The organism is Mycobacterium sp. TY814, assembly GCF_030755175.1.
Classification (GTDB): Bacteria; Actinomycetota; Actinomycetes; order Mycobacteriales; family Mycobacteriaceae; genus Mycobacterium.
The window spans coordinates 922,745-980,415 of the sequence record NZ_JAUFRY010000001.1; the positions used below are offsets into that span (position 1 = coordinate 922,745).

Annotated in this window: 27 protein-coding genes (1 of these 27 cut by a window edge); 18 read left to right on the forward strand and 9 right to left on the reverse strand. The window is 68.6% G+C overall.

Features of this window, described 5'->3' with window-relative positions; translation table 11 throughout:
• The first annotated feature begins 54 nt into the window (after nucleotides 1-54).
• The 11 genes from QXH22_RS03785 (at nucleotide 55) to QXH22_RS03835 (ending at nucleotide 33,144) form a co-directional block, all read left to right on the forward strand.
• Nucleotides 55-810, forward strand: coding sequence for a thioesterase II family protein (locus QXH22_RS03785; protein WP_306241421.1), 756 nt, complete (start codon nucleotides 55-57; stop codon nucleotides 808-810).
• Nucleotides 811-1,470: 660 nt separating this feature from the next.
• Nucleotides 1,471-3,222: a long-chain-fatty-acid--AMP ligase FAAL26/FadD26 gene (gene fadD26, locus QXH22_RS03790; protein WP_306241422.1), complete on the forward strand. Its 1,752-nt coding sequence runs from the start codon at nucleotides 1,471-1,473 to the stop codon at nucleotides 3,220-3,222.
• Nucleotides 3,219-8,756, forward strand: a complete 5,538-nt coding sequence (locus QXH22_RS03795; RefSeq protein WP_306274956.1) for a polyketide synthase — start codon at nucleotides 3,219-3,221, stop codon at nucleotides 8,754-8,756. The genes fadD26 and QXH22_RS03795 overlap by 4 nt, the downstream gene beginning before the upstream one ends.
• Nucleotides 8,753-13,264, forward strand: a complete 4,512-nt coding sequence (locus tag QXH22_RS03800; RefSeq protein WP_306274957.1) for a type I polyketide synthase — start codon at nucleotides 8,753-8,755, stop codon at nucleotides 13,262-13,264. The genes QXH22_RS03795 and QXH22_RS03800 overlap by 4 nt, the downstream gene beginning before the upstream one ends.
• 5 nt (nucleotides 13,265-13,269) lie before the next feature.
• Complete coding sequence (locus QXH22_RS03805; protein WP_306274958.1) at nucleotides 13,270-19,473, forward strand: SDR family NAD(P)-dependent oxidoreductase; 6,204 nt, start codon at nucleotides 13,270-13,272, stop codon at nucleotides 19,471-19,473.
• Complete coding sequence (locus tag QXH22_RS03810) at nucleotides 19,473-24,845, forward strand: type I polyketide synthase (RefSeq protein WP_306274959.1); 5,373 nt, start codon at nucleotides 19,473-19,475, stop codon at nucleotides 24,843-24,845. Before QXH22_RS03805 ends, QXH22_RS03810 begins: the two co-directional genes overlap by 1 nt.
• The gene (locus tag QXH22_RS03815; protein WP_306274960.1) at nucleotides 24,842-29,227 is read left to right on the forward strand and encodes a type I polyketide synthase; all 4,386 of its coding nucleotides are present in this window, start codon (nucleotides 24,842-24,844) and stop codon (nucleotides 29,225-29,227) included. Before QXH22_RS03810 ends, QXH22_RS03815 begins: the two co-directional genes overlap by 4 nt.
• A 10-nt stretch (nucleotides 29,228-29,237) precedes the next feature.
• Nucleotides 29,238-30,242 (forward strand): ATP-binding cassette domain-containing protein, encoded by a 1,005-nt coding sequence (locus tag QXH22_RS03820; RefSeq protein WP_306241428.1) that lies wholly within the window; start codon nucleotides 29,238-29,240, stop codon nucleotides 30,240-30,242.
• A gap of 44 nt (nucleotides 30,243-30,286) precedes the next feature.
• A complete protein-coding gene (locus tag QXH22_RS03825) occupies nucleotides 30,287-31,075 on the forward strand; it encodes an ABC transporter permease (protein ID WP_306244307.1) in 789 nt (262 codons plus the stop codon).
• Nucleotides 31,072-31,875, forward strand: a complete 804-nt coding sequence (locus tag QXH22_RS03830) for an ABC transporter permease (protein ID WP_306241429.1) — start codon at nucleotides 31,072-31,074, stop codon at nucleotides 31,873-31,875. The genes QXH22_RS03825 and QXH22_RS03830 overlap by 4 nt, the downstream gene beginning before the upstream one ends.
• Nucleotides 31,876-31,896: 21 nt before the next feature.
• A complete protein-coding gene (locus QXH22_RS03835; RefSeq protein ID WP_306241430.1) occupies nucleotides 31,897-33,144 on the forward strand; it encodes a phthiocerol/phthiodiolone dimycocerosyl transferase in 1,248 nt (415 codons plus the stop codon).
• A 207-nt stretch (nucleotides 33,145-33,351) separates the two neighbouring features.
• Here the strand turns inward: QXH22_RS03835 and pks2 are convergent, their stop codons facing one another.
• The gene (gene pks2, locus QXH22_RS03840; RefSeq protein WP_306274961.1) at nucleotides 33,352-39,606 is read right to left on the reverse strand and encodes a sulfolipid-1 biosynthesis phthioceranic/hydroxyphthioceranic acid synthase; all 6,255 of its coding nucleotides are present in this window, start codon (nucleotides 39,604-39,606) and stop codon (nucleotides 33,352-33,354) included.
• A gap of 318 nt (nucleotides 39,607-39,924) precedes the next feature.
• Between pks2 and QXH22_RS03845 the strand changes: the two genes are divergently transcribed.
• Both QXH22_RS03845 and QXH22_RS03850 read left to right on the forward strand, forming a co-directional pair.
• Nucleotides 39,925-41,658: an AMP-binding protein gene (locus tag QXH22_RS03845; protein ID WP_306241432.1), complete on the forward strand. Its 1,734-nt coding sequence runs from the start codon at nucleotides 39,925-39,927 to the stop codon at nucleotides 41,656-41,658.
• 7 nt (nucleotides 41,659-41,665) lie between these two features.
• A complete protein-coding gene (locus QXH22_RS03850) occupies nucleotides 41,666-44,206 on the forward strand; it encodes an MMPL family transporter (RefSeq protein WP_306274962.1) in 2,541 nt (846 codons plus the stop codon).
• On the opposite strand, the gene QXH22_RS03855 is transcribed toward QXH22_RS03850, so the two are convergent.
• On the reverse strand, nucleotides 44,150-44,848 hold the full coding sequence (locus QXH22_RS03855; protein WP_306241434.1) for an LppX_LprAFG lipoprotein: 699 nt from the start codon (nucleotides 44,846-44,848) through the stop codon (nucleotides 44,150-44,152). The genes QXH22_RS03850 and QXH22_RS03855 overlap by 57 nt on opposite strands.
• Nucleotides 44,849-45,031: 183 nt before the next feature.
• Between QXH22_RS03855 and QXH22_RS03860 the strand changes: the two genes are divergently transcribed.
• From QXH22_RS03860 to purU, 3 genes are all read left to right on the forward strand, one after another.
• The gene (locus QXH22_RS03860; protein ID WP_306274963.1) at nucleotides 45,032-46,219 is read left to right on the forward strand and encodes a permease; all 1,188 of its coding nucleotides are present in this window, start codon (nucleotides 45,032-45,034) and stop codon (nucleotides 46,217-46,219) included.
• 164 nt (nucleotides 46,220-46,383) lie between these two features.
• Entirely contained in the window at nucleotides 46,384-47,736 is a 1,353-nt protein-coding gene (locus tag QXH22_RS03865) for an HNH endonuclease signature motif containing protein (protein ID WP_306241436.1), read from the forward strand.
• Nucleotides 47,737-47,801: 65 nt separating this feature from the next.
• A complete protein-coding gene (gene purU, locus QXH22_RS03870; RefSeq protein WP_306241437.1) occupies nucleotides 47,802-48,674 on the forward strand; it encodes a formyltetrahydrofolate deformylase in 873 nt (290 codons plus the stop codon).
• Here the strand turns inward: purU and QXH22_RS03875 are convergent.
• Nucleotides 48,671-49,729: an NAD(P)-dependent oxidoreductase gene (locus QXH22_RS03875; RefSeq protein ID WP_306241438.1), complete on the reverse strand. Its 1,059-nt coding sequence runs from the start codon at nucleotides 49,727-49,729 to the stop codon at nucleotides 48,671-48,673. The genes purU and QXH22_RS03875 overlap by 4 nt on opposite strands.
• 315 nt (nucleotides 49,730-50,044) lie before the next feature.
• Here QXH22_RS03875 and QXH22_RS03880 point away from each other — a divergent pair, with 315 nt between their 5' ends.
• Together QXH22_RS03880 and QXH22_RS03885 are read left to right on the forward strand one after the other, a co-directional pair.
• On the forward strand, nucleotides 50,045-50,224 hold the full coding sequence (locus QXH22_RS03880) for a hypothetical protein (protein ID WP_306241439.1): 180 nt from the start codon (nucleotides 50,045-50,047) through the stop codon (nucleotides 50,222-50,224).
• A 26-nt stretch (nucleotides 50,225-50,250) separates the two neighbouring features.
• Nucleotides 50,251-51,210 (forward strand): metallophosphoesterase, encoded by a 960-nt coding sequence (locus tag QXH22_RS03885; RefSeq protein ID WP_306241440.1) that lies wholly within the window; start codon nucleotides 50,251-50,253, stop codon nucleotides 51,208-51,210.
• Here QXH22_RS03885 and coaD read toward each other — a convergent pair.
• The 6 genes from coaD to QXH22_RS03915 all read right to left on the reverse strand — a co-directional run.
• A complete protein-coding gene (coaD, locus tag QXH22_RS03890) occupies nucleotides 51,207-51,692 on the reverse strand; it encodes a pantetheine-phosphate adenylyltransferase (protein WP_306241441.1) in 486 nt (161 codons plus the stop codon). The genes QXH22_RS03885 and coaD overlap by 4 nt on opposite strands.
• Nucleotides 51,693-51,703: 11 nt before the next feature.
• Nucleotides 51,704-52,270, reverse strand: coding sequence for a 16S rRNA (guanine(966)-N(2))-methyltransferase RsmD (gene rsmD, locus QXH22_RS03895; protein WP_306244309.1), 567 nt, complete (start codon nucleotides 52,268-52,270; stop codon nucleotides 51,704-51,706).
• Complete coding sequence (locus tag QXH22_RS03900; protein WP_306241443.1) at nucleotides 52,267-55,650, reverse strand: pyruvate carboxylase; 3,384 nt, start codon at nucleotides 55,648-55,650, stop codon at nucleotides 52,267-52,269. Before QXH22_RS03900 ends, rsmD begins: the two co-directional genes overlap by 4 nt.
• A gap of 13 nt (nucleotides 55,651-55,663) precedes the next feature.
• Nucleotides 55,664-56,287, reverse strand: a complete 624-nt coding sequence (locus QXH22_RS03905) for a vitamin K epoxide reductase family protein (RefSeq protein ID WP_306241444.1) — start codon at nucleotides 56,285-56,287, stop codon at nucleotides 55,664-55,666.
• 4 nt (nucleotides 56,288-56,291) lie between these two features.
• Nucleotides 56,292-57,047, reverse strand: a complete 756-nt coding sequence (locus QXH22_RS03910) for a DsbA family protein (RefSeq protein WP_306241445.1) — start codon at nucleotides 57,045-57,047, stop codon at nucleotides 56,292-56,294.
• 73 nt (nucleotides 57,048-57,120) lie between these two features.
• Nucleotides 57,121-57,671: the 3' end of an alpha/beta hydrolase gene (locus QXH22_RS03915; RefSeq protein WP_306274964.1), read on the reverse strand. It continues 568 nt past the right edge of the window; 551 of the gene's 1,119 nt are visible here — the last part of the coding sequence; its start codon lies off the right edge, out of view; the stop codon is at nucleotides 57,121-57,123.

The window sequence follows — 57,671 nt, forward strand, 5'->3', positions numbered from 1 at the left end:
CCCACCCGCAGCGCGGCCGTCACGAAAGCGATCAGGCACTTTCCGGATCACGCTATGCTGGCCGGTGTGCACGGGAGTTCGACAAAAAGCGGCAAAGGCGGAAATTCCGATAAACCTACGCTGTATATTTTTCCGCACGCCGGAGGAACCGCAAAAGACTACGTTCCCTTTTCCCGCGAGTTTTCGGACAATATAACGCGTATCGCTGTGCAGTACCCCGGTCAACGCGACGGCGCGGGACTCCTACCACTCACCAGCATTCCCGCCCTCGCCGACGATATCTTCGCGATGATGAAGCCCGCGGCCCGTCCCGAAGTTCCAATAGCATTCTTCGGGCACAGCATGGGCGGAATGCTGGCATTCGAAGTCGCACTTCGCTTTCAGTCGGCTGGATATCATGTGCTGGCTTTTTTCGTGTCCGCCTGCTCGGCTCCGGGCCACATTCGCTATAAGCAGATCAAAGGCATGTCCGACAACGAGATGCTGAATCTGGTTGCCCAGATGACCGGGATGAATCCGGAATTCTTCAATGACGAAGAATTTCTGGTCGGCGTGCTGCCGACGTTGCGGGCGGCCCGTGCCATCGCCGGTTACGACAGCCCGCCGGAGACGAAGCTCGCGTGTCCCATCTACGCCTCCATCGGCGACAAGGACTGGATAGCCACTCAGGACGACATGGCCCCCTGGGGCGACCGCACCACCTCGGAGTTCACGCTTCGGGTGTTTACTGGCGACCACTTCTATCTGAACAGCAACCTGCCGGAACTGGTCGACGACGTCGAGACCAGAACGCTGGAGTGGGCGGACTGAACTTAGCCGCGCCGCGTCGTGGACCCTCCCGGACGGCGAACCTGGCGCGGCTGATTGCGTCGCGGCAAAGCTTGGCGGGCAGCGCGCTCCGGCTAGACGCCGAGGTTCGCCGGCACGGTGCCGCGACGTGCGGCAACCGGACCTCCGGAAGAAGCCGTCCAGCGCCCACCGACGGTGGTGTTACCCTCGTCACAACGGGACGCCGGTCCCAGAAAACGAGCGGTAGCGGGTTGGAAAATTTCAGGCGCGGTTCTCACCAGACCAACATCCGCCACCGGAGTATCACAGGTCACATCCATCACAGCAATCAGCAGGAGTAGACAAGATAGAGCGCAGATCAGCCGACTGCGACCGTGCGCGATGACCTCCGCGATGGCTGTGGGAAGCGTGTGGATTTTCCGATAATGCCCCCACCCGTACCGAGAGATGATTACTTTTGAACACGCGACTAGTTGTAAGGGGAGCGGGATTAGTCCAGGGGCGATCATCCGGCGGCACACAGCAGTGCTTCGGTGGGGATGCAAATCATCGTCGACATGGACTACGCCATGCACGCGTGCCGCTCACCGGCACTAGTCGCACCGCTATGCGGCCCCGTTAGATCTGACGCGAGGCCGCAATAGTGCACCAGGGCAAAAGTTCGAACGGGAGTGTTAAGCGATGCCGGTGACTGACGGGTCATTGCCCGCTTTGCTGAAGCAGCGGGCCGATCACCAGGCCGATACCGCGGCGTACACGTTCATCGATTACGGACTGGATCCGAACGGCTTTGCTGAAACACTGACCTGGTCTCAGGTCTACGGCAGCGCCTGTGTGATTGCCGACGAACTCAGGCTGTGCGGCGCGCCCGGCGACCGGGTGGCGATTCTGGCGCCGCAGGGATTGGAATACGTCGTCGCATTCCTCGGTGCGCTACAGGCCGGATTCATTGCCGTCCCCCTGTCGACGCCGCAGTACGGTATCCACGACGACCGCGTTTCCTCGGTGTTGCGGGACTCCCGGCCGGTCGCCATTCTCACCACGTCGTCCGTGGTGAGTGATGTGTCGAAATATGCAACCCCACAGAGTGGCCAGGCCGCTCCCTTCATCATCGAAGTCGATCTGCTGGACCTGGACTCGCCACGCGATTCGGCGCAAGCCCTGCGGTTATCCAGTGGCGCGGCCTATCTCCAGTACACGTCCGGATCCACTCGCACGCCGGCCGGCGTCATTGTGTCGCACAAGAATGTCATCGCGAATGTGACGCAGAGTCTGTACGGCTATTTCGGGGACCTCGCGAAGATTCCCAACGGAACCGTGGTGTCGTGGTTGCCGCTGTTTCACGACATGGGCCTCATTCTCGGAATCTGCGCGCCAATGGTCGCCGAACGCAGTGCGGTGTTGCTGAGCCCAATGGCCTTCCTGCGACGCCCTGCCTGCTGGATGCAACTGCTTGCCACCAACCCGGCACCCTTTTCCGCTGCACCGAATTTCGCTTTCGAATTGGCCGTACGACGAACGTCCGACGAGGACATGGCCGGTCTCGACCTGAGCGACGTGGTCGGCATCGTCAGCGGCAGCGAACGGATCCATGTCGCCACCGTGAAGCGCTTCACCGAGCGATTCGCCAAATTCAATCTCAGCCCCACCGCGGTGCGGCCTTCCTACGGCCTCGCCGAAGCCACGCTCTACGTGGCCGCGCCAGAACCGGGAACCGCACCCAGGACGGTGCGGTTCGACTACGAACACCTGTCCGCCGGACAGGCCAAGCGCTGCGGCTCCAACGGGTCGGTCGGCACCGAACTCATCAGCTACGGCTGCCCCGACCCCGCTGCGGTGCGCATCGTCAACCCGGACACCATGGTCGAGAACATGTCCGGCGATGTCGGCGAGATCTGGGTGCACGGCGACCACGTGGCCCTGGGTTACTGGCAGAAGCCCGAACAGACCAACCGCATCTTCAACGCCCACATCGTGGACCCGGCCCCCGGCACCCCGGAGGGGCCCTGGCTGCGCACCGGAGATCTGGGCGTCCTGTCCGAGGGTGAGCTGTTCATCATGGGCCGGATCAAAGATCTGCTCATCGTCGACGGCCGCAACCACTACCCCGACGACATCGAGGCGACAATCCAGGAGATCACCGGCGGCAGGGTTGCCGCGATCTCGGTGCCCGACGACATCACCGAGCAATTGGTCGCCATCATCGAGCTGAAGCGGCGCGGCGCCTCGGCCGAAGACGCCTTGCTCAAGCTCCGCTCGGTCAAGCGTGAGGTCACCTCGGCGATCTCGCGGTCGCACAGCCTGCGGGTCGCCGACCTGGTCCTGGTCTCTCCCGGCTCCATCCCCATCACCACCAGCGGCAAGGTCCGGCGTTCGGCCTGCGTCGAGCGGTATCGAAGCGACGGGTTCAAGCGGCTGGACGTGAGCGTATGACGGCGAGCATCAGCGGCGAGGCCGACCTACGCCACTGGCTTGTCGATTATCTGGTCACCAACATCGGGTGCCGGCCCGACGAGGTCGACCCCGAGCTGACCCTCGCCGATCTCGGTGTGAGCTCCCGCGATGCCGTCGTGCTGTCCGGCGAGCTGACCGAATTGCTCGGCCGGACGGTCTCCCCCATCGACTTCTGGGAGCATCCGACGATCAACGACCTGGCCGCACACCTCACCTCCCCCGAGCCCGAACCCGAAACCGCCGCGCTGAGCCGTCCGGGGCGTAACTCACTGGACGAGCCGATCGCGGTGATCGGCATGGGGTGCCGCTTCCCCGGTGGCATATCCGGGCCGGACGCGTTGTGGGACTTCCTGTGTGAACGCCGTTCCTCGATCGGCAAGATCCCCGACGAGCGATGGGAACTCTTCGACGACGGTTCGGCTGAAGTCAGGGCGGTGCTCGCCCGGACCACGCGGTGGGGATCCTTCCTGCCCGACATCGACGCGTTCGACGCGGAGTTCTTCGAAATCTCGCCCAGCGAGGCCGACAAAATGGACCCGCAGCAGCGGCTGCTGCTGGAAGTGGCATGGGAAGCCTTGGAGCACGCCGGAATTCCGCCCAGCTCGCTGCGCCGCTCGCAGACGGGCGTGTTCGCCGGATCGTGCCTGAGCGAATACGGGGCCATCGCCGCCACCGACCTTGCGCAGATCGACGGGTGGAGCAACACCGGCGGTGCGATGAGCATCATCGCCAACCGCCTGTCGTATTTCCTCGACCTGCGCGGTCCCTCGGTGGCGGTGGACACCGCCTGCTCGTCGTCGCTGGTGGCGATTCACCTGGCCTGTCAGAGCCTGCGAACCCAGGACTCACAGCTGGCGATCGCGGCCGGGGTGAACCTGCTGTTGTCCCCGGCCGTGTTCCGCGGTTTCGATCAGGTGGGCGCCTTGTCGCCGACGGGTCACTGCCGCGCCTTCGACGCTGCCGCCGACGGGTTCGTCCGGGGTGAGGGCGCCGGGGTGGTGGTGCTCAAGCGGTTGACGGACGCCCAGCGCGACGGCGACCGGGTACTGGCCGTCATCTGCGGCTCGGCGGTCAACCAGGACGGCCGCTCCAACGGGTTGATGGCGCCCAACCCGGCCGCCCAGATGGCCGTATTGCGCGCCGCGTACGCGAACGCGGGCATGCAGCCCACCGAAGTCGACTACGTCGAGGCACACGGCACCGGAACCCTGCTCGGCGACCCGATCGAGGCCCGTGCGCTGGGCACCGTCCTGGGTCGAGGCCGCCCCGCCGACGCTCCCCTGCTGCTGGGGGCCGTCAAGACCAACCTGGGGCACACCGAGGCCGCGGCCGGAATCGCCGGCTTCATCAAGACGGTCCTCGCGGTGCAGCGCGGTCAGATCCCGCCGAACCAGCGCTTCGAAAGCGCCAACCCGCACATCCCGTTCGCCGATCTGCGAATGAAAGTCGTTGACAGCCAGACCGATTGGCCAGAGACGGGACACCCGCGCCGGGCCGGCGTGTCGTCGTTCGGCTTCGGCGGAACCAACGCCCATGTCGTGATCGAGCAAGGCCAGGAGGTGGCCGCAGCACCCGGGCCGCTTGCGGAGCCGCCCGTCTCGACGCTGATCGTGGCGGGCAAGACGCCGCAACGCGTATCCGCGACAGCAGCGGTGTTGGCCGATTGGCTGGAGGGGCCCGGCGCCGCCGTGCCGCTCGCCGATGTCGCCCACACCCTCAACCACCACCGGTCGCGTCATACCCAGTTCGGCACCGTGGTGGCCCGCCGTGGCGAGCATGGCCGCGCACAGGCCATTGCCGGGTTGCGGGCACTGGCCACCGGCCAGCAGGTACCCGGTGTGGTGGGTCCGCAGGCTGCGGCTGCGGGGGCGGGGACGGTGTTCGTTTATTCGGGGCGGGGATCGCAGTGGGCCGGGATGGGTCGCCGGTTGCTGGCCGATGAGCCTGCGTTCGCGGCGGCGGTGGCCGATTTGGAGCCCGATTTTGTTGCCCAGGCCGGCTTCTCGCTGCAGGAGGTGCTGGCTCAGGGCGCCGAGCTGGTGGGGATCGAGCAGATCCAGTTGGGTCTGATCGGCATGCAGCTGGCGTTGACCGCGCTGTGGCGCTCCTACGGGGTGGAGCCCGATCTGGTGATCGGGCATTCGATGGGCGAGGTGGCCGCCGCGGTGGTCTCCGGCGCGCTGACCCCCGCCGAAGGGTTGCGGGTGACGGCGACCCGGGCCCGGCTGATGGCGCCGCTGTCCGGGCAGGGCGCGATGGCGCTGCTGGAGCTCGACGCCGCGGCCACCGAGGCGCTGATCGCCGACTACCCGCAGGTGACCCTGGGCATCTACAACTCACCGCGCCAGAGCGTGATCTCCGGGCCCACCGCGCAGATCGAGGAGTTGATCGAGAAGGCGCGCGCTCAGGACCGGTTCGCCAGCCGGGTCAATATCGAAGTGGCCCCGCACAATCCGGCAATGGACGCGCTGCAGCCGGCGATGCGCGCCGAGCTCGCCGACCTGCAGCCACGCACCCCGGTGATCCCGATCATCTCCACCACCTACGAAAACCCCGACATCACAGCGGTATTCGACGCCGAACACTGGGCCGTCAACATGCGCAACCCGGTGCACTTCCAGCAGGCCATCGAGCGGGCCGGCGAGCAGCACCACACCTTCATCGAGGTCAGCGCGCACCCACTGCTCACCCACGCCGTCATCGACACCCTGCACAGCGCGCAGCACGGCACCCGGTACACCAGCATCGGCACGCTGCAACGCGACACCGATGACACGATCACGTTCCACACCGCCGTCAACACGGTCCACAGCGCCCACCCGCCGCACACTCCGCATCCGCCGGAACCGCACCCGCCGCTGCCCAGCACGCCGTGGCAACATTCCCGGCACTGGATCGACCCCCGACGACCTGCCGATTCCGTGATCGCGGCGCCGTCTCCCGGCACGCTGCTCGGCCGGCACAGCAGAGTCACCACCGTGGCCGGTGGTCTGCCGTCACACCTGTGGCAGGCCCGGCTCGCTCCCGACGCCAAGCCGTACCGCGGCCGGCACCGCTTCCACGGCGCCGAGGTGGTTCCCGCCTCCGTCGTACTGCGCACATTGCTCTGCGCCGCAAGCGAACTGGGCTACCCATCGCTGTCCGCTGTGCGATTCGACCAGCCCGTCTTCGCCGATCAACCGCGGCTGATCCAGGTGGTGGCCGACGACCAGTCGATCAGCCTGGCCTCGCGCCCGGCCGACACCGACCGCTGGACACGCCATGTGACCGCACAACTTGCAGCGGCCCCGCCGGAATCCGGACCCGTCATTGCCCACCGGACCCGGCCCCTGCTCGATGACGACGACATGCCTGACGTCACCGGACAGCTCGCGCTGCGCGGCGTCGACGGTCTGCCGTTCAAGTGGACCCTGGACTCCTGGCAGCCCACCGCCAACGGCGTGCAGGCGGCGATCGAGCTGCCCGAGTCGCTGCCCGACGGTTCCATCGGGCCACTGCTCGACGCCGCCGTGATCGTCGGGGCGCTGTCGGAGATCGACGATGCACGCCTGTATGTTCCGGCCTCCATCGAACGGGTGTGGCTGCGCGAAGACGGCACCGGCCCCCGCGGCGCAGTGCTGGTGACCAACATGGGCCGCGACGCCGAGGGCATCACGGTCGACGTCGTCGCCGGGGCCCACGGCCACGCACCGTTGCTGTCGGTACAGTCCCTTCGCTACCGGGCGCTGGACCTCGCCGCCGCTCCGGCCGCCGAGCACTCGGACGCGCGCACCTTCGCCCACATCCTGGAATGGCAGCCGCGCGTCGACCGCGGCGATGCGCTGGGTCCCGGCACCCTGGCGATCCTCGGCGACGACGGCGGCGCACTGCGGGACGGGTTGGCGCAGCAGGGTTTCGGGCCAGGCGCCGTGTCCGACGCACGGTACGTGCTGTATGTCGCTGAGTCCCGGCCCGCCGACGCGACCGACGTCGACTTCGCCGTCCGGGCGTGCGCGGACCTCAGCGCCGCGGTCCGCGCCCTGGCACAGCGCACCGACCCGGTCACGCTGTGGATCGTCACCCGGGGAGTGCACGAGTCGGCGACCGCGTCCGCGCTGCGGCAGAGTTTCCTGTGGGGCCTGGCCGGCGTGATCGCGGCCGAGCACCCCGACTTGTGGGGCGGGCTGGTCGATCTCGCCGAGCCAGAGCCAGAGCCAGAGCCAGAACCAGAGTCAGAGTCAGCCGGCGTCCTCGCCGAGCTCATCCAGCATCCGAGCAAGTCGATCCTGGTGCTGCGCGACGGCGTCGTGCTCGCACCGGCGCTGGCGGCGCTGCGCGGCGAACCAGTACGCAAGCCGGTGCGGTGCAGGGCGGATGCGGCATATCTGATCACCGGCGGCATGGGCGCGCTCGGGCTGCTGATGGCCGGCTGGCTGGCCGACCGCGGCGCCCGGCGGCTGGTGCTGACCGGCCGCACCCCGTTGCCGCCCAGACGGAACTGGGAACTCGCGACCCTGGACGCGGGACTGCGGCACAAGATCGACGCGATCCGCGCCCTGGAAATGCGCGGCGTCGCAGTCGAAGCCGTCGCCGTCGACATCGGCTGCCGCGACCAGTTGCAGGCCCTGCTGGACCGACGGGACACCGACGGTGCCGCACCGATCCGCGGGGTCATCCACGCGGCCGGCGTCACGCGCGACCAACTGGTGACCACCATGACCGACGACGCCGTGCGCGAGGTGATGTGGTCCAAGATCGGTGGCAGCCAGGTGCTGCACGACGTGTTCCCGCCCGGCAGCGTCGACTTCTTCTTCCTGACGTCCTCGGCCGCAACGGTATTCGGAATCCCGGGACAGGGGTCCTACGCAGCGGCCAACTCCTACCTGGACGCGCTGGCGCGGTCGCGGCACCAGCAGGGTTGCCACACCATGAGTCTGGACTGGGTGGCCTGGCGCGGACTCGGTTTCGCCGCGGATGCCCAGATCGTGAGCGACGAGCTGGCCCGCCTGGGGTCGCGTGACATCACGCCGGAAGAGGCATTCACCGCGTGGGAGCACGTCGACGGCTACGACGTAGCACAGGCGGTGGTGCTGCCGGTTCCCTCGACCGCGGACGGATCTGCGCTCGACGACAACTATTTGATCCCGGCCCGGGACTGGTCGGCGTATTCGGCGTCGGACCTGCGCGCAGAATTCGAGAATGGGCTGCGTGGCATCATCGCGCGCGAGCTCCGACTGCCCGAGAACGACCTGGACAGTCACCGTCCCTTCGCCGAACTCGGGCTGAATTCGCTGATGGCGATGGCGATTCGGCGCGAAGCCGAGCAGTTCGTGGGCATCGAACTGTCGGCGACCATGCTGTTCAACCATCCCACCGTCGCCGCGCTGGCGGCCTATCTGGCCAATCGGGTTGCACCCGAGCAGGATTCGGGCGAAGACCAGATGGCCGCGCTCTCCGCGTCGGCCGGCAGCGTGCTGGACAGCCTCTTTGACCGCATCGAGTCGACGTCGTCCGAGGCCGAAAGGCCTTCGTGATGCGCACGGCTTTCAGCCGGATTTCCGGTATGAGTGCGCAGCAACGCGCCGCACTGTCAGGCGAGTTCGAGAAGATCTCGCGGATCGCGGTGGCCGAGCCGATCGCGGTGGTCGGGATCGGCTGCCGGTTCCCCGGTGGTGTCACCGGTCCGGACAGCTTCTGGGACCTGCTGGTGGAGGGCCGCGACGCCATCTCGCCGGTGCCCGCCGACCGGTGGGACGCCGAGGCGTTCTTCGACCCCGACCCGCTGACACCGGGGCACATGACCACGAAGTGGGGCGGGTTCGTGCCCGACATCGCCGGTTTCGACGCCGAGTTCTTCGGCATCACCCCGCGCGAAGCCGCGGCGATGGATCCCCAGCAGCGGATGCTGCTCGAGGTGGCGTGGGAAGCCCTCGAACACGCAGGCATACCGACGGATTCGCTGTCCGGTACCCGCGCCGGGGTCATGATGGGCGTCTACTTCAACGAGTACCAGTCCATGCTGGCCGCCAACCCCGACACGGTGGACGCCTATACCGGAACCGGAAACGCGCACAGCATCACCGTCGGCCGCATCTCGTATCTGCTGGGGCTGCGGGGCCCGGCGGTGGCGGTGGACACCGCGTGCTCGTCGTCGCTGGTGGCGGTGCACCTGGCCTGCCAGAGTCTGCGGTTGCGGGAAACCGATGTGGCGCTGGCCGGTGGCGTGAGCGTCACGCTGCGCCCGGAGACCCAGATCGCCATTTCCGCCTGGGGCCTGCTGTCCCCGCATGGCCGCTGCGCCAGCTTCGACGCGGCCGCCGACGGTTTCGTGCGCGGTGAGGGCGCCGGCGTCGTGGTGCTCAAGCGACTGACCGACGCGGTGCGCGACGGCGACCGGGTGCTGGCGGTGGTACGCGGGTCCGCGGTCAACCAGGACGGCCGCTCCAACGGGGTCACCGCGCCGAACACGGCCGCGCAGTGCGACGTGATCGCCGACGCGCTACGGTCCGGCGACGTGGCGCCCGAGAGCGTCAACTACGTCGAGGCGCACGGAACCGGAACGGTCCTCGGTGACCCGATCGAATTCGAGGCGCTGGCAGCGACATACGGTCTTACCAAGGGTGACGAGGGCGCGTGTGCGCTCGGCGCGGTCAAGACCAACCTCGGTCACCTCGAGGCGGCCGCCGGGATCGCCGGCTTCATCAAGGCCGCGCTGGCGGTCCAACGCGGCCAGATCCCGCCGAATCTCCATTTCTCGCAATGGAATCCGGCGATCAACGCCGCGGCGACCCGGTTCTTCGTGCCCACCGAGAACAGCCCGTGGCCGGGCACCGGAGGCCCCCGCCGCGCGGCGGTGTCCTCGTTCGGGCTGGGCGGCACCAACGCACACGTCGTCATCGAGCAGGGACCCGACCTGGCGCCGTCGGCCACCGCCGGCACCGGGGTGTCGGCACTGGTGGTTTCGGGCAAGACCCCGCAGCGGATGGCGGCGACGGCCGGAATCCTGGCCGACTGGCTGGACGTCACCGACGTGGCCGTCGCTGACGTCGCCCACACCCTCAACCACCACCGCACCCGTCACAGCCGGGTCGCGACCGTGGTGGCCCGCGACCGCGGCCAGGCAGTGACCGCGCTGCGCGCCCTGGCCGCCGGTCAGCATGCGCCGAACCTTGTCGATTACCAGGATGATTCGCCTGGACAGGGCATCGTGTTCGTGTACTCCGGACGCGGCTCGCAATGGGCGGGCATGGGCCGCCGGCTGCTGGCTGAGGAACCGGCTTTCGCCGACGCGGTGGCGGAACTGGAACCGGTCTTCGCCGAACAGGCCGGCTTCTCGCTGCGTGATGTGCTGGCCGAGGGCCGGGAACTGGCCGGCATCGAGCAGATCCAGCTGGGCCTGATCGGCATGCAACTCGCGCTGACCCGGCTGTGGCGCTCCTACGGCGTGCAGCCCGACCTGGTGATCGGGCACTCGATGGGTGAGGTGGCCGCCGCGGTGGTGGCCGGCGCGCTCACACCCGCCGAGGGCCTGCGGGTCACGGCCACCCGCTCGCGCCTGATGGCACCGCTGTCCGGGCAGGGCGGCATGGCCATGCTCGGGCTCGACGCCGAAGCCACCGAGACGCTGATCGCCGGCTACCCCGAGGTGACGCTGGGCATCTACAACTCACCCCGGCAGACGGTGATCTCCGGTCCCACCGGCCAGATCGACGAGTTGGTCGCGGCGGTGCGCGCCCAGAATCGCTTCGCCGGCCGGGTGAATATCGAGGTGGCTCCGCACAACCCGGCGATGGACGCGTTGCAGCCGGCAATGCGTGCGGAGCTGGCGGATCTGGCGCCGCGCCGGCCGGCCCTGCCGATCCTGTCGACGACGTACGAAAATCTGGACCAGACGCCCACTTTCGATGCCGAGCACTGGGCCACCAACATGCGCAACCCGGTGCGCTTCCAGCAGGCCATCGCGGCGGCGGCCGAGCGGCACCACACTTTTGTCGAGATCAGCGCCCACCCGCTGCTCACCCAGGCCATCGCCGAAACCGTGCCCGGCCCCGGCTACCGCGCCGTCGGCACCTTGACGCGCGACGCCGACGACACCGTCACATTCCGCACCAGTCTCTACACGGTGCGGCCGGCGGACACCCCGCACCCGCCCGAGCCGCACCCGGCCATCCCCACCACCCCGTGGCAGCACACCCACCACTGGATCGACCTGGAGGCCGCCGGCCCGGAACGTCCGGCGCGCAACCGGATACAGCGATCCGCAGACACCGTCGAGGCATGGAGTTACCAGCTGGACTGGCCGCTGCGTCCGGCGCCCGCCGCCGAGACAGCAGGCGGCCAGACCTGGCTGGTGGCGGGCGATCCCGCCCTGGTCGCCGCCATGGGTGCCGCCACGGGCTCGCGGGTGACCGAGCTGCCCGATGGTGCCGCCGACCTGCCCGACGCGCTGCACGGCGTGGACAACGTGCTGTATGCACCGCCGAGCGGCGATGAGCTGCTCGACATCCCGGCTGCGTATCGGATTTTCGGCGCCGCCCGCCGGCTCGCCGCGGCGCTGGTGGCCGGCGGCCCGCCACGCAGGCTGTTCATCATGACCCGCAACGCCCAGCCGATCGCGGAAGGCGATCGGGCCAATCCCGCCCACGCGGTGCTGTGGGGCCTGGGCCGCTCGCTGGCCCTCGAACACCCCGAGATCTGGGGCGCTCTGATCGACGTCGACCACACGATGCCCGCCGAGATCGCCGCGCAGCGCGTGGTCGAGGCCGCCGGCGCCGGAGACGGCGAGGACCAGGTGGTGTACCGGTCGGGCGGCCGCCACGTCCCGCGGCTGCACTGGCGACCGCAGGACGCGGGCTCTCCGCAGGCACAGCTCGGCGGCGACACCAGCCACCTGGTCATCGGTGCGACCGGCAACATCGGGCCGCACCTGATCCGCCAGCTCGCCCGGATGGGTGCCACCACCATCGTCGCGGTGGCCCGTAAACCCGGCGCGCTGCAACAGCTGGCCGACGAATTGCGCACGGCCGGAACGCAGCTCATCGAAGTGTCAGCCGACGCGACCGACGCCGACGCGATGGGCGCGCTGTTCGACCGGTTCGGGGCCGACCTGCCGCCCCTCGAGGGCATCTATCTGGCGGCGTTCGCCGGTGGACCGGTGCTGCTCAGCGAGATGTCCCAGGACGACGTGGCCGCCATGTTCCGTCCCAAACTGGACGCCGCGGCGCTGCTGCACCGGCTGTCGCTGCGGCAGCTGACCGGAAACCCGCTGCGGCACTTCGTGTTGTTCTCCTCCGTCTCCGGTCTGCTCGGTTCCCGCTGGCTCGCGCACTACACCGCGACCAGTACCTTTCTGGACACCTTCGCCTACGCGCGGCGCACCATGGGGTTGCCGGCAACCGTCGTCGACTGGGGATTGTGGAAATCGCTGGCTGACGCGCAACGCGACGCCAGCCAGGTCAGCGCCGAATCCGGGCTGGTGCCGATGGACGACGAAACCGCCATCGGCGCGCTGTCTTTCGTGATGAGCCCGGACGCCGCGGTGCGCACCGCGGTCGTCGCCGCCGATTGGCCCCTGCTGGCCGCGGCATTCCGCACCCGCGGATCGCTGCGCATCGTCGATGACCTGCTCCCCGCCTCGGCGGACGCCGCGCTGCCGGAAAGCGAATTCCGCAAGGCGTTGCGCACCGCCGACACACACCGGCGCCACGACATGCTGCTCGACCACGTCGGCCTGCTGGCCGCCACGGTCATGGGCATGCCGGCCACCGAGACTCTCGATCCGTCCACCGGATTCTTCCAGCTCGGCATGGACTCGTTGATGAGCGTGACGCTGCAGCGGGCGTTGTCCGACAGCCTCGGCGAACATCTGCCCGCCTCAGTGGTTTTCGACTATCCGACGGTCTACGGCCTGACCGACTACCTGGCGACCGTGCTGCCGGAATTCGCCGAGCTTGCGACGGCAGCCGAAGAGGCGCCGGACGACACGTACGACGACCTGAGCGAGGACGAGTTGCTGCAGCAACTTTCGGAGAGGCTGAGCTGACCGCTGTGACTAGTCAGAATGCCCCGACACCAGACCGCCGGGCGATCATCACCGAGGCGCTGCGCAAGATCGACGATCTCACCGCACGTCTTGAGGTCGCCGAGGCGTCCCACCGTGAGCCGATCGCCGTCGTCGGCATCGGCTGTCGGTTCCCGGGCGGGGTGACCAACCCGGAGGAGTTCTGGGACCTGTTGCGCGACGGGCGGAGCGGCATCATCCGGGTGCCCGGACAACGCTGGGACGCCGACGCCTACTACACCGACGACCACACCGTGCCGGGCACCATCTGCAGCCGCGAAGGTGGGTTCCTCACCGGCTGGCAGCCCGAGGAGTTCGACGCCGAGTTCTTCGCCATCTCTCCCCGCGAAGCCGCGGCGATGGACCCACAGCAGCGGTTACTGCTCGAAGTCGCCTGGGAGGCATTGGAGAACTCCGGCGTTGCCCCGCACACCATTCGCGGCACCCAGACGTCCGTCTTCGTCGGGGTCACGTCGTACGACTACATGGTGACCCTGGCCGGCCAATTGCGGCCCGAGGACCTCGACGCCTACATCCCCACCGGCAACGCGCTCAACTTCACCGCGGGCCGGCTGGCGTATTTCCTTGGCGCACAGGGTCCCGCGGTGGTCGTCGACACCGCCTGCTCGTCCTCGCTGGTGGCGATCCACCTGGCGTCGCAGAGCCTGCGGTCCCGGGAGAGCGACATGGCCCTGGTCGGGGGCACCAACCTGCTGCTGAGCCCGGGACCCAGCATCGCCTGCTCCCGGTGGGGCATGTTGTCCCCGGAGGGCCAATGCAAGACCTTCGACGCCGCTGCTGACGGTTATGTGCGCAGCGAGGGCGCCGGAGTCGTGGTGCTCAAGCGGCTGACCGACGCCCAGCGTGACGGCAACCGCATCCTGGCCGTGGTGCGCGGTTCGGCGGTCAACCAGGACGGCGCCAGCAGCGGCGTGACGGTGCCCAACGGCCCCGCGCAGCAGGCGTTGTTGCGCAAAGCCCTGGCGACAGCCGAACTCGCGCCCGCCGACATCGACTACGTCGAGGCACACGGCACCGGGACCCCCCTGGGCGACCCGATCGAACTCGATTCGCTGAGCAAGGTTTTCAGCGAGCGCGCCGGGCGGCAACCGCTGGTGCTGGGTTCGGTCAAGACCAACCTGGGCCACCTCGAGGCCGCGGCCGGCATCGCCGGGTTCATCAAAACCGTGCTGGCACTGGGTCACCGGCATATCCCGCGGCACCTGAACTTCCGGCAGCTGACACCGCACGTCAGCGAGGGGGTGTCCCGGCTGGTGATCGCGGCGGACGGGATGGCCTGGCCTGCCACCGAGGGCCCGCGCCGCGCCGGAGTGTCCTCGTTCGGCGTCAGCGGCACGAACGCGCATGTGGTACTCGAGCAGGCACCTGATCCGGTTGTGCCACAGCCTGTTCCGCAAGCGCCGGTGTGCACCCTGGTGATATCGGGCAAAACACCGCAGCGGATCGCGGCCACCGCGGCGGCCCTGGCCGACTGGTGGGAAGGCCCGGGCACAGACATCGCGGCGGCCGACGTCGCGCACACCCTGAACCACCACCGCGCCCGGCAGGTCAAGTTCGCCACCGTAGTGGCCCGGGACCGGGCACAGGCGATCGCGGGGTTGCGGGCCGTGGCCGCCGACCCTGTCTGCAACGACGGCTCCGCCGCGCCCGGCACGGTGTTCGTCTACTCCGGCCAAGGTTCCCAATGGATCGGCATGGGCCGCCAACTGCTGGCCGACGAACCCGCGTTCGCCGCGGCGGTGGCCGAACTGGAGCCCGATTTCGTTGCGCAGGTAGGCTTTTCACTGCACCAGACCCTGACTGAGGGCCGCGAACTGGTGGGCATCGAGAACATTCAGCCGGTGCTGGTCGGAGTTCAGCTGGCACTGACCGCACTGTGGCGCCACTACGGCGTCAAGCCCGATGCGGTGATCGGCCACTCGATGGGCGAGGTATCGGCTGCCGTGGTGGCCGGTGCCCTCTCCCCCGCCGACGGCCTGAAGGTGATCGCCACCCGCTCGCGGCTGATGGCGGCACTGGCCGGTCAGGGTGCGATGGCCCTGCTGGAACTCGACGCCTCCGACACTGCGGCGGCGATCGCCGCTTACCCGGAGTTGACCCTCGCGGTGCACGCCTCACCGCGCCAGTCGGTGATCGCCGGGCCGCCGGATCAGGTGGACGCGGTGATCGCCGCGGTCGCCACCAGGGACCTGCTGGCGCGGCGCATCGACGTCGACGTCGCCTCGCACCACCCCATCATCGACCCGATCCTGCCCGAATTGCGTTCCGCGCTCGCCGATCTCCAGCCCCGGCCGTCCGCCATCCCGATCATCACCACCGCCGTCCAGGGACAGACCCCGGCCCTGCTCGGCGCCGACTACTGGACGGCGAACCTGCGCAACCCGGTCCGGTTTCACCAGGCCGTCAGTCTGGCGGCACAGAGCCACCACACCTTCGTCGAGGTCAGCCCGCACCCACTGCTCACCTACGCGATCACCGACACACTCGGCGAAGCGAACGCGCGCGTGCTGGGCACGTTGCAGCGCGACACCGACGACACCGTCACCTTTCACACCAATGTCAACGCCACGCACGGCACCCGGCCGCCCGACACACCGCATCCGCCCGAGCCGCACCCGCTGTTGCCGGGCACCCCGTGGCAGCACACCCGGCACTGGATCGACGCGGGCTCAACCACCGCGACAGCGGGCCATCCCCTGCTGGGCTCCGGCGCCGAGGACCCCACCAACGGCACCCGGGTGTGGGAATGCGCGATCAGCCCCGACCTGCTCTGGCTGGGCGACCACTGCGTGGACGGTGTCTGTGTGCTGCCCGGAGCCGCCTATGCGGACATCGCCCTGGCCGCGGCGACCGAGACCTTCGCCGGCGCGTCCTGGATGATCCGCGAACTCACCCTCGATCAGCTGATGCACGTCACCGACAACACCATGATCGCCACCACGCTCACCGGTGACGACCAGTCCTGCCGGGTCGAAATACGCACTCGCAGCTCAGGTTCCGGCTGGATCAAACATGCCACCGCCACGCTGGCGCCGGCTTCACCCGCCGCACCGGAGCCTGCGGAGCCCGTCGTGGCGGGCACACCCGTCGATCCCGAGGAGCTGTATCGACGCCTGCGCGCCGCCGGGCAACAGCACGGGGCGGCATTCCAGGGCATCGCCGGGTTGTCGCTGTTGCCGTCCGGCGCCGCCCGCGCGCAGGTGCGACTGCCGGCGACGGCCAAGACCGGAGCCCGCAAGTTCCTGCTGCACCCGGTCATGATGGACATCGCGATGCAGACCCTCGGCGCGACCCGGCCGGCCACGGAACTGACCACCGGCGCCCAGTCGGCGATCGTGCTGCCGGTGGGTTTCACCGGCGTCCGGGTCTACGGCGACGTGCTGGACGGCGTGACCGCGATCGCCTCGCTCGCCCCGACCGACGACCCGGACCGCCTGGCCGGCCGGGTGTCGCTGCTCGACGACGACGGCCGGCCGGTGCTGGATATCGAGCGGGTCGAGATGGCGGTACTGCGGTCCGGGACGAGAGAACTCGAGAACCGGTTGTTCTCCGTGCACTGGGAGGCTGCGGCCCTGGATGGGCAGGCCGCTGCGCCCGGGGCGCTGTTGCTGGTCGGCTCCGACGACGTCACGGCCGCCCTGCATGCGGAACTCACCGGCCGAATCGCCTGTTGCGAAACCGTTTCCGACGACGAGGCCATGCGCGCGGCGATCGGTCGGCGCGATATCTCGTGGGACGGCATCGTGGTGGTGTGCCCGCCCCGCTCCGCCGATGAGGCTCTCCCCCTGCCGGCCCAACTCGACCTCGCCCGCGCCCGCACGCTGCGGATCGCCGACATCGTCAGGACGGTGTCGCGGGTGGGCGCACGCAACAGCCCGCGACTGTGGATCGTCACCCGCGGCGCCCAACAGCTCGGCCCCGCCGAGTCGGTGACCCTCGCGCAGACGCAGCTTCGCGGCGTCGCGCGGGTGCTGACCTTCGAGCACCCCGAACTGAAGACGACGGTGGTCGACCTCGACTCGGACGGCACACCCGCGCTCGCCGGTCTGGCCGACGAGCTGCTGGCCGGCTCCGATCAGGACGAGGTGGCTCTGCGTGCCGGGCAACGGTATGTGAGCCGCTTGGTGGCGACGCCGGTGGTGTCCGGCGGGCTGATCCCGGAAAACCGTTTCAGCACAGTGGATATCGATGCCGGCGGTGCCTTCGTACTCGACAGCGAACTGCAGGTGCGCGCGGCCGGCCGCCCCGAGCCGGGTGACAACCAGCTCGAGGTCCGCGTCCTGAAAGCCCCGCTGAATCACGGCGGCGGCGTCACCGAATGCCTCGGGCTGGTCGAAACCGGCACGCGCGTCATCGCATTCGGCTCCGGGCCGCTCGGTTCTCATCTCGTCGCGGAGGCCGACCTCGTCGTCCCCGTCCCCGACGTCGTGTCGGACGCCGAGGCGGCCGGCTTCGGACTGCCCTATCTGACGGCATGGCATGCGCTGCGCACGGTCGGGCAGCTGGCGCCCGGTGAGAAGGTGCTGATCCAGGCCGGCGGTGACGGCGTGGAACTGGCGGCCGTAGCCGTCGCCACCATGATCGGTGCGCAGGTCTTTACCAGCGCGCCCGCGGAGCCGGTTGACATTGTCCTCAATTCGCTTCCGGGAGAGGCGATTCGCACAGGCGTTCAGTTGCTCGCCCCGGGTGGGCGGTTCATTCAACTGGGCGGGGCCGACACCTCGCTCGGCCTGGAGGCGCTGGCCCGCAGCGCCTCGTTAGCGGTCGTGGACATCGGGCTGAACCTGCGTCTGCAACCCACGCGCTACCGCGCCTACCTCGAAGAGATTCTGGGGCACGCGGCCGCCGGCCGGCTGGCGCCGCTGCCGGTCACGGAATTCGATCTCGAGCACGCGGCCGACGCCCTGCGGGCAACAGGCGAGCACCCCGGTCGCGTCACGCTGTCCATCCCGCAGACAGGCCGCATCACCGCACTCGCACCGCGCCCGGCACCGCCACTGGTCCGGCCGGACGGCGGCTATGTGGTGACCGGCGGCCTCGGCGGGCTGGGCTTCGTCACCGCCCGGTGGCTTGCCGAGCAGGGCGCGGGACTGGTTGTGCTGAATGGACGTTCGGCACCCGGTCCGGAGATGCAGGCCGCGATCGACGGTCTCAATGCCGCGGGCGCCCGCGTCGAGGTCGTCACCGGGGACCTCGCCGATCCCGACACCTCCCGGCGCCTGGTGGCCGCCGTCGGCGACGCCGGCTTCCGGCTGGCCGGCGTGGTACACAGCGCGATGGTGCTGGCCGACGAGATCGTGCTCAACATGTCCGACGCCGCGTCGGCGCGGGTGTTCGCCCCGAAGGTGGCCGGCGGCTGGTGGCTGCACGAAGCGACCAAGGATGCCGGCCTGGACTGGTGGGTGTCGTTCTCGTCGGTCTCCTCCCTGGTCGGCGCACCCGGGCAGGGCTCCTACGCCTCGGCGAACTCCTGGATCGACGGGCTGGTCGCCTACCGACGTGCCCACGGCCTGCCGGCAGCCGGAATCAACTGGGGCCCTTGGGCGCAAGTGGGCCGCGCGCAGTTCTTCGCCGACCTCGGCGTCTCGATGATCACCCCGGCGCAGGGCCTGGCGGCGCTCGAGTTGGTGCTCGCCGCCGACCGGGCGCGCACCGGCGTCTTCGCGCTCGACGCGCGGCAGTGGTTCCAATCCTTCCCCGCCGCAGCGGGATCGTCGTTGTTCGCCACGCTGCAGGAGTCGATCACCGTCGAGCAGCGCACCGGTGGCGGCCGGATCCGTGCCGAACTGGACGCGACCGATCCCGCCGACCGCCCGGGGCGGCTGGCGACAGCCATCGCCGACGAGATCCGGGCGGTGCTGCGCTCGACCGACCAGATCGACCACGACCTTCCGATGGAGCAGCTGGGCCTGGACTCGCTGATGGCGCTGGAACTGCGCAACCGGCTGGAGGCGAGCCTGGGCACCACCCTGCCGGTGGCGCTGGTCTGGGCCTACCCGACCATCACCGACCTGGCCGGCGCCCTGTGCGAGCGAATGGGTTACCAGGAGGACGTCCCCGGCGCCGCGGGCGTCGAGGATGAGCCCGAGTTATCCGACGAGGAACTGGATCTGCTGTCCGACCTGGTTGCGGCCAGTGAGCTGGAAGCAGCGACGGAAGGCGCGGAGTAATGACGAGTCTGGCCGAACGCGCCGCCCAAATGTCCCCGAAGGCCCGCGAGGTTCTCGCGCGCGAACTGGTGCGTGCGGGCACGGCCTTCCCCACCGACGTCGCCGAGCCGATCGCGGTGATCGGGATGGGCTGCCGGCTGCCCGGGAATGTGCATGGGCCGCAGGACTTCTGGCAACTGCTGCTGGACGGCCGGGACACCATCGGTGAGGTGCCCGCCGACCGTTGGGACGCCGACGCGTTCTACGACCCGGATCCGGAGACCCCGGGCAAGATGACCACCAAGTGGGGCGGGTTCATCGACGACGTGGCGGGATTCGACGCCGACTTCTTCGGCATCACCCCGCGCGAGGCCGCCGCCATGGACCCGCAGCACCGCGTCCTGCTGGAGGTGGCCTGGGAGTCGCTGGAACACGCCGGGCTGGCACCGGATTCGCTGAGCGGCAGCCGAACCGCTGCCATCATGGGCCTGTCGACATGGGACTACACCATCGTCAACATCGAGCGCCGCGCCGAGATCGACGCCTACCTGTCCACCGGCACCCCACACGCGGCCGCGGTGGGCCGCATCGCCTACCTGCTCGGCCTGCGCGGCCCGGCGGTGGCGGTGGACACCGCGTGTTCGTCGTCGCTGGTGGCGGTGCACCTGGCCTGCCAATCCCTGCGGCTGCGGGAGAGCGACGTGGCGCTGGCCGGCGGGGTGCAGCTGGCGCTGTCACCGTTCGCCGCGATCGCGGTCTCGAAGTGGTCGGCACTGTCCCCGACCGGCCGCTCGAAAGCCTTCGATGCGATGGCCGACGGCTTCACCCGCGGGGAAGGCTGCGGTGTGGTGGTGCTCAAGCGGCTGTCCGACGCCACCCGCGACGGCGACCGGATCCTGGCGCTGATCCGCGGATCGGCGATCAATCAGGACGGCCGGTCCAACGGCATGACCGCCCCGAACGCCCTGGCGCAACGAGACGTGATCACCACCGCCCTCAAGCAGGCCGACGTGACCGCCGAGAGCGTGCACTACGTCGAAGCGCACGGCACGGGAACCATCCTGGGTGACCCGATCGAGTTCGAGTCACTGTCGGCCACCTACGGAAGAGGTGAGGGCCGCTGCGCACTCGGGGCGGTGAAGACCAACCTGGGCCACCTCGAAGCGGCGGCCGGTGTCGCGGGACTGGTCAAGGCGATTCTGGCCGTCGAGCACGGCTACATTCCGCGCAACCTGCACTTCACCCGGTGGAACCCGGCGATCGACGCGTCGTCGACCCGGCTGTTCGTGCCGACCGAGGGCACCCCGTGGCCCGACGGCTCGGGCCCGCGCCGCGCGGCCGTGTCCTCGTTCAGGCTCAGCGGGACCAACTCGCATGTGGTGATCGAGCAGGCGCCTAATACCGTTGTGGCGCAGGTGGATACCGGTGCGACGGTCTCGACGCTGGTGGTCTCCGGCAAGACGCCGCAGCGGGTGGCCGCCACCGCGGGGGTGTTGGCCGATTGGCTGGAGGGGGCGGGCACCGACGTCCCGCTGGCCGACATCGCGCACACGCTGCACCACCACCGCGCCCGGCAGGCGCGGTTCGGGACCGTGGTCGCCCGCGACCGCGAACATGCGGTCTCCGGATTGCGCGCGCTGGCCGCCGGGACACCCGCACCGGGTGTGGTGGGTCCGCAGGCTGCGGCTGCGGGGGCGGGGACGGTGTTCGTCTATTCGGGGCGGGGATCGCAGTGGGCCGGGATGGGTCGCCGGTTGCTGGCCGATGAGCCTGCGTTCGCGGCGGCGGTGGCCGATTTGGAGCCCGATTTTGTTGCCCAGGCCGGCTTCTCGCTGCAGGAGGTGCTGGCTCAGGGCGCCGAGCTGGTGGGGATCGAGCAGATCCAGTTGGGTCTGATCGGCATGCAGCTGGCGTTGACCGCGCTGTGGCGCTCCTACGGGGTGGAGCCCGATCTGGTGATCGGGCATTCGATGGGCGAGGTGGCCGCCGCGGTGGTCGCCGGCGCGCTGACCCCCGCCGAAGGGTTGCGGGTGACGGCGACCCGGGCCCGGCTGATGGCGCCGCTGTCCGGGCAGGGCGCGATGGCACTGCTGGAGCTCGACGCCGCGGCCACCGAGGCGCTGATCGCCGGCTACCCGCAGGTGACCCTGGGCATCTACAACTCTCCGCGCCAGAGCGTGATCTCCGGGCCCACCGCGCAGATCGAGGAGTTGATCGAGAAGGCGCGCGCTCAGGACCGGTTCGCCAGCCGGGTCAATATCGAAGTGGCCCCGCACAATCCGGCGATGGACGCGCTGCAGCCGGCGATGCGCGCCGAGCTCGCCGACCTGCAGCCACGCACCCCGGTGATCCCGATCATCTCCACCACCTACGAAAACCCCGACATCACAGCGGTATTCGACGCCGAACACTGGGCCGTCAACATGCGCAACCCGGTGCACTTCCAGCAGACCATCGAGCGGGCCGGCGAGCAGCACCACACCTTCATCGAGGTCAGCGCGCACCCCCTGCTCACCCACGCCGTCATCGAAACGCTGGACGGCCCGGGTTATCGCGCTGTCGGCACACTCCAGCGCGACGCCGACGACACCGTCACCTTCCGCAGCCACCTCGCGCAGGTCACCGGCCATCCCCCGGCGACCACCGGCGGCCGGTTGGCCGATATCCCCACCACCCCGTGGCAGCACGAGCAGTTCTGGGTAGCGGACCGGTCCTCGATGGCCGACCTGGTGATGAACCACCCGCTGCTGGGGGTGCACGTCGAAGTACCGTCCAGCCGGGATCACGTGTGGCGGGCCGACGTCGGCACCGATGTCTCTCCGTGGCTTGCCGAGCACCGGGTGTTCGGGCAGTCCATCATGCCGGCCGCCGGCTACGCGGAGATCGCATTGGCGGCGGCCGGCGAGGGACTGGGACTGCCCGCCGAGAGCGTGTCGGTCAACCAGCTCGAAGTCGAGCAGATGCTCACCCTGGACAAGCACACCGAGCTGACCACCCAGCTCATCCGCAACGGCGACAGCAAGATTCGTATCGAGATCCACTCGCGCGCCGGCAGCGGTGACTGGACCCGGCACGCCGTGGCGAAGGTGGAGGCGACGCATGCCGCCCCCGGACCGGTGCCTGCCACCGGACAATCCCAGACCTCGGTCTCGCCGGCCGACTTCTACGCGCTGCTGCGTCAGACGGGCCTGCACTACGGTCCGGCCTTCGCCGGCCTGACCCGCATCGACCGGTTGTCGGACGGTTCGGTGGAATCCGAGATCACGCTGCCCGACGAGGCGCCCCGCCACCCCGGCTACCGCATTCATCCCGCGCTGCTCGATGCCGCCCTGCAGAGCCTCGCGGCCGCGATGCCGACCGATGGCGTGACCGAATCCAGTTATCTGCCAGTCTCTTTCGAGAGCTTGCGGGTGTACGCAAACCCCGGCCGGTACGCCCGCTGCCGCGCCACCCTCACCGACGCGGGGGGCAGCGGCAAGCTCGGCCGGATCGTGTTGATGGACGCCGCCGGCAACGTTACCGCCGAGATCAACGACATCTTCCTGCGGTCGGTCGAACGGCGCAGCGTGCCACTGCCGCTGGCACAGAAGATCTTCGAAGCCGCGTGGGTCGATCAGCCGCTCACGGCCGCAACCGCCCCGCCGCTGCCGGGCAGCTGGCTCGTGCTGGCCGCGCCGACCGCCCGGGCGTCCGCCGAGCAGTTCGCCGCCGCATGGCGATCCGACCAGCATCGGGTGCTCACCGCCGCACTGGACGACGAACCCGCGATGCTGGCCGCATTCGCCGAGGCCGCAGGCGATCCGGACCATCCGCCCGCCGGTGTGGTCGTCTTCGTCGGCGACACCTCCGACGTGACCGGGGCACGTGACCTGGTGTGGTCGATCAGCACCGTGGTCCGCGCGATCGTCGGCGGCTGGCACGGCGAACCGCCGCGGCTGTGGCTGGTCAGCAGGAGCGGTCTGGTAGTCGCCGACGGTGAAGCCGGGCAACCCGCCGTCGGCGCCCTGAAGGGTCTGATCCGGGTGCTGGCCTACGAGCACCCCGAATTGCGGGGCACTCTGCTCGATCTCGATGGCGGTACCGACGGGCTGATCGCCGAACTCGGCGCGGCCGATACCGATCTCTTGAGCACCGTCATCGCGCACCGCGGCGAGCACCGCTATGTCGAACAGCTCACCCGGGCCACGCTCGACGACACCCGGAGCCATCCGGTGGTGCGCTCCGGTGCCGGCTACATCATCACCGGCGGCCTCGGCGGCCTGGGGCTGGTGGTGGCGCGTTGGCTGGTGGAGGGCGGCGCGGGCCGCGTGGTGCTCAACGGCCGCAGCGAGCCCGGCGAGGAACAGCGCAGAATCCTGGCCGACCTGCAGGGCCGTGCCGAGATCGCGGTCGTCCTGGGCGATATCGCGGATCCCGGCGTGGCGGAGCGGCTGGTCGCGGCGGCCGAGGACGGCGGCAGGATGCTGCGCGGCATCCTGCATTCGGCCGCCGTCATCGACGACGCCCTGTTGTACTCGATGACCAAAGACAGCCTGGACCGCGTCTGGGCACCCAAAGCCATTGGCGCACAACGGCTGTACCAGGCCAGCGCGGGCCGCGAGCTGGACTGGTGGGTCGGATTTTCCTCCACCGCCGCGCTGCTCGGCGCGCCCGGCCAGGGTGCATACGCCTGCGCGAACGCGTGGCTGGACGCCCTGGTTGCCGAGCGCAGAGCGGCCGGTCTGCCGGCCGCGGTGATCAACTGGGGCCCGTGGTCCGACGTCGGCATGGCCCGCAGCCTGGCCGGCAGCGTGCTGGACCCGATCACCCCGGCCGAGGGGCTCGCGGCCATGGAAACGTTGCTGGCCGGCGGTCGCAGCCACACGGGTGTCGCGCGGTTGCGCGCGGACCGGGCGCTGATCGCCTTCCCCGAGATCCGCGGCCACGACTTCTTCGCCGCCGTGGTGCGGGAGCTGGAAGCCGCCGGCGGCGGCGATGATTGGGCCGGCCCCGACTCGCTGCGGGACCTGGATCCGGCCGAGGCGGCACGCGTGATGACCGACCTGCTGCGGTCCCGGATCGCCGCCGTGATGGGGTATGCGGACAAATCCGCCGTCGACCCCGGCCTGCCGCTGCTTGATCTCGGCATGGATTCACTGATGGCCGTGCGGATCCGCAACACCGCCCGCGCCGACTTCGGCGCCGAGCCGCCGGTGGCGTTGCTGCTCCAAGGTGCCACGCTGCACGACCTGACCGCCGACCTGATGCGCCAACTCGGCCTGTCGAGCCCTGAACCGGCGACCGAGACCACTACCACCGTCCGCGACCGCGCGCAGCAACGCGCAGCGGCGCGACAGGGAGCCGCGCTGCGGCGCCGAACCAGACCTGACGTACAGGGAGGACAGATCCAGTGAGCATTCCCGACAACGCGATCGCGGTGGTCGGCATGGCCGGCCGGTTCCCCGGCGCCAACACCGTGTCGGCGTTCTGGGACAACCTGCGGCGCGGCAAGGAATCCATCGTCACCCTCTCCGAGCAACAACTCCGCGATGCAGGCATCAGCGACAAGGCACTGGCGAATCCGTCGTATGTCCGGCGCGCCCCGATCGTCGACGGCGTGGACGAGTTCGACGCCGACTTCTTCGGTTTCCCGCCCCTGGTGGCCCGGTCGCTGGATCCCCAGCACCGGCTGTTCCTGCAGTGCGCCTGGCATGCACTCGAAGACGCCGGTGTCGACCCGGCCCGATACGACGGGTCGATCGGCGTGTACGGGACCAGCTCTCCCAGTGGCTATCTGCTGCACAACCTGCTGTCACATCAGGACCCGAACGCCGTACTGGCCGAGGGGCTGAACTGGGACCAGCTCAGCATGTTCCTGCAGAACGACAAGGACTTCCTGGCCACCCGGATCTCACACCAGTTCAATCTGCGCGGGCCCAGCCTTGCCGTGCAGACGGCGTGCTCGTCGTCGCTGGTGGCCGTCCACCTGGCCTGCATGAGCCTGCTGTCCGGCGAGTGCGACATGGCGCTGGCCGGCGGCGTATCCCTGTGCGTCCCACACCATGTCGGGTACTGGCATTCGCCGGGCCAGATGCTCTCGGCGGTGGGGCACTGCCGTCCGTTCGACGTCCGCGCCGACGGGACCGTGTTCGGCAGCGGTGTCGGCCTGGTGGTGCTCAAGCCACTGCAGGCCGCCCTCGACAGTGGCGACCGCATCCACGCGGTCATCCGCGGATCGGCCATCAACAACGACGGATCGGCGAAGATGGGTTTCGCGGCGCCCAGCGCCGCGGCCCAGGCCGACTGCATCGCCGAGGCCCACGCCGTCTCCGACGTCGACGCCTCGACCATCACCTACGTCGAAACCCACGGCACCGGAACGCCGTTGGGCGACCCGATCGAGATCCAGGGTCTGCGGGCGGCGTTCGAAGCCTCCGAGGAGCCGCGGTCGGCGCCGTGTGTGATCGGCTCGGTCAAGTCCAACATCGGTCACCTCGAGGTCGCTGCCGGCATCGCCGCGCTCATCAAGACGATCCTGTGTCTGAAGAACAAGGCGATTCCCGCGACCCTGCACTACACCAGCCCGAACCCGGAGCTGCACCTCGACGAAACCCCGTTCACGGTGCAAAGCCGTTACGGCGCATGGGAATCCGGCGGAGTGCGCCGGGCCGGGGTGAGCTCGTTCGGCATCGGCGGCACCAACGCGCACGTGGTCGTGGAAGAAGCTCCGGAGGTCCCGGCGCAGGCCGGGCCCGAAGGCCCGCAGGTGCTGCTGCTCTCGGCACGCACCGCCGAGGCCCTCGGCGAGGCGCGGACCGCGCTGGCCACCGCGCTGGAACGCCCGAACGCCCCGGCCCTGGCCCCGGGGATGGCGAATGTCGCCCACACGCTCAGCGGCCGCCGCCGGCACCACGTCACCATGGCGGCCGTCGCCGCCGACCGGGCTCAGGCGATCACGCTGCTACGCGCCGCCGAGCACGACAACGTCTTCGTCGGCGAATCCCCATCCGACGGCCAGAGCGCAAGCACCGACCAGGTCGTCTTCCTGTTCCCCGGCCAGGGCGCCCAGCATCCCGGCATGGCCAAGGGGCTGTACGACACCGAGCCCGTCTTCGCCGAACACTTCGACGCCTGCGCCACCGCCTTCCGGGCGGAAATGGGCCTGGATCTGCACGAGGCGACATACCCGGTTTCCCAAGGGACCGCAGCCGATCTGGAGCGTATCGACCGCTCCCAACCCGCGCTGTTCACCGTGGAATACGCGCTGGCGAAGCTGGTCGAGAGCTACGGTGTGCGCGCCGGCGCGTACATCGGTTACAGCACCGGTGAATACGTCGCGGCCACCCTGGCCGGCGTCTTCGACCTGCCGACGGCCGTCAAGACGGTGTCGCTGCGCGCCCGGCTGATGCACGAGTCGCCGCCGGGCGCCATGGTCGCGGTGGCGCTCAGCCCCGCCGACGTCGCGCAGCACCTGGTACCGGGAGCCGAGGTGTCCGCGGTCAACGACCCGGGCAACTGCGTGGTGGCCGGGCCCAAGGACGCGATCCGCGCGTTCACCCAGCGTCTGGGCGAGCACGGTGTTCCGGTGCGGCGGGTGCGCGCCACCCACGCCTTCCACACCAGCCAGATGGACGGGATGCTCGGTGAGTTTCGGGAATTCCTGGGAAGCCGGCAGCTGAAGACTCCCGATACACGGCTGCTGAGCAACCTCACCGGAACTTGGCTCACCGACGAGCAGGCCACCGACCCCGACACCTGGACGCGCCAGATCCGTTCCACTATCAGGTTCGCCGACGAACTCGACGCGGTGCTGTCCGATCCGAACCGGATCCTCGTCGAGGTCGGGCCCGGCGGCAGCCTGACCGGTTCGGCGATCCGGCACCCGAGGTGGTCGAGCGCCAACCGTTCCGTCCGGCTGATGCGGCACCCCATCCAGCAGGCCGACGACCGTGACACCTTCCTGCGCGCGCTGGGCGAACTGTGGGCGGCCGGCGTCGAGGTCGACTGGTCACCCAGACATCCGGTGCCGCCGCGAATCGTGTCGCTGCCCGGCTATCCCTTTGCGCGGGAACGGCATTGGATCGAACCCAAGCCCACCCACTGGGAGCCGGCCACGGTGTCCGTCAACGGCTCCGCGGTCACTCACGCCGCCGAGCCCGCCGTCGAGTTGGGGCCGTCGCAGACCGGCGTCACATTGCAGCGCGTCTGGCAGCAGTGCCTCGGCGTCCCCTCCGTCGACCCGAAGGCGAACTTCTTCGACCTCGGTGGCGATTCGCTGATGGCGATCAGCATCGCGATGACCGCCTCCAACGAAGGTCTGAGCATCACGCCACAGGATCTCTACGAGCATCCGACCCTGGCATCGCTCACCGCCGCCGTCGATGCCGCGTTTGCGGCCAGCGGTCTGGCCAAACCACCCGAGCCGGAGTCGAATCCGGCGATCCTGCCGAACACCGAGTATTTCCTCGAGCATGGGCTGCACGACGGTGGCCGCTGGCGGGTACCGCTGATCCTGCGCTTGGAGCCGCAGGTGAGCCCGGACGACATCCGGACGGTGCTGACCGCGGTCTGCAACCATCACGACGCGCTGCGGCTGCAACTGGTGGACAACGACGGCGTCTGGGAACAGCACGTCGGCCCGCCTGCGGACTTCACGACCCTGGTGTCGCGCTCGTTGCCGGACGGTACCGGGGTGGCCGCGGTGCTGGCCGAAGTGATTGCCGAGCACAGCGATTCGACCGCACCGCTCATCGCGGTGCACATTGTCGATTCGTCCGGCGGCCCGAACTATCTCGGGCTCGGCGTGCACGCCATGGTGGCCGACACCGCCTCACACCAGATCCTGGGCAGCGACATCGTGATCGCTTTCGGACAGCACCTGGCCGGCAGCGAGATCACGCTGGAGCCCGCCGCCACCGGCTGGCGGGAGTGGTCACAGCGGATGGCGGCCCTGGCCACCCATCCGGCCGCACTGGACACCCGGCACTTCTGGATCGACAACGCCGCCAGCGTGACCCGCTGGCTGGCCGAACCGGCGGCGACGCCGCCCACCGCCGCCGACCTCCGCAAACTGTCCGGCACCCTGGACGCCGAGCAGACATCGGAACTCGACGACGCGCGGCGACGGTTCCGGCGCTCGATCCAGGAGATTCTGCTTGCGGCACTGGGCCGCACCATCGCGCAGACGGTCGGGACCGGGGTGGTCGCCGTCGAACTCGAGGGCGAGGGTCGCTCGGTGCTGCGGCCCGACGTCGACCTGCGCCGCACCGCCGGTTGGTGCACGACGTACTACCCGGTGCCGCTGGCCTGCGCCACCGGCGAGGGCTCCGCGGTGGTGGAACAACTCGACGCCGTGCACAAGACCCTGAAGGCGGTGCCGCACTACGGCGTCGGCTACGGGCTGCTGCGCTACCTGTACGCACCCACCGGACGTACCTTCGGCGCGCAGCGCCCACCGGACATCCATTTCCGTTACGCCGGAACGATTCCCGAACTTCCGCCGATCGAGGCCCCGGTGCGGTTCGAGTCCGACGTGACCCTTCCGGTGCGCGAAACCATCCCGGGGCTGGGCCACGCCCTCGAAGTGCGCGTGTACCGGTTCGCGGGCTCGACCCATCTCGACTGGTGGTACGACAGCCGACGGATCGCGGCGGACACGGTGCAGGAACTCGCACGCACCTTCCCGCAGGCACTGCGCGAACTGATCCAGGAGGGTATCGCCGCCGAACAACTGGAGAGCGAAATCGCCGGCGTGGCCGAAGCGGGTGCCCTGGTGGACCTGTCGAGCCTTGACTGAGGAGACTGGAATGCCAAGTGACGCAGCGGTAGTCGTCAAAGGGGTCGGCAAGACGTTCGGCGCCCGCTCCGGACAGGTGGTGGCACTCGACGACGTCAGTTTCGAGGTCGGCCGCGGCGAGGTCATCGGCCTGCTCGGCCCCAACGGCGCCGGCAAGACCACCATGGTGGACATTCTGTCGACACTGACCCGGCCGACCACCGGGTCGGCCTCGGTCGCCGGCCACGACGTCGTCTCCGACGCGGCCGGAGTGCGGCGGTCCATCATGCTGACCGGGCAACAGGTCGCCCTCGACGACATGCTCTCCGGCGAACAGAATCTCGTAATGTTCGGCCGCCTCTACGGTCTGTCCAAGTCCGCTGCCCGCAGCCGTGCGGCCGAGCTGCTCGAGCAGTTCGACTTGGTGCACGCCGCCAAGCGGCGGGTCAGCACCTACTCCGGCGGCATGCGCCGCCGCATCGACATCGCCTGCGGGCTGGTGGTGCAACCGCTGGTGGCTTTCCTGGACGAACCCACCACCGGGCTGGATCCCCGCAGCCGGCAAGCGATCTGGGACCTGGTGAGCAATTTCAAGAAGCTCGGCATCGCCACGCTGCTGACCACGCAGTACCTCGAGGAGGCCGACGCGCTCAGCGACCGCATCATCCTCATCGACCGGGGCACCATCATCGCCGAAGGCACCGCGAACGAGCTCAAGCACCGCGCCGGCGGCACCTTCTGCGAGATCGTGCCGCGCGACGTCAAGGAGTTGCCGGCGATGGTCGCCGCGCTCGGGCCGCTTGTGCCCGAAAGCCAGCGGGCCATGCTGGCCGCCGAGTCCGACCGGATCATCATGCCGGCCGCCGAGGGCACCGGCACGCTGATCGAGGCCGTGCGTCTGCTCAACGCCGCCCACCTCGAACCGGCCGACATCGCGCTGCGCCGGCCGTCACTGGACGACGTGTTCCTCTCCATGACAGCCGATCCCAGCGAATCCCGGGCGCTGAGTCATCTCACCCCGGAGGCGGTGCGGTGAGCGTGGTCACCGGTTCGGCGGCGGCCGGGGCTCGGCAGCCGTCGATGCTGCAGCAGTGGTGGGTGCTGACTATCCGCTTCATCGCCCCGACCCTGCGCAATGGTGAACTGATCACCGCGATCGGCGCCTCACTGTCCTTCGCGGTGGGGTTCTACGTCCCGTTCTCCATCCCGTGGAATCACTACGTGGGTGGCGCCGGCAGCGGCATCGCCAGCAATCTGGGGCAGTACATCACACCGCTGATCACGTTGCAGGCCATCGCTTTTGCGGCCATCTCCTCGGCGTTCCGGGCCGCCACCGATGCCCTGCACGGGGTGAACCGGCGGTTCCGGTCCATGCCGATAGCGCCGCTGACGCCAGTGCTGGCCCGGGTGTCGGCCAGCGTGTACCGCTGCTGTGTCGGCCTGACCGTATCCCTGATCGCCGCCCACGTGATCGGGTTCCGATTTCATCGCGGGGCGCTCTACATCGCGGGCTTCTGCGTGCTGGCAATCGCGATCGGGGTGGTCTTGTCGTTCGGCGCCGACCTGATCGGCACCGCCACCCGCAATCCCGACGCGATGCTGCCGCTGCTGACCATGCCGATCCTGATTTTCGGGCTGCTGTCGGTGGGGCTGCAACCGCTCAAGATGTTCCCGCACTGGATCCAGCCGATCGTGCGCAATCAGCCGATCTCGCAGCTGGTGATCGGGCTGCGCGCGCTGGCCGGCGATACCGTCAAATCGCCTGTGCCGGTGACCTGGTCGGTGATGACGCCGCCGCTGCTGTGGCTGGCCGGCTTCGCGCTGTTCCTGGTGCCCGTGTCCGTTCTCGTCCTGTCCCGGCGCCCATGACCGCGGGCACTGTGGTGCGGGCACCGGAAAGCTCGGTACGGCTGATGCTGACGCAGACGCTGGTGCAGACCCAGCGCATCCTCACCCGCTGGGGACGCGACCTGGTCACCGTGATGGAGGCGCTGGTGCTGCCGGTCGCCTTCATGCTGGTGCTCTACATCGTGCTCGGCAACCTGATCTACGCCATGACCCACGACAGCGCGCTGTACAGCATCGTGCCGCTGCTGGCGCTGGGCGGGGCGGTAAGTGGTTCGGCGTTCGTCGCGATCGACCTGATGCGCGAGCAACAGAGCGGCCTGCTGACCCGGCTGTGGGTGATGCCGGTGCACCGCGCGTCGGGCCCGCTGGCGCGGATCATCGCCGAGGCGATCCGGATCCTGGTCACCACCGGTGTGATGCTGGGCGCGGGCGTGGCGCTGGGTTTCCGGTTTCGCGGGGGCGCGCTGGCCACCCTGATGTGGCTTGGCGTCCCGGTCATTCTCGGTATGGCGTTCGCCGCACTCACCACCGCCATTGCCCTGTTCACCTCCAAAACCCTGGTGGTCGAGGCGGTCGAGCTGTGGCAGCTGCTGTTGATCTTCTTCTCCACCGGCCTGCTGCCGCTGAACCAGTACCCGCACTGGATTCAGCCGGTCGTCGCGCACCAGCCGGTGAGCTACGCGATCACGGCCATGCGCGGGCTGTCGGCCGGCGGCCCGGTGCTGGCGCCGATGATCGCGACGCTGCTGTGGAGCGCCGGGATCGCCGCAGCCTGCGCCGTCCCCATGGCCATCGGCTACCGACGAGCCAGCACGCACTGACACGAAAGGCCGGATTCTCACGTGTTTCCCGGATCGGTGATCCGCAAGTTGTCCCGCAGCGAGGAAGTCTTCGCGCAGTACGAGGTCTTCACCGCCGTCACGGTCCAGCTGCGCGGCCGGGTCGATGCCGATGCCCTGTCCGAGGCGTTCGACGCCCTGGTGGATGCCCACCCGATCCTGGCCAGCCATCTCGAGCACAGCCCGGACGGCGACTGGAATCTGGTGTCCGACGACATGCTGCACGCGGGAATCGTGGTGCAGGAGGGCGCCGATAACGCGTGCGAGATCACGTTGGATCAGACCCAGACGCTACTCAATCTGCGGTTGACGCTGCACGAGAACAGCTCTGAGTTGACCATCTTTCTGCACCACAGCATCGCCGACGGCCACCACGGCGCCGGCCTTTTCGACGAGCTGTTCTCCCGCTACACCGATGTGGTGACCACCGGCGACCCGGGACCGGTCAACCCGCAGCCCGCGCCGCAACCGCTGGAAGTGGTGCTGGAACAACGCGGCGTCAAGAAGCTCGGCATGACCGGCGTCGAACGCTTCCTGCCGGTGATGTTCGCCTACGACCTGCCGCCCGCGGTGAAGCCGACCCTCGTCGCGACTCCTGGCCTGCCGCAACCGGTTCCGGTCACCCGGGTGCGGCTTTCCGAGCAGGAGACGGCCGACCTGGTGGAGTTCGCGCACGAGAACCGGGTCAGCGTCAACACCGTCGTGGCGGCGGCGATCCTGATGACCGAGTGGCGGCTGCGGGAGACGCCGCACGTTCCCATCCCCTACGTGTACCCCGTCGACCTGCGCTATTTCCTCAGCCCGCCGGTCGCCCCGACCGAGGCCACCAATCTGGTGGGCGTGGCCACCTACCTGGCCGAGGTCGGACCGGACACCGACATCGTGGATCTGGCCACCGATATCGGCGTCACCTTCCGGTCCGACATCGCCGACGGCATCATCCAGCAGTCCGGGCTCAACTTCGGCGTAGCGTTCGAGGGGACGCCCGCGGGGTTGCCGCCGCTGGTCTTCTGCACCGACGTGAGCGCGCTGCCGAGCGTACGGATGCCGGCGGGCATCGAGCTGGAAGGCTTTCGCGGACAGTTCTATTGCTCGATCACGGTGCCGCTGGACTTCTACGGGTGCGGCATGTCCGGCGACCACCTGGTGATCGAGAACCACGGCCACTCGCCGCAGCGCAAAGACTCACTCGAAGCGATCCGGGAGTTGTTGTGCACCGCGCCGTCGGACTACGGCTGGGCGGTCGAGTGACGTAGGGGTGGCGCGGCCCCTGGGGGTGGCGAGCGCCCCTGGGGGTGGCGAGCAGACGTAAAATCGCTTATTTCGGAACGAAATTGGGCGATTTTACGTCTGCTCGCGCCGCTCACCGTGCTGCTCGCGCCGCTCACCGTGCTGCTCGCGCCGCTCACCGCGCTGCTCGCGCCGCTCACCGCGCTGCTCGCGGCTTGACGCACCCAGCTAGGCGGCAGGCTCCTCGGCCAGCGTCTGCGCCAGATGTTCGGCCAGCGCCCGCGCCGTGTTGTGAGTGGCGATCACCTTGGGGCTCAACCGGATCCCGGTTTCGGTCTCGATATGAGTGCGCATCTCCAGCATGCCCAGCGAATCCATGCCGTACTCGACGAAGGGCCGGTCGGCATCCACGGTGCGGCGCAGGATCACGCCGACCTGCTCAGTGATCAGGCGGCGTAGCCGTCCCGGCCACTCCTCCTGCGGCGCCGCCGTCAGCTCGGCGCGGAACTTGCTCGGCCCCCGCGTGCTCTGCCCGCTGGACTTGAACATCTCGCCGAACGGGCTGCGTCGCACCACATCGTCCAGCCAGGGCGCCCCGATGATCGGGATGTACCCGCTGTAGGCGCGGTCGTAGCGCAGCAGCGTCTCGAACGCGTACATCCCCTCGTCCGGGGTGATCATCAGTTGCTTGCCGCCTTCGGCCAGGAAGGTGGCCCGGCCGACCTCGGCCCACGCACCCCAGGCGATGGTGGTCACCGGAAGCCCATGGGCGTGGCGCCAGTACGAGAACGCGTCCAGCCAGCTGTTGGCCGCGGCGTAGGCGCCCTGCCCGGGCGATCCCAGCAATGAGGCACCCGAGGAGAACAGGCAGAACCAGTCCAGCGGCTGCCCGAGGGTCGCCTTGTGCAGGCTCCACGTCCCGAAAACCTTGGGGGACCAGTCGCGGTCGATGATCTCGTCGGAGATGTTGGTCAGCGTGGCGTCCTCTACCACCGCTGCCGAGTGCACCACGCCACGCAACGGAAGTCCGGTGGCGGTCGCCGCCTCCACCAACCGCACGGCGGTCTCCGGTTCGGAGATGTTGCCCAACTCGACCACCACGTCGGTCCCGGCCCGCCGCAACCGCTCGATCATCTGGCGTGCCTTGGGATTTGGCTGCGAACGGGCGGTCAACACCAGTCGGCCGCAACCGGCTCCCGCCAACTTCGACGCGAAGAACAGGCCCAGCCCGCCCACCCCGCCGGTGATGATGTAGGCGCCGTCGCGGCGGAACACCGGAACCTGATCCGGCGGCACCACCACACTGGCCCGCCCACTGCGTGGCATGTCCAGCAGCAGCTTTCCGGTGTGTTCGGCGTTGCTCATCGCGCGCACCGCGTTCGCCGCGTCGGCTAGCGGATAGTGCGTGGTCTGCGGCGCCGCCAGCACACCGTCGGCGGTCAGCGTGAACACCGTCTCGAGCAGTTCCCGGACCCGCTCGGGCTGCAGCACCGACATCAGCGCCAGGTCCAGGTAGTAGAAGGTCAGGCCACGCCGGAACGGATACAGCCCCAGCCGGGTGTTGCCGTACACGTCGGCCTTGCCGATCTCGACGAACCGTCCACCGAAGGCCAGCAGCTCCAGACCCGCCCGCTGCGCCGCACCGGTCAACGAGTTGAGCACGATGTCCACACCGTAGCCGTCGGTGTCGCGGCGGATCTGCTCGGCGAATTCGACGCTGCGCGAATCGTAGACATGCTCAACGCCCATGTCGCGCAACATCTGTCGCTTGGCATCGTTGCCGGCGGTGGCGAAGATCTCCGCCCCGGCGTGGCGCGCGATCGCCAATGCCGCCTGCCCCACGCCGCCGGTAGCGGAGTGGATCAGCACCTTGTCGCCCGCCTTGATGCCGGCCAGGTCGTGCAAGCCGTACCAGGCGGTGGCATTCGCGGTGGCCGAGGCGATCGCCTGCTCGTCACTCAACCCCGCGGGCAACGTGATCGCCAGGTTCGCGTTGCAGGTCAGATACGTGCGCCAGCAGCCGCCCTCGGAGAAACCGGCGACGCGGTCACCGACCCGGTGACCGGCCACCCCCTCCCCTACCGCGGTCACCACGCCCACGAAGTCCATACCCGGCTGCGGCTCGCGGTCGTCGACGACGGGGAACTTGCCGAACGCGATCAGGACGTCGGCGAAGTTGATGGTGGACATCGCGACCGCCACCTCGATCTGCCCCGGGCCGGGCGGAACACGGTCGCAGGCAACGAGTTCCATCGACTGCAGGTCACCCGGGGTGCGCACCTGCAGGCGCATGCCGTCGGACTCGTGGTCGATCACGGTGGTTCGGCGGTCGTTGTGCACCAGCGGCGTCGGGCACAGCCTGGCGGTGTACCACTCGGCGCCGCGCCAGGCCGTCTCGTCCTCGGGCGAGCCGCTCAGCAGCTGCGCGGCCACCTGCTCACCCTGGGTGTGCTCGTCGACGTCGATCTGCGTGGTGCGCAGCAACGGGTGTTCACTGCCGATCACCCGCAACAGACCACGCAGGCCGGCCTGCTCGAGATTGACATCGTCGCCCGAGCACACCCACTGGGCCTGCCTGGTCACCACGAAGAGCCGGGGCAGTTCGCCCTCCAACTCCGGCAGTTCCCGCGCGAGGTGCACCAGCTGGCGCACCTGTTCCCGGCCCTGGGTCAACCCCCCGTCATCGGGCGCGCTGCCGCGGGGTCCACACAGGACCACCACTCCACGCAACGAGCGGGCCCGCAGCTGCGCCCGCAACGGCTCCATCTCGGCACCGATGGGCAGCTGCAGGTTGAAGCATTCCGCGCCTTGGGTTTTCAGCGCGTCGTTCAGCGAACTCATCAGCATGTCGCCGGCCTCGGCGGTGCCGATCAGCAGCCACGATCCCGCTTCGTCGTCGTCGACGTCGGGCAGCGTCCGTTGCTGCCACTCACAGGTCAGCAGCCGCTCGTTGAGTACCCGGTCCCGTTCGCCGCTCGCGGTGGTCCCGGTGCCCATCCGCAGCCCGCGCACCGCCAGCAGCACCGCGCCGCGCTCGTTGAGCACATCGAGGTCGGCCTCACCACCGGTCGGGTCGACCCGGGTCACCCGGGTGTAGCAGTAGCGGGCATCGCGCAGCGGCCCGTAGGCGCGCAACCGCTGCACACCCAGTGGCAACAGCAGGCCGTCGCCGCCGGCGCCGGCCACGCCGGCGGCCACCGACTGGAAGCAGGCGTCCAGCAACGCCGGATGCACGTGATAGGCGGCGTGCTGGAAACGAATCGATGCCGGCAGCGAGACCTCGGCCAGCACGGTGTTGCCGCCCGATTCCCCGGTGTGCGCGGTGGACAGGCCGCTGAAGGCGGCGCCGTGGAAGACACCGCGCTCGACGAACGACTCGCGTAGTTCGGACCCCTTCACACTCTGCGGGTGCGCGGCCAGCAGGGCGGCGACGTCGTAGGCAGGCGGCACCGAGTCGTCCTCGGCGGCGCACAGCGACGCGGTGGCGTGGCGGGTGGTCTCACCGTCCTGCGCGGATTCCACCACGAAGTCGACGACGCCGGGCGCCTGCACCGTGGCGACCGCGTCGATCGGGGTCTCGTCGTCGAGCAGGAGCATCTGCTCGAAGCCGATGTCGCGCGCCTCGGCTCCGTCGCCGAAGACCTCCGCCGCGGCGGCAAGGGCCATCTCGCAGTACGCGGCTCCGGGCAACGCGGCCACGTTGCGCACCTGGTGGTCGTCCAGCCAGGCCAGGGTCGCCGTGCCGACGTCGGTCTGCCACACGTGCCGTTCCGGCTCCTCGACCAGCCGGACATGGGACCCCAGCAGAGGGTGCACGGTGATCGTGCACGCGCCTTGCGTCTTGCTGTCGCTGCCGTCGGCGTCGATGAACAAATGCCGGTGACTCCACGCCGCCAACGGGGCGTCCACCAGCTGCCCGCCGGGGTAGAGCACGGCGAAATCGATTGCCGCGCCGGAGCTGTGCAGGTCCGTCAGGAAGTCGCGCAGCCCAAGCGGCAGCGGCTGCTCGCGCCGGATGGCGGCCAGGGCGGCCACCGTCATGTCCAGGCTCCGCGCGTTCTGGTCGACGGCGTGCGTCAACAGCGGGTGCGGAGACAGCTCGGCGAAAACCCGGAACCCGTCGTCCAGCGCAGCCTGGATCGCGGCGGCGAACTGCACGGTGTTGCGCAGGTTGTCCACCCAGTAGTCGGCGTCGCACACCGGCCGCTCGCGAGGGTCGAACTGGGTGGTCGAGTAGTACGGAACCGTGGGCTCCATCGGCTCGAGATCGGCCAGCGCCGTGGCCAATTCGTCGAGGATCGGGTCCACCTGCGGCGAGTGGGATGCCACGTCGACGGCGACCTCGCGCGCCATCACCTCGCGTTGTTCCCACCGCGCGACGAGATCGCGCACCTGCTCGGTGGCTCCCCCGATCACCGTGGACTGCGGCGAGGCCACCACCGCCACGGCGACGTCGTCGATTCCGCGGGCCATGAGTTCGGAATTGACTTGCTTGGCAGGCAATTCCACCGACGCCATGGCGCCCGAGCCGGCGATGCCGGCCATCAGCTTCGAACGACGGCAGATGACGCGCGCCCCGTCGTGCAGCGACAGCGCACCCGCGACGACGGCCGCCGCCGTCTCGCCCATCGAGTGCCCGACGACCGCGCCCGGCCGCACCCCGTAGGCCTGCCGCATCGTGGCGGCCAAGGCCACCTGGATCGCGAAGATCGTCGGTTGCACCTTGTCGATGCCGGTCACCGTCTGCGGCGCCGTCATCGCCTCGGTCACCGAGAAACCCGATTCGGCCTGGATCAGCGGCTCGAGCTCGGCGACGGTCGCGGCGAACACTGGTTCGCCGGCCAGCAGATCGGCGCCCATCGCGGCCCACTGCGAACCCTGACCGGAGAACACCCACACCGGCCCCCGGTCGTCGTGCGCCACCGCGGCCGGATACACGGCGTCTCCCTCGGCAACCTCGCGCAACCGCTGGGCGAGATCAGCCAGTCCGTCGGCCACCACCAGGGTGCGCACCGGCCGGTGCGCCCGGCGGCGGGCCAGCGTGTAGCCGAGATCGGCGGGACTCACCGAATCCGAATGCGTCTCAACCCAATCGGCAAGTCGTCGCGCGCTTTCGCGCAGACCGTCGGCCGACGACGACGACACCGCGTACACCAGTGGCCCCGGTGCCGCGGCCTCGGTGACGTTCTCCGGTTCGGGCGCCTGCTCGATGATGGCGTGCACGTTGGTGCCCGACATCCCGAACGAGGACACCGCGACGCGCCGGGGCCCGTCGCCCTGCGGCCACGGCGTGATCGACTGCGGCACAAAGATTCCCGTGTCGATCACGGCGAGGTCGTCGGGCAGCTTGTTGAAGTGCAGCAGCGGCGGCACCACCCCGTGCCGCAGCGACAGGATGGCCTTGATCAGTCCGACCGCCCCGGCGGCCGACTCGCTGTGCCCCATGTTGCTCTTGGCCGACCCCAGCGCGCAGCGGCTGCCGTCGGCGCCGTAAACGCGCGTGAGCCCGCGGTACTCGATCGGGTCACCCACCGGCGTGCCGGTGCCGTGCGCCTCCACCGCGCCGATCGATTCGGCGGCGACGCCCGCCGCGTCCAGGGCTTTGCGGTACACCGCCACCTGCGCGTCCTCGGACGGCATGGTCAGCGTCTCGGACCGCCCGTCCTGGTTGGTGGCCGTCCCGCGTACCACGGCGAGGATCCGGTCACCGTCGCGCACCGCATCGGGCAGGCGCTTGAGCAGCACCATCGCGCACCCTTCGGACCGCACGAAACCGTCGGCGTCCGCATCGAAGCTGTGACAGCGTCCGGTGGCCGAGAGCATGCCCTGCGCGGAGGTCGCCACGCTGCCATCCGGCTCCAGTAGCAACGCGCAACCACCGGCCAGTGCCAGGTCGCTCTCGCCGTCATGCAGGCTGCGGCAGGCCAGGTGCACGGCCATCAGACCCGATGAGCACGCGGTGTCGAACGTCATCGCGGGCCCGTGCAGCCCCAGCGCGTGGGAGATCCGTCCGGAGGCCACGCTGTTGTTCAGGCCCGTCACGGCATACGGGCTGGCCAGACCGCCGGAGCCCTTGGTCAGCAGCAGGTAGTCCTCGTGCGTCAGCCCGGTGAACACCGCCGTCGCGGTGCCGGCCAGCGCGGCCGGGTCCAGACCGGCGTGCTCGATCGTCTCCCACGCCGTTTCCAGCAACAACCGGTGCTGGGGATCGATCGACGTCGCTTCCCGCTCGCTGATCCCGAAGAACTCGGCGTCGAAGCCCGCCACGTCGTCGATGAACCCGCCCCACCGCGAGACCGTGCGGCCGGGAACCCCGGGCTCCGGGTCGTAGTAAGCGTCGGCGTCCCAGCGGTCTGCAGGGATCTCGGTGACCAGGTCGTCCCCGCGTGACAGCGCCTCCCAGAGCTTCTCGGGGGAATCGATACCGCCCGGCAACCGGCATCCCATACCGATCACCGCAATGGGGGTGACACGTGCGTCCATCCCTTTACCAACCTCGTCTCAGCTCAACCGGCGCGGGCCCGACGCGGCACCGGATAGGGGTACGGGCAACGGAATAGTGCAGCTCCGGGCTGGCAAACCCCCGGGCTGACGGGACCTCGACACCGTCTCGGGGCCGAGCTTAGACGCCGTGGCCGCCCCGAGTGCCCAAACTCAGCCAATTCCCAGGTGGTAGCCAATCTCAGGGCGCTCTACCAGCGCCGATGGCCCGGTGCCGGGCGGTCCCGGCGCCCTCCGGCGGCGGCCCGGTCATTACGATTCCGTCTCTGCGCACCCAGCAACGCCGGTAACGTCTTGCGCATGAGTGTGCGTTCCCTGCCCGCTGCGCTGCGCGCGTGCGCCCGTCTCCAGCCCAATGAGGCGGCGTTCACGTTCATCGACTACGAGCAGAATTGGGACGGCGTTCCACAAACGCTGACGTGGGCGCAGCTGTACCGCCGCATGATGAATGCCGCAGCCGAACTCAGCGGCCACGGCTCACCGGGTGACCGCGCGCTGATCCTGGCTCCGCAAGGGCTCGACTACATCGTCGCCTTCCTGGGCGCCCTGCAGGCCGGCATCATTGCGGTCCCGCTGTCGGTTCCCCAGGGCGGGGCCAGTGATGAACGCGTCATGTCGGTGCTCGCCGACGCCGCGCCGGTTGCGGTACTGACCACCTCGGCCGTCAAAGACGATGTGATACAACAAATTTCAACTCACCCCGGCGGGTCTGCGGTGAAGGTGATCGAGGTCGACTCGCTGGACCTGGATGCCCGGGTCCGAACCGGCGCCGCCACCGACGACCACCCGCCAACCGCGTACCTGCAGTACACGTCCGGGTCCACCCGCACCCCCGCTGGCGTCATCATGTCCCACCAGAATCTTCGGTCCAACGTCGAGCAACTGATGGCCGCCTACTTCGCGGAAACCGATGGCGTCCCACCGCCGGATCTGACACTGGTTTCGTGGCTGCCCTTCTACCACGACATGGGTCTGGTGCTGGGCGTGTGTGCGCCGATCCTGCTGGGGGTTCCGGCCGTGCTCACCACCCCCGTCTCGTTTCTGCAGCGCCCCGCCCGGTGGATGCACATGCTCGCCGACAGCACCTCGCCGTTCACCGCGGCACCGAACTTCGCTTTCGAGCTGGCAGCCAAGAAAATCTCCGACGAGGACATGGCCGGCCGCGATCTGGCCCACGTGCACACCGTCCTCAGCGGCAGCGAGCGCGTGCAGCCGGCGAGTGTCAGGCGCTTCACCGAGCGCCTCGCCCGCTTCAACCTCCGGGACAGCTCGATCCGGCCGTCCTACGGCCTCGCCGAGGCGACGGTGTTCGTGGCCACCAGCAGTCCGGACCAACCACCGAAACTCGTCGACTTCGACACCGAAAAACTGGCCGAGGGCCACGCTGTTCCGTGCGCACCGGGCACCGGCACCGCGTTGGTCAGCTACCTGGTGCCGCGCTCACCCACGGTGCGCATCGTCGATCCCGACTCGGGCACGCCGTGCGCGGATGGAAGCGTCGGCGAGATCTGGGTGCACGGCGCCAACGTCGCGGCCGGTTACTGGCAGCGTTCCGAGGACAGCGAAGGCACGTTCGGCGCCACCCTTGCCGACCCGCCGGAGGGCACGCCCGAGGGTCCCTGGCTGCGCAGCGGAGACTCCGGTTTCATCACCGACGGTCAGCTGTTCATCATCGGCCGGATCAAGGACCTCTTGATCGTCTACGGGCGCAACCACTCTCCGGACGATATCGAGGCGACGATCCAGGAAATCACCCGCGGCCGCTGCGCGGCGATCGCGGTCCCGAGCGATCGCAGCACCGAAAAGCTGGTCGCCATCATCGAACTGCGCAAGCAGCCGGACGACGACGCGGGCCGCTGGGTTGAGATCAAGCGCGAAGTCACCTCGGCCTTGTCCACATCGCACGGCCTGTCCGTCGCGGATCTTGTTCTGGTGCCGCCCGGCTCGATCCCGATCACCACCAGTGGCAAGGTCCGACGCCGGGCGTGTGTGGAGCAGTACCGGCACGATCAGTTCGCCCGGTTGGACGTTTAAGAACATCGTGTCCCGGCTTGCCAAACTTCTCGTCGTCGCGGCCTGGATCGCGGTGGCAGTGGTCGCCAACGCGCTCGTCGCACTGGCACCGCCACCAGCGCGCCCCAGCGCGCTACCTGCGCGCGCCGATGCCGCGAACAGCCGCCTCGCGCAGGCGTTTCCGGGCACCGGCTCCGACGCGATCGCCTACCTGGTACTGGACGGCCGCGATCCGCTGGGCGATGCCGACCGGCAGTACTACGACGACGCGGTGCGTGCCCTGCGGGCCGACACCGCGCATGTGGGATCGGTGCTGGACTGGTGGTCCGACCCGTTGATGGCGCCGCTGGGCACCAGCCCCGACGGACGGTCCGGTGCTGCGGTGATCTGGCTGCGCGGTGAGGCCGGGACCGCCAAGGCCGCCGAATCGCTCGATGCGGCGCGATCGGTGGTCCGCAAGCTCCCGCCGAACGCGGGACTGCGCGCCCGCATCACCGTCCCGGCCGCCGCGCGAGGCACGGAGCTGCGGTTGGCGCCCTGGCAGGCGGCCGCGATCGTCGCCGCGGCCTTGCTGGTCGCCGCGCTGTTCCTGCTGCGGCTGGGTCTGTCGTCCCTCGCGGTCGCGGCGTTGGCCGCCGGGCTGTCGCTGGCCGTCGCCTGGCCCTTGGCGGCGTGGTACGGCCTTTTCGCCTGGACTGTGGCGGCAGTGCTGATGATCGGGGTGGTCGCCGCATCCGCGCTGCTGCTCACCACCCGGGAGCGACGCGGCTACCGCGCGACACTGCCCATGCTGGCCGCGCCCGGGGCAGGTGTCGTGGCACTCACCGGCCCCCTGCTGCTGGCACGGACGCCGGCGATACATGCCGTGGGGCTGGCCGCGCTGGGTGTCGTTGTCGCACTTGGCGCTTCGCTGACTCTGCTGCCTGCGTTGCCGGCGAAAGCGACGGCGCGGCCGGGCCGTTCGTGGGGTCTGCCGCAACCGGTGCGCCGCGTGGTACGCAGCCCTGTCGTCGCCGTCGCGCTGGTGTCCGCGGTCTGCGCACTGCCCATCCTCGGAATGCACTGGGGCGTAGGCGATGTCCCGGCCCATTCGGTCAAGCAGTTCATGGCGAGCAACCGGCTACCCGATGTCGTCATGGTCAAATCCGCCCACGACCTGCGTGACCCGGCCGGCCTCATCGCCATCGACGCGGTGAGTCGCCGGCTGATGGAAATTCCCGGCGTCCGCAAGGTGCAGTCGGCCGCTTGGCCGGCCGGCGTCCCCTGGACAGATGCCTCGCTCAGTTCGGCCGCGGGCCGGCTCAGCGATCAACTGGATCGGCAGGCCGCCACATTCGTGCCGCAGGTCACCGCGGTCAAGACGCTGGGTTCGGTGCTGGACCAGGTCTCGGGCTCGGTCAACGAGCTCGAGGCAAGCGTGAGCGCAGGCGTCGGCGGGCTCGCCCAGCTGCAGCAGGCGATCAACTCCGTGGTGTCGGGCACCCGGAACATCAAGGACACCGCCGCCGAGGTCTCCGGTTATCTCGACCCGGTCCGCGGCTGGATGGGTGGGGTTCAGGATTGCGCCGCCGACGTGTTGTGCTCGGCCGCACGCAAGGCAATCGACCCGTTCGACCGGGTGATCGCCGACGTCACCGTCCTCTCCGATGGCGCCACCCGGCTCGCCGCCGGGTCGGCACGCGCCACCAACGCCCTTTCCGGTACCCCGCGCGCGGTGGCCGAGATGCGGTCGGCACTCAATCAGCTGCGCTCGTTCGTCCCGACCTTGCAGACCACCATCGAGAGCACGATTCCGCAGGTCGTGCAGCTGTCCGCGTTTTTGAAGAACCTCAGCATCGACTTCGCCGACACCGGCGAGGGCGGCTTCTATCTGCCGCGGAAGGCACTCGCCGATCCGTCCTACCAGCACGTGCGTCAGACCATGTTCTCCGCCGACGGCACCGCCGCCCGGCTCCTGGTGTACTCCGACCAGACCGGCGTGGACCTGGCCGCGGCCTCCCGCGTGGAGCGGATCGACACCGCCGTCGGGAACGCGACCAAGTACGGCAGCCTGGTCGACAGCGAGGTCACGGTGAGCGGCGGCGCGGCGTTGGCCGCGGCCGTCCGCGCCGCGCTGGAGCACGACGCGATTCTGCTCGTGCTCACGGTCATCACGGTGGCGGCCCTGGCCGGGATGTGGCGCGGCGTGGCCGGCGGGCTGTCGGTCGGGCTCGCGCTGATGGGCTCGTGTCTGGCCGGCTTGGGCGTCACCGTCGCGGTGTGGCAATTCCTGTTGCACGGCTCCGTGGACGCCGCGGCGGTGCCGGCATCCTTCGCCATGATTGCGGCCTGCGGCGCGCCCCACCTGATCGCAGCGCTGGCGGGGGCCGACTCCAGACGGGCCTTGGCACCGCTCGCCGCGGCGGGAGGGGTGTTGGGCGCCGGTCTGATGTTCCTCGGTACGTCGGTCGCCCTGGCTCAGACCGGCACCGCCGTTGCGGTGGGAGTGGTGCTGCTGGCGGCGATGGCGCCGCTAATCGACGGTGACCGGCTCGTTCCACTTCGACAGCGTGACCTGGACCGAGCCTGACCCGAGGTCGACGCTGGCGCGCACCAACCGGTGCGACCCGTCCTGGGCGATCCACACCGTCGCCGGCCTGGACTGCCTGGCGCCCGGATCGATGATCTTGACCGTGTCGGCCGGCAGCGTGCCGGTGATCTTGTTGGTGTTGACGCCGTCGATCACTTCGCTGCCCTGGGCCTGCAGGTTGTTGACGCCGGAAAGCATTTTCGCCACCCCGTTGGCCGGGTCGAGCAAGCGGGTCGCGGACAGGTCGGACACCGAGCCGAGGTTGGTCCAGTCGTCGAAGAGTTTCACCGAGATGGAGTCGTCCTTGATCCGGAACGGAACGTCAGCCTGGCCGTTGTAGGTGCACGATCCTTTTGCGGTAAGCGGGTTGGCACGGACGTCGACGTCAGCATTGGTGATGCCGAGCATGCTGTCCACCTGGCCGTTGGTGCGGACGGACAGGTGCGCGCTGGTCAGCGCCTTGGTCGCGTCCACCGATTGCCGGATGTCGGCCATCAACGGTGAATCGGTGGTGGTGCCGGTGGCGGGCGGGCCTTCGGATTCCTTTGGGGCAGAGGCGCATCCGGACAACCAGAGCGCCAGTGCGGCGACGAGTGCCAGCAGTAGAGCCGATGCCTTGGGCACCTTCAGGCGTGAATTCATCGTTTCCTCGTCTCAGCTGAGCTGGTGTGCGGAGTCTGGCTCCCGGCAGCACGAACCGCCAAGCTTAATGGCCTGAACCGAATTGAACGCCGAAAGCCGGCATTCTCCTGACCCACGGCGATTGACATATACCCCCATGGGGTATATATTTCGGACACTGACACGTACGAGCGGAGATCCTCGATGGCAGACAAAGTGCTGGGCGCCCTGGGTCATGCCCTGGCCCTGACGGGTTCGATGACGTGGGAGATCCTGTGGGCGCTGATCCTGGGTTTCGCCTTGTCTGCGGTCGTGCAGGCGGTGGTACGCCGCTCCACGATCGTGGGGCTGCTCGGTGATGACCGGCCACGGACCCTGGCGGTCGCGGCGGGACTCGGCGCCGCGTCGTCGTCGTGCTCGTACGCCGCCGTCGCCCTGGCCAGGTCGCTGTTCCGCAAGGGCGCCAATTTCACCGCCGCGATGGCGTTCGAGATCGGCTCGACCAATCTCGTGGTGGAGCTGGGCATCATCCTGGCGCTGCTGATGGGCTGGCAGTTCACCGCCGCTGAGTTCGTCGGCGGGCCGCTGATGATCATCATGCTGGCATTGCTGTTCCGGCTGTTCGTGCGTCAGCGGCTGATCGACGCCGCGCGCGAGCAGGCGGAAAAGGGAGTGGCCGGCTCGATGGAAGGCCATGCGGCGATGGACATGTCGATTCAGGGTGACGGATCGTTCTGGCGGCGGCTGTTCTCCGGTCCGGGGCTTACCTCGGTGTCGCACGTTTTCGTGATGGAGTGGCTGGCGATCCTGCGCGACCTGGTGATCGGTTTGTTCATCGCGGGTGCGATCGCGGCCTGGGTGCCCGAAAGCTTCTGGCAGGAATTCTTTTTGACCAACCACGCGACCTGGTCGGTGGTGTGGGGACCGATCGTCGGGCCGTTCGTGGCGATCGTGTCGTTCGTCTGCTCGATCGGCAACGTGCCGCTCGCCGCGGTGTTGTGGAACGGCGGCATCAGCTTCGGCGGGGTCATCGCGTTCATCTTCGCCGACCTGCTGATCCTGCCGATCCTCAATATCTACCGTAAGTACTACGGCACCAGGATGATGCTGACGCTGCTGGCGACCTTCTACGCCGCGATGGTGGCAGCCGGTTATCTGGTCGAATTGATCTTCGGCACAGCGGGTCTCATTCCCCGCGAGCGCAACGCCATGGTCATGTCGGCCGGTATCACGTGGAACTACACCACCTGGCTGAACATCCTTTTCCTGGTGATCGCCGGGGTGATGGTGGCGCGGTTCTTCACCTCGGGCGGGATGCCGATGCTGCGCATGATGGGCGGGTCGCCGGACGCCGAGCACGAGCACGGGGGGCACGGGGCGGGCTGCCACTGATTTTTGGCTGTTGCCTTGATTGGGTGCTGACCATGGGACAGTTCTCGACCCTGGTGGCTGATCGGCGGCATCAGGCCCTGGCACGTGAAAAAGCCTGCGCTATCAACCTGTTTCGCGATTGGCGGTGGAGCGTACTTGTCGGTGGTCCTTCGTAGAATCCGGGTATGTCATCGAGCACGCGTGAGGAGATCGTGGAGGTCTTCGACGCGTCCGACGAGGTGCAGGACCGGCTGTGCGCGTTGAGCTTTGACGCACTCACCACCCCCGAGCTGCTGCGGGCCCTCGAGCGCCTGGAACGCCGCGAGCGCCAATCCCGATCGGTGCGCCACACCCTGATCAACCAACTCAAAACCCAGGCCAGTGAGGACGAGCTCGGCGGAAAACTGCCCGCCGCACTGGCCGAGCGGCTACGGATCACCAAAGCCGAAGCCAACCGCTGGATCGCCGAAGCCGACGACCTCGGCCAGCGCCGCGCCCTGACCGGAGAAACCCTGCCACCACTGCTGACCGCCACCGCGGCGGCCCAGTGCGCCGGTCTGATCGGCGACGCCGCGGTCAAGGTGATCCGCAGCTTCATGTCACACCTACCCACCACCGTCGACGCCGGCACCCGCGAGGCCGAACAAGACCTCGCCGGCAAAGCCTGCGACTTCCGGCCCGACCAGGTCTCCGCCTACGCCCGCGAATTGATGGCACTGCTGCACCCCGACGGCGACTACACCGAGCAGGAACGCGCCCGCAAACGCGGCCTGGTCCTGGGCCCCCAGCAGTACGACGGCATGTCACGCATCAGCGGCCTGATCACCCCCGAACTCCGCGCGCTGATCGAAGCGCTGTGGGCCAAACTCGCCGCCCCCGGCGCCGGCAACCCCGACGACGACAAGCCCGTGTTCGATCCGGATGATGACGCGGTGCGTCGCGACACCCGCAGCCAACCGCAACGCCAGCACGACGCCATGATTACCGCCATCCGGGAACTGTTCGCCTCCGGCGAACTGGGCACCCACAACGGCCTGCCCGTCAGCATCATCGTCACCACCACCCTCAAAGACCTTGAAGCCGGGGCCGGGCGGGCCCGCACCGCCGGCGGCACCCGCATCCCCCTGACCACCCTGATCCGCTGGGCCGCCACCGCGCATCACTACCTGGCGGTCTTCGACCAGGCCAAGCCGTTAGCCCTGTACCACACCAAGCGATTGGCCAACCTCGCCCAGCGAATGATGTTGCTGGCCAAAGAAGGCGGCTGCACCCGCCCAGGCTGCGACACCCCCGGTTACCACTGCCAAGTGCATCACGTCTCCGGGTGGACCAACACCTACCTCACCGACATCCACGACCTCACCCTCGCGTGCGGACCCGATAACCGCCTCGCCGAAAAAGGCTGGACCACCCGCAAAAACGCCCACGGCCACACCGAATGGCTCCCACCCGCCCACCTGGATCACGGACAACCCCGCATCAACACATTCCACCATCCTGAAAAGCTATTCACGCCCGACGAAGAAGACGACCCATAGCTGCCGCAACGCCCGACCGCGGCGGTATCGTGGGCCTGCGGAAATTCACGGCGAAAGGGACCCAGGTGTCAACACCGAACGAGCCCGCCAACATCGGACGGTTGTTGCTGCGCTGCCACGACCGCCCGGGCATCATCGCCGCAGTGAGCACCTTCCTCACTCAGGCCGGTGCCAACATCATCTCGCTGGACCAGCATTCCACGGCACCCGAAGGCGGAACTTTCCTGCAGCGGGCGATCTTTCACCTGCCGGGTCTGACCGCGGCAATCGACGGACTGGGGCGCGAGTTCGGCGATTCTGTCGCCGAGAAGTTCGGCATCGACTACCGGTTCACCGAAGCCGCCAGACCCAAGCGGGTGGCCATCATGGCATCCAAGGATGACCACTGCCTGCTGGACCTGTTGTGGCGCAACCGACGTGGTGAGCTTCAGATGTCCATCGCCATGGTGATCGCCAACCACCCCGACCTGGCAGAGCAGGTACGTCCCTTCGGCGTCCCATTTGTTCACATCCCCGCCACCCGTGACACGCGCGCCGAGGCCGAACAGCGCCAGCTCCAATTACTCAGCGGCAACGTCGATTTAGTGGTCCTTGCCCGCTATATGCAGATTCTGACGCCGGAGTTCCTGGCTGCCGTCGGCTGCCCGCTGATCAACATCCACCACTCGTTCCTGCCCGCCTTCATCGGTGCGGCGCCCTACAAGCGGGCCCGGGAGCGCGGTGTCAAACTCGTCGGCGCCACGGCGCATTACGTCACCGAAGTCCTCGACGAGGGTCCGATCATCGAACAGGACGTGGTGCGAGTCAGCCACACCGACACCGTCGAAGATCTGGTGCGGGTCGGCGCCGATGTCGAGCGCGCCGTGCTGTCGCGGGCGGTGTTGTGGCACTGCCAGGACCGCGTCATCGTGCACGGCAACCAGACCATCGTCTTCTAGGCTGTTGCGACGTCCATCGCCGTGCTGCCGAACCGTGCACCGAGGGCGGCCCATGCATCGGCGTACTGCCCCGGCGATTTCCGATACGCCCCTTGACGTTTGATGAACCCGCGGGCCAACGGGACGACGACTCGTCGCGGGTAGCGCTTCCACCCGGTCTGCGCGCGCATCTCGGCCAGCATCTCCGGCCACGAATGGTGCTGGAATTGCAACGCCTGCTGCGCCGGCGCCACATCCATCCAGTCCGCGTTGGGATACCAGCCGTCGTCATTATTGGGGTCGCCGGGGCGGCCCTGTGGCATCAGACCAGGCATGCCCTGAGCGGCCGCCATCGCCGAGGCGATCTCGCCCTGCCGTAACAGGTGCGACTCGTCGCCGCCGATCAGAAAGATCTCACCGGCGACGTCGTTACCCGCGGCCGCCGCGAATGCCGCTGCCACATCGCGGGTATCGACGGAATGCACCCGGCCGTCCGAGGGCAGCGCACTGCTGAAGTACATGATGTCGCGCGTGACAGGCATCGCCCTCGGATCGATGCTCAGCACGCCGCCGAGCCGCAAGACCACCCAGTCCAGCCCGGAGGACCGCACACATTCTTCGGCTTCGAGTTTGTGTCCTCCGTAGAGCTCGCAGGGCCGAAGCGGCGTGTCGACGGTGATCAACTCGGGATGGCGATGGGGATTGCGCGAGCCGTAGATCGCAGTGCTGGACGCATGCAGAAACCGCGGCGGGTTCGGCTGATCCTGTGCGGCGCGCACCAACGAAGCGGTGGCACCGACGTTCAGCCTGCGGGCGAATCCGGCGTCGCGGTACACCAGCGGCGGGATCACCGCGGCAAGGTGGACGATCACGTCCGGCGTCGACTCCGCGACCAGCGAGCTCACCTGAGCGGAATCAATCAGGTCAACCCGCCGGGTCTCCACGCGCGGCGGCAACGTGTCATAGGTCTTGTGATGCGCCGTGGCGATCACCCGCCACCCGTCGGCCGCAAACCGTCTGACGGTCTCAGTCCCGACAAGACCGAAAGCACCGGTGATCATTACGGTTCCCGACATGGCAGTCCTCGATCCCGCCGAACAACGTTGTTCTGCGCAGGACCGTAACTCAAGCAGGAGCCACAGCGCTATACCTCGAGCAGTCCCGGGTTTCTTTGCAGTACAAGGCGAGCGCCCCGATCAACCGGTCGCGGATCGCGTACCGCTCGACCATGCCGCCGCTGCGACGAACCCGCCGACCACGGACCGGCACGTCGCGATGTCCTGCGGGTTACCCTCCGCACCAAGACTTTCAGAAGATTCCGCCAAGCACCCGGCCTCAGTCTTGCTGCAACGGCAATCCCGCCGCCTGATCAAAGCGAAGTGAGGCAACACATGAACACCACCCGTATCCGCGCGCTTGCCGGCATGTCGCTGCTGGCCTCGGCCATCGGCCTGGCGGCGCTCGGGACCGCGACGGCCGGCGCCGCTCCGAGCCACCAGCCCGAGTACGGCACCTACACCTGCTACGACTACGCCACGCAGACGTTCTACACCTGCTACGACCCCAGCTAGACGTCCCGGGATGCAAAGATCGGGTCGTGCAGGGTTACGACATCATCGGCGACATCCACGGCTGCGCTGCCGCTCTGGAGACGCTGCTGGCCGAACTCGGCTATCAGCACCGGAGCGGCACGCTCCGCCATCCCGAGCGGCAAGCGATCTTCGTCGGCGATCTGGTTGACCGCGGCAGTGAGCAACTGCAAGTCCTCGAGCTCGTCAAAGGCATGGTCGACGCCGGCAGCGCCCAAATCGTCATGGGCAACCACGAATTCAACGCGATCGGGTATGCGACCGAACATCCCGCCGGCAGCGGGCGCCATCTGCGCGAGCACAGCGACAAGAACAACCGGCAGCACCGGCAGTTCCTGGATCAGCTCACCGACGACCAACGGGCTCATTACGTGGCGTGGTTCGCGACCTTGCCACTGTGGCTCGACCTTGGCGATCTGCGGGTGGTGCACGCCTGCTGGCACGCAGAATCGATTAAAAGTCTTGAGCAACAACTCGGTTCGTCTGGTTTCACCGCTGCCGACCAGATCGTCGATGCCTCCACAAAAGGCCACCAGCTCTACGAAGCCGTCGAAGTGCTCCTGAAAGGACCCGAGATCAGCCTGACGGCCAGGAAACTCCCGCACTTCAAAGACAAGGACGGCCACCTGCGTGGGGCCGCCAGAATCCGCTGGTGGGACGGCAATGCCACCACGCTGCGCCAAATGGCCGAGATAGCAGAGACATTCACGGCCCCGGACGGCACCCCGTATCCCCCACTGCCCGACATTGAGGTCTCGCCGCGCGAGCGTTCCTACACCTACACCCAGACGGTGCCGGTGTTCTACGGCCACTACTGGCGCAACGGCGCCCCGCAACATACCCGCGACTGGACCGCACACTGCGCCTGCGTGGACTTCAGCGCGGCGAAAGGCGGCAAGCTGACCGCCTACCGCTGGTCCGGTGAGAGCACCATCCAGGCCGAGAACTATTGGCAGCTGGGCGGCTAACCGCTGCGCCGCGCCAGGTGCTCACGCAGGCGGCGGTTGACGGGCTCGGGCAACAGCTCGGTCACATCACCGCCGAGCATCGCGACTTCTTTGGCCAGCGATGACGACACGAACGAGTATCGCGGAGCGGTCGCGACGAAAAACGTGTCAACCCCGGCGACATGTTTGTTCATCTGCGCCATCTGCAGCTCGTATTCAAAGTCCGTGCCTGTCCTGAGACCTTTCACGATCGCGTTCATGCCCTGGGACCGGACGAAGTCGACCACCAGGCCCTGACCGGATTCCACCCGCAGATTAGGCAGGTGTGTCGTCGATTCCTCGATCATCGCGATCCGCTCATCGAGGTCGAACATGCCCTTCTTGGCCGGGTTGACCAGAATCGCGACCACCACCTCGTCGAACTGGGCCGCGGCGCGTTCGAAAACGTCGATGTGGCCCAACGTCACCGGGTCGAAGGACCCCGGACATACCGCGCCTGCCATAGGAGACGACGCTACACGGCGTCGTTGATCACTTCGGCCAGCTCCAGACGAGTGTCGCCGTAAACCCGCTCCGGCCACACCTCCCAGCCGTCGGGCCAGGTCAGCGGCGCACTTCCGACACCGCGCTCCACCACCGCCACGGTTCCGTCGCGCACCCAGCCGTGCGCGCCCAACGCACCCAGAATGACGTTCAGGTCCGCGGTTTCGGTGTCGTAGGGCGGGTCGGCGAGCACCAGGTCAACCGGCGTCGGCGCCCCCGCCGCCAGCACCGAGGCGACGGTGCCCCGGCGCACCACGGCGCCGGGCAGACCCACGGCGGCGATGTTGCGGTCCAGAACGGCCGCGGTGCGCTGGTCGGCCTCGACGAACAACGCGGACGCCGCCCCTCGCGATAGAGCCTCCAGCCCGAGAGCGCCCGATCCCGCATACAGATCGAGCACCGCCAGGCCGGCGAAGTCCAGCCGCACCGTCAGGATGTTGAACAGCGACTCGCGCACCCGGTCGGTAGTCGGCCTGGTCCCCCGCGGCGGCACCGTCAGCCTTCTGCCCCCGGCTGTCCCACCGATAATGCGCGTCAGCGCAGCACCACCAGCAGGTCCCCGCCTTCCACCTGGGCGGTACTCGACACGGCGACACGCTCCACGGTGCCGTCGCCGGGTGCGGTGATCGGAGCTTCCATCTTCATCGCCTCGATGGTGGCGATGGTCTGTCCCGCAGCCACCTCATCGCCGGCCGAGACGCTCACGGTGACGACTCCGGCGAACGGTGCCGCGACATGATTCGGGTTGCCGCGCTCGGCTTTCTCGGCGGTCGGTACGGCACTGGCGATGCTGCGGTCGCGCACCAGCACCGGCCGCAGTTGGCCGTTGATGATGCACATGACGGTACGCATGCCACGCTCGTCGGGTTCGGAGATCGCCTCCAGCCCGATCAACAGCTCCACGCCGCGCTCCAGCTTCACCCGGTGCTCTTCGCCCTGGCGCAGGCCGTAGAAGAACTGGTTGGCCGACAACTGCGAAGTATCGCCGTAGTTATCCCGGTGCTCCTCGAATTCCTTTGTCGGACCGGGGAACAGCAGCCGGTTCAAGGTGGCTTGGCGTTTCGGCCCCGGTGCCGACAGCGCATTCTCGTCGTCGGCGGACAGCGTCGGGGCAGGCTTGGCCGGCGCACGACCGGCCAGCGCCTTCGAGCGCAGCGGCTCCGGCCACCCGCCGGCGGGATCCCCGAGCTCGCCACGCAGGAAGCCCAGCACCGAATCCGGAATGTCGAAACGAGCCGGTTCCGAGGCGAATTCGTCGGCGGTGAGGCCCGAGCCCACCAGCGCCAGCGCCAGGTCGCCGACCACCTTCGACGACGGAGTCACCTTGATCAGCCGGCCCAGCACCCGGTCGGCTCCCGCGTATGCCTCTTCGATCTCCTCGAACCGGTCACCGAGCCCCAGCGCGATCGCCTGCTGGCGCAGGTTGGACAACTGGCCGCCCGGAATCTCGTGATGGTAGACCCGCCCCGTCGGGCCGGGAAGCCCGGACTCGAAGGGCGCGTACACCTTTCGCAACGCCTCCCAGTACGGCTCCAGCGCGCACACCGCCGACAGCGACAGGCCGGTGTCGTACTCGGTGTGCGCGGCGGCAGCCACGATCGAACTCAGCGACGGCTGGCTGGTGGTGCCCGCCATCGGCGCCGCCGCCCCGTCCACCGCGTCCGCCCCCGCCTGCCAGGCCGCCACGTAGCTGCCGAGCTGACCACCCGGGGTGTCGTGGGTGTGCACGTGTACGGGCAGGTCGAACCGGCTGCGCAACGCGCTGACCAGCGTGTGGGCGGCGGGCGCCCGTAACAGACCTGCCATGTCCTTAATGGCCAGCACGTGCGCGCCGGCCTCCACGATGCTCTCCGCCAGCCGCAGATAGTAGTCGAGGGTGTACAGCCGCTCCCCCGGGTCGGACAGGTCGCCGGTGTAACACATCGCGACTTCCGCTATCGCAGAACCGGTTTCGCGCACCGCGTCGATGGCCGGGCGCATCGAGTCGAGGTTATTGAGCGCGTCGAAGATCCGGAAGATGTCGATACCAGTGGCCGTCGCCTCCTCGATGAACGCCGACGTGACGATCTCCGGGTACGGCGTGTAACCCACGGTGTTCCGGCCCCGCAACAGCATCTGCAGGCAGATGTTGGGAATCGATTCGCGCAGAGCGGCCAGCCGCTCCCACGGGTCTTCCTTGAGAAAACGCAGCGCCACGTCGTAGGTCGCTCCGCCCCAGCACTCCACCGACAACAGCTGGGGTGTGGTCCGGGCGAGATGCGGTGCCACCATCAACAATCCGCTGGTGCGTACGCGGGTCGCCAGCAGCGACTGGTGCGCGTCGCGGAACGTCGTGTCGGTCACTCCGACTGCCGGCGACTCCCGCAGCCAGCGCGCAAAGCCTTCCGGACCCAGTTCGAGCAGCCGTTGCTTGGATCCCGCCGGGGGCGGGGTGTCCCGGTCGATTGCGGGCAACTTGTCCTGCGGGTAGACCTTCGACGGCCGCGTGCCGTGTGGCTTGTTGACGGTGACGTCGGCCAGGTAGTTCAGGATCTTGGTACCGCGGTCGGCCGAGGTGCGGGCCGTCAGCAGGTGCGGCCGGTCGTCGATGAACGACGTGGTGACGCGTCCGGCCTGGAAGTCCGGGTCGTCCAGAACCGCTTGCAAAAACGGGATATTCGTCGAGACCCCGCGGATCCGGAACTCGGCCATCGCGCGGCGCGCCCGGTTGACCGCGGTCTGGAAGTCCCTGCCCCGGCAGGTCAGTTTGACCAGCATGGAGTCGAAGTGCGCACTGATCTCGGCGCCCAGGTTCGTGCTGCCGTCCAGCCGGATGCCGGCGCCGCCCGGCGTCCGCAGCGCGCTGATTCGCCCGGTGTCGGGCCGGAAACCGTTGGCCGGATCCTCGGTGGTGATGCGGCACTGCAACGCGGCACCATGCGGCCGCACGGCGTCCTGCGTCAGACCCAGATCCTCGAGCGTCTCCCCCGAAGCGATGCGCAGCTGGCTGGAAACCAGGTCGACGTCGGTGATCTCCTCGGTGACGGTGTGCTCCACCTGAATTCGGGGGTTCATCTCGATGAAGACGTAGTCGCCGCTCTCATCCAGCAGGAACTCGACCGTTCCGGCACAGCTGTATCCGATGTGGCGGGCGAAAGCGACCGCGTCACCGCAGATCTTGTCGCGCAGTTCCGGCGACAGGTTCGGCGCCGGCGCCAGTTCGATGACCTTCTGGTGACGGCGCTGCACGCTGCAGTCGCGCTCGTAGAGGTGGATCACGTTGCCGTGCGTGTCGGCCAGGATCTGCACCTCGATGTGGCGCGGCCGCAGCACGGCTTGTTCCAGGTACACCGTCGGGTCGCCGAACGCCGACTCGGCTTCCCGGCTCGCCGCCTCGATCGCCTCGGGCAGCGCCGCGCTGTCGGTGACCCGCCGCATGCCGCGCCCCCCGCCACCGGCAACGGCCTTGACAAACAACGGGAATCGCATGGACTGCGACGCCGAAACCAGTTCGTCCACCGACGACGACGGCGCCGAGGACTCCAGCACCGGCAGTCCCACTTCCCGGGCGGCCGCGATCGCCCGCGACTTATTGCCGGTCAGCTCAAGCACTTCGGCGCCGGGACCCACGAAAGCGATGCCCGCCGCCGCACACGAGGCGGCCAGATCCGGGTTCTCCGAGAGGAATCCGTAACCGGGATAGACGGCGTCCGCCCCGCAGCGGAGGGCGGTCTCGACGATCTCGTCGACGGACAGATACGCCCGCACCGGGTGACCGACTTCGCCGATCTGGTACGACTCGTCAGCCTTCAACCGGTGCAGTGAGTTGCGGTCCTCGTAGGAATAGACCGCCACGGTACCCACACCGAGTTCGTAGGCCGCGCGGAACGCGCGGATCGCGATCTCGCCGCGATTGGCCACCAGCACTTTGGAGATCACCCTTGACCCCCTTTCAGATGAGCGTCGACCAATAGTTCCAGAAGCGAACCAGAATCAGGAGGAAAACGGCGGTGAACCAGAACGTGACGATCGACCACCGCCAGCCGAACAGCAACCGCCAGCCGGCACGGTCCTCGAGTGCCGGACGCAACAGGATGGACCCGACCACCACCAGCATCGTGACGGTGACGGCCCAGACCACCATGCAGTACGGGCACAGTGCCCCGATCCGGTAGAGGCTCTGGAAGATCAGCCAGTGCACGAACCCGGCGCCGATCAGCAGGCCGACCGCCATCCCGGCCCAATACCACCGTGGCAGCGGCACTTTGGCCACCGCCAGCACTCCGGTGACCACCGCCACGGTGAAGCCCGCGATGCCGACCAGCGGATTGGGGAAGCCCATCAGGGACGCCTGCGAGGTCACCATCACCGAGCCGCACGACATGATCGGGTTGATGTTGCAGGACGGCACGTAGGACGGGTTACGCAGTATCTCGATCTTCTCCACGGTCAGGGTGATAGAGGCGAGCAGGCCGATCACACCGCCGATCAGTACCCACCATGCGCTCAGTACGGGCACCCCCACGCCCGCCGGTTTCAGGTCGCCGGATTCCTCGGCGGCTACGTCGACGGACACGTCTTTACGTCTTCGACGCGGCCGAGGCCTCGTCCATGCCGGGGATGTTGCCGACGATGTCCCGGATCTTGGTGACCAGCGCTTCGGGAGTCGACGGGTCGTACTCCTCGCCGTTGATCCGGATGGTCGGGGTGGCGCGGATGTTGCTCGCGCTCGCCAGGCCGGTGACCTTGGAGATGTACTTGCCGCTGTTGATGCAGTCCGGCACCTGACCCGCGGCGCCGGCTTCGCGGGCGAGCTCGATCAGTCGCGCGTTGTCCGGGAACTTGGTGCCCGTCTCCGACGGCTGGATGTCCTTGCTGTAAAGCGCCGAATGGAACCGGCGGAACGCCTCGATGGACTCGTCGGCGACGCAGTAGGCCGCCGCGGCCGCCCGCGACGAGTAGTTCTGGGTGCGCGGGCTGTCCAGGATCGTCACCATCGAGTAGTCGGCAGCGATGGCGCCGATGTCGATCAGCTTGGAGACGGTGGGTCCGAAGCCCCGCTCGAAGTTGCCGCAGGCCGGACAGAGGAAATCCTCGTAGAACGCGACGACGGCTTTCGGCTTCCCGTTATCGGCCACCAGCTTGCTCGACGTGACGCGGACCGCGCCTTCACCGCTGGCGGTGGTCTTCTTGTGGTTGGACGTGACGATGTAGAAGACCAGGACGACGGCGAAGATCACCACGATCGCGGTCCCGCCGATCTGGATGAGCCTGCCGAACTTGCCGTCTCCGGACTTCAGGTCGAGTCGGGCGGGGCGCTTGGGTTTGTCGGCCACGAGATCCTCACGTTTCGTTGACTTCACCCGCAGTCGGGCGCCTCTAGACTACCGACGCCACTGGTGCAACCGGTCAGTACCGGCTCAGGTGTGCCCGCAACGCCGAAATCAGCTCCGCCGTGCCGACGGCACTGCCGCCGCCCAGCGGAAACAGATTGGCGAACCCGTGCGTCAACGACCCCAGATAGCGCAGGTCCACCTCGGTGCCGGCGGCCCGCAGCGCGGCGGCGTAGTCCTGCCCCTCGTCGCGCAACGGGTCGAATCCGGCGACCGCGATCAGTGCCGGCGCCAGACCGGACAGCGACTCGGCCAGCGCCGGTGACACCTGCGGGTCCTTGGTGTCGATCCCGGTGTTGCGGAGGTACTGCGCCGTGAACCAGTCGATGTCGCGCTTGGTCAACAGGAAGCCGCGGGCAAACAGACTCAGCGACCGGGTGCGCGCGTTGAAGTCGGTACGCGGGTAGATCAGCCACTGCAATACCGGGGCGGGTCCCCCGTTGTCGCGGGCCATCTGACTGACCACGGCCGCCAGGTTGCCGCCCGCGCTGTCTCCGCCCACGGCGACCCGCCCCGGGGTCGCACCGAGTTCTTCGGCATGTTCGCAGGCCCACTGGAAGGCGGCGT

Bases quoted from the DNA above. Each gene is read 5' to 3' on its own strand.
- QXH22_RS03785 (WP_306241421.1), top strand. From the start codon at position 55: ATGCTGGCCGGTGTGCACGGGAGTTCGACAAAAAGCGGCAAAGGCGGA.
- fadD26 (WP_306241422.1), top strand. From the start codon at position 1,471: ATGCCGGTGACTGACGGGTCATTGCCCGCTTTGCTGAAGCAGCGGGCC.
- QXH22_RS03795 (WP_306274956.1), top strand. From the start codon at position 3,219: ATGACGGCGAGCATCAGCGGCGAGGCCGACCTACGCCACTGGCTTGTC.
- QXH22_RS03810 (WP_306274959.1), top strand. From the start codon at position 19,473: ATGACGAGTCTGGCCGAACGCGCCGCCCAAATGTCCCCGAAGGCCCGC.
- QXH22_RS03820 (WP_306241428.1), top strand. From the start codon at position 29,238: ATGCCAAGTGACGCAGCGGTAGTCGTCAAAGGGGTCGGCAAGACGTTC.
- QXH22_RS03825 (WP_306244307.1), top strand. From the start codon at position 30,287: ATGCTGCAGCAGTGGTGGGTGCTGACTATCCGCTTCATCGCCCCGACC.
- QXH22_RS03830 (WP_306241429.1), top strand. From the start codon at position 31,072: ATGACCGCGGGCACTGTGGTGCGGGCACCGGAAAGCTCGGTACGGCTG.
- pks2 (WP_306274961.1), bottom strand. From the start codon at position 39,606: ATGGACGCACGTGTCACCCCCATTGCGGTGATCGGTATGGGATGCCGG.
- QXH22_RS03845 (WP_306241432.1), top strand. From the start codon at position 39,925: ATGAGTGTGCGTTCCCTGCCCGCTGCGCTGCGCGCGTGCGCCCGTCTC.
- QXH22_RS03855 (WP_306241434.1), bottom strand. From the start codon at position 44,848: ATGAATTCACGCCTGAAGGTGCCCAAGGCATCGGCTCTACTGCTGGCA.
- QXH22_RS03860 (WP_306274963.1), top strand. From the start codon at position 45,032: ATGGCAGACAAAGTGCTGGGCGCCCTGGGTCATGCCCTGGCCCTGACG.
- QXH22_RS03865 (WP_306241436.1), top strand. From the start codon at position 46,384: ATGTCATCGAGCACGCGTGAGGAGATCGTGGAGGTCTTCGACGCGTCC.
- QXH22_RS03875 (WP_306241438.1), bottom strand. From the start codon at position 49,729: ATGTCGGGAACCGTAATGATCACCGGTGCTTTCGGTCTTGTCGGGACT.
- QXH22_RS03880 (WP_306241439.1), top strand. From the start codon at position 50,045: ATGAACACCACCCGTATCCGCGCGCTTGCCGGCATGTCGCTGCTGGCC.
- coaD (WP_306241441.1), bottom strand. From the start codon at position 51,692: ATGGCAGGCGCGGTATGTCCGGGGTCCTTCGACCCGGTGACGTTGGGC.